The 57,671-nt window shown below is 38.5% G+C and carries 58 protein-coding genes (2 of these 58 running past the window's edge); 43 read left to right on the top strand and 15 right to left on the bottom strand.

The features are described from left to right. The 5 genes from IGL23_RS13110 to rpsI all read left to right on the top strand — a co-directional run. Positions 1-496, top strand: partial view of a gluconokinase gene (locus IGL23_RS13110; protein WP_430619661.1) — the 3' end only. Its footprint begins 1,025 nt before the window's first position; the window shows 496 of its 1,521 coding nt (coding positions 1,026-1,521); its start codon lies beyond the left edge, outside the window; its stop codon occupies positions 494-496. An 83-nt stretch (positions 497-579) separates the two neighbouring features. Then, positions 580-1,299, top strand: a complete 720-nt coding sequence (locus IGL23_RS13105; protein WP_033594236.1) for a DUF5105 domain-containing protein — start codon at positions 580-582, stop codon at positions 1,297-1,299. Positions 1,300-1,426: 127 nt separating this feature from the next. Then, complete coding sequence (locus IGL23_RS13100; protein ID WP_002354782.1) at positions 1,427-1,894, top strand: Dps family protein; 468 nt, start codon at positions 1,427-1,429, stop codon at positions 1,892-1,894. A gap of 237 nt (positions 1,895-2,131) precedes the next feature. Beyond that, a complete protein-coding gene (gene rplM, locus IGL23_RS13095) occupies positions 2,132-2,560 on the top strand; it encodes a 50S ribosomal protein L13 (RefSeq protein ID WP_048670019.1) in 429 nt (142 codons plus the stop codon). A gap of 13 nt (positions 2,561-2,573) precedes the next feature. Continuing rightward, a complete protein-coding gene (gene rpsI / locus IGL23_RS13090; protein WP_002354786.1) occupies positions 2,574-2,966 on the top strand; it encodes a 30S ribosomal protein S9 in 393 nt (130 codons plus the stop codon). 314 nt (positions 2,967-3,280) lie between these two features. Here rpsI and IGL23_RS13085 read toward each other — a convergent pair whose 3' ends face one another. Then, complete coding sequence (locus IGL23_RS13085; RefSeq protein ID WP_033594238.1) at positions 3,281-3,502, bottom strand: helix-turn-helix transcriptional regulator; 222 nt, start codon at positions 3,500-3,502, stop codon at positions 3,281-3,283. 100 nt (positions 3,503-3,602) lie between these two features. Between IGL23_RS13085 and IGL23_RS13080 the strand changes: the two genes are divergently transcribed. From IGL23_RS13080 to IGL23_RS13065, 4 genes are all read left to right on the top strand, one after another. After that, positions 3,603-3,839 carry a helix-turn-helix domain-containing protein gene (locus IGL23_RS13080; protein WP_430619660.1) on the top strand — a complete coding sequence of 79 codons (237 nt, stop codon included), beginning with the start codon at positions 3,603-3,605 and terminating at the stop codon, positions 3,837-3,839. A gap of 37 nt (positions 3,840-3,876) precedes the next feature. Beyond that, positions 3,877-4,197 (top strand): hypothetical protein, encoded by a 321-nt coding sequence (locus IGL23_RS13075; RefSeq protein WP_033594239.1) that lies wholly within the window; start codon positions 3,877-3,879, stop codon positions 4,195-4,197. Positions 4,198-4,311: 114 nt separating this feature from the next. Further along, positions 4,312-5,277: an FRG domain-containing protein gene (locus IGL23_RS13070; RefSeq protein ID WP_033594240.1), complete on the top strand. Its 966-nt coding sequence runs from the start codon at positions 4,312-4,314 to the stop codon at positions 5,275-5,277. After that, positions 5,277-7,472: a hypothetical protein gene (locus tag IGL23_RS13065; RefSeq protein ID WP_033594241.1), complete on the top strand. Its 2,196-nt coding sequence runs from the start codon at positions 5,277-5,279 to the stop codon at positions 7,470-7,472. The genes IGL23_RS13070 and IGL23_RS13065 overlap by 1 nt, the downstream gene beginning before the upstream one ends. Positions 7,473-7,512: 40 nt before the next feature. Here IGL23_RS13065 and dcm read toward each other — a convergent pair whose 3' ends face one another. Continuing rightward, positions 7,513-8,799 (bottom strand): DNA (cytosine-5-)-methyltransferase, encoded by a 1,287-nt coding sequence (dcm, locus tag IGL23_RS13060; RefSeq protein ID WP_033594242.1) that lies wholly within the window; start codon positions 8,797-8,799, stop codon positions 7,513-7,515. 150 nt (positions 8,800-8,949) lie between these two features. Here dcm and IGL23_RS13055 point away from each other — a divergent pair, with 150 nt between their 5' ends. Continuing rightward, on the top strand, positions 8,950-10,419 hold the full coding sequence (locus IGL23_RS13055) for a MutH/Sau3AI family endonuclease (RefSeq protein WP_033594243.1): 1,470 nt from the start codon (positions 8,950-8,952) through the stop codon (positions 10,417-10,419). A 181-nt stretch (positions 10,420-10,600) separates the two neighbouring features. On the opposite strand, the gene IGL23_RS13050 is transcribed toward IGL23_RS13055, so the two are convergent. The 5 genes from IGL23_RS13050 to IGL23_RS13030 form a co-directional block, all read right to left on the bottom strand. Beyond that, entirely contained in the window at positions 10,601-13,120 is a 2,520-nt protein-coding gene (locus IGL23_RS13050; protein ID WP_002358978.1) for a sigma 54-interacting transcriptional regulator, read from the bottom strand. A 147-nt stretch (positions 13,121-13,267) separates the two neighbouring features. Next, entirely contained in the window at positions 13,268-14,095 is an 828-nt protein-coding gene (locus IGL23_RS13045) for a PTS system mannose/fructose/sorbose family transporter subunit IID (protein ID WP_002360964.1), read from the bottom strand. Further along, positions 14,092-14,907: a PTS mannose/fructose/sorbose/N-acetylgalactosamine transporter subunit IIC gene (locus tag IGL23_RS13040; protein WP_002365419.1), complete on the bottom strand. Its 816-nt coding sequence runs from the start codon at positions 14,905-14,907 to the stop codon at positions 14,092-14,094. The genes IGL23_RS13045 and IGL23_RS13040 overlap by 4 nt, the downstream gene beginning before the upstream one ends. Before the next feature lie 16 nt (positions 14,908-14,923). Further along, complete coding sequence (locus IGL23_RS13035; protein ID WP_002354800.1) at positions 14,924-15,415, bottom strand: PTS system mannose/fructose/N-acetylgalactosamine-transporter subunit IIB; 492 nt, start codon at positions 15,413-15,415, stop codon at positions 14,924-14,926. Positions 15,416-15,427: 12 nt separating this feature from the next. Next, complete coding sequence (locus IGL23_RS13030) at positions 15,428-15,847, bottom strand: PTS sugar transporter subunit IIA (protein WP_002354802.1); 420 nt, start codon at positions 15,845-15,847, stop codon at positions 15,428-15,430. Positions 15,848-16,104: 257 nt separating this feature from the next. On the opposite strand from IGL23_RS13030, the gene IGL23_RS13025 reads away from it, so the two are divergent. From IGL23_RS13025 to IGL23_RS13015, 3 genes are all read left to right on the top strand, one after another. Then, the gene (locus tag IGL23_RS13025) at positions 16,105-17,040 is read left to right on the top strand and encodes an ABC transporter ATP-binding protein (protein WP_002368489.1); all 936 of its coding nucleotides are present in this window, start codon (positions 16,105-16,107) and stop codon (positions 17,038-17,040) included. Continuing rightward, positions 17,033-17,803: an ABC transporter permease gene (locus IGL23_RS13020; protein ID WP_002354811.1), complete on the top strand. Its 771-nt coding sequence runs from the start codon at positions 17,033-17,035 to the stop codon at positions 17,801-17,803. The genes IGL23_RS13025 and IGL23_RS13020 overlap by 8 nt, the downstream gene beginning before the upstream one ends. A gap of 186 nt (positions 17,804-17,989) precedes the next feature. After that, a complete protein-coding gene (locus IGL23_RS13015; RefSeq protein ID WP_033594244.1) occupies positions 17,990-18,964 on the top strand; it encodes a tRNA dihydrouridine synthase in 975 nt (324 codons plus the stop codon). 57 nt (positions 18,965-19,021) lie between these two features. On the opposite strand, the gene IGL23_RS13010 is transcribed toward IGL23_RS13015, so the two are convergent. The 5 genes from IGL23_RS13010 to rpsN form a co-directional block, all read right to left on the bottom strand. Continuing rightward, entirely contained in the window at positions 19,022-20,557 is a 1,536-nt protein-coding gene (locus tag IGL23_RS13010; RefSeq protein ID WP_016616437.1) for a zinc ABC transporter substrate-binding protein AdcA, read from the bottom strand. Between the two features lie 20 nt (positions 20,558-20,577). Next, a complete protein-coding gene (locus IGL23_RS13005; RefSeq protein WP_002383181.1) occupies positions 20,578-20,700 on the bottom strand; it encodes a putative metal homeostasis protein in 123 nt (40 codons plus the stop codon). 33 nt (positions 20,701-20,733) lie between these two features. Beyond that, a complete protein-coding gene (locus tag IGL23_RS13000) occupies positions 20,734-21,708 on the bottom strand; it encodes a CobW family GTP-binding protein (RefSeq protein WP_033594245.1) in 975 nt (324 codons plus the stop codon). Between the two features lie 15 nt (positions 21,709-21,723). Then, a complete protein-coding gene (rpmG, locus tag IGL23_RS12995; RefSeq protein ID WP_002354818.1) occupies positions 21,724-21,873 on the bottom strand; it encodes a 50S ribosomal protein L33 in 150 nt (49 codons plus the stop codon). Between the two features lie 110 nt (positions 21,874-21,983). Further along, complete coding sequence (gene rpsN / locus IGL23_RS12990; protein ID WP_002354822.1) at positions 21,984-22,253, bottom strand: 30S ribosomal protein S14; 270 nt, start codon at positions 22,251-22,253, stop codon at positions 21,984-21,986. 200 nt (positions 22,254-22,453) lie between these two features. On the opposite strand from rpsN, the gene IGL23_RS12985 reads away from it, so the two are divergent. The 8 genes from IGL23_RS12985 to lrgB all read left to right on the top strand — a co-directional run bounded on the left by IGL23_RS12985 (position 22,454) and on the right by lrgB (position 29,256). Further along, on the top strand, positions 22,454-22,852 hold the full coding sequence (locus IGL23_RS12985) for an OsmC family protein (protein ID WP_033594246.1): 399 nt from the start codon (positions 22,454-22,456) through the stop codon (positions 22,850-22,852). A 362-nt stretch (positions 22,853-23,214) separates the two neighbouring features. Beyond that, positions 23,215-23,937: a methionine ABC transporter ATP-binding protein gene (locus IGL23_RS12980; protein ID WP_002354824.1), complete on the top strand. Its 723-nt coding sequence runs from the start codon at positions 23,215-23,217 to the stop codon at positions 23,935-23,937. Next, entirely contained in the window at positions 23,934-24,605 is a 672-nt protein-coding gene (locus tag IGL23_RS12975; RefSeq protein ID WP_002368484.1) for a methionine ABC transporter permease, read from the top strand. The genes IGL23_RS12980 and IGL23_RS12975 overlap by 4 nt, the downstream gene beginning before the upstream one ends. Positions 24,606-24,617: 12 nt before the next feature. Beyond that, entirely contained in the window at positions 24,618-25,436 is an 819-nt protein-coding gene (locus IGL23_RS12970; RefSeq protein WP_002354826.1) for a MetQ/NlpA family ABC transporter substrate-binding protein, read from the top strand. 90 nt (positions 25,437-25,526) lie between these two features. After that, on the top strand, positions 25,527-27,296 hold the full coding sequence (locus tag IGL23_RS12965; RefSeq protein ID WP_033594247.1) for a sensor histidine kinase: 1,770 nt from the start codon (positions 25,527-25,529) through the stop codon (positions 27,294-27,296). Further along, positions 27,277-28,005 carry a LytR/AlgR family response regulator transcription factor gene (locus tag IGL23_RS12960; protein WP_002354828.1) on the top strand — a complete coding sequence of 243 codons (729 nt, stop codon included), beginning with the start codon at positions 27,277-27,279 and terminating at the stop codon, positions 28,003-28,005. Before IGL23_RS12965 ends, IGL23_RS12960 begins: the two co-directional genes overlap by 20 nt. A gap of 151 nt (positions 28,006-28,156) precedes the next feature. Beyond that, positions 28,157-28,576 (top strand): antiholin-like murein hydrolase modulator LrgA, encoded by a 420-nt coding sequence (gene lrgA, locus IGL23_RS12955; RefSeq protein WP_002354829.1) that lies wholly within the window; start codon positions 28,157-28,159, stop codon positions 28,574-28,576. Next, positions 28,573-29,256 (top strand): antiholin-like protein LrgB, encoded by a 684-nt coding sequence (gene lrgB / locus IGL23_RS12950; RefSeq protein WP_033594248.1) that lies wholly within the window; start codon positions 28,573-28,575, stop codon positions 29,254-29,256. Before lrgA ends, lrgB begins: the two co-directional genes overlap by 4 nt. A gap of 213 nt (positions 29,257-29,469) precedes the next feature. Here the strand turns inward: lrgB and IGL23_RS12945 are convergent, their stop codons facing one another. Next, the gene (locus IGL23_RS12945) at positions 29,470-30,015 is read right to left on the bottom strand and encodes a cysteine hydrolase family protein (RefSeq protein WP_016630755.1); all 546 of its coding nucleotides are present in this window, start codon (positions 30,013-30,015) and stop codon (positions 29,470-29,472) included. A gap of 165 nt (positions 30,016-30,180) precedes the next feature. On the opposite strand from IGL23_RS12945, the gene IGL23_RS12940 reads away from it, so the two are divergent. The 12 genes from IGL23_RS12940 (at position 30,181) to IGL23_RS12885 (ending at position 45,221) form a co-directional block, all read left to right on the top strand. Next, positions 30,181-31,194, top strand: a complete 1,014-nt coding sequence (locus IGL23_RS12940) for an alpha/beta hydrolase (RefSeq protein WP_010823295.1) — start codon at positions 30,181-30,183, stop codon at positions 31,192-31,194. Positions 31,195-31,560: 366 nt separating this feature from the next. Beyond that, positions 31,561-36,417 carry a hypothetical protein gene (locus IGL23_RS12935; RefSeq protein ID WP_033594249.1) on the top strand — a complete coding sequence of 1,619 codons (4,857 nt, stop codon included), beginning with the start codon at positions 31,561-31,563 and terminating at the stop codon, positions 36,415-36,417. 19 nt (positions 36,418-36,436) lie between these two features. Beyond that, positions 36,437-36,826: an LPXTG cell wall anchor domain-containing protein gene (locus tag IGL23_RS12930; protein WP_033594250.1), complete on the top strand. Its 390-nt coding sequence runs from the start codon at positions 36,437-36,439 to the stop codon at positions 36,824-36,826. After that, positions 36,783-37,517, top strand: a complete 735-nt coding sequence (locus IGL23_RS12925; protein WP_002365407.1) for a WxL domain-containing protein — start codon at positions 36,783-36,785, stop codon at positions 37,515-37,517. The genes IGL23_RS12930 and IGL23_RS12925 overlap by 44 nt, the downstream gene beginning before the upstream one ends. A gap of 4 nt (positions 37,518-37,521) precedes the next feature. Next, positions 37,522-38,322 carry a WxL domain-containing protein gene (locus IGL23_RS12920; RefSeq protein ID WP_002385162.1) on the top strand — a complete coding sequence of 267 codons (801 nt, stop codon included), beginning with the start codon at positions 37,522-37,524 and terminating at the stop codon, positions 38,320-38,322. Beyond that, entirely contained in the window at positions 38,323-39,081 is a 759-nt protein-coding gene (locus IGL23_RS12915; RefSeq protein ID WP_002383195.1) for a WxL domain-containing protein, read from the top strand. A gap of 105 nt (positions 39,082-39,186) precedes the next feature. Continuing rightward, a complete protein-coding gene (locus IGL23_RS12910) occupies positions 39,187-40,269 on the top strand; it encodes a DUF916 and DUF3324 domain-containing protein (protein ID WP_002358992.1) in 1,083 nt (360 codons plus the stop codon). 101 nt (positions 40,270-40,370) lie between these two features. Further along, a complete protein-coding gene (locus tag IGL23_RS12905; RefSeq protein ID WP_033594251.1) occupies positions 40,371-40,856 on the top strand; it encodes a hypothetical protein in 486 nt (161 codons plus the stop codon). Next, positions 40,831-42,312, top strand: a complete 1,482-nt coding sequence (locus tag IGL23_RS12900; protein WP_002378832.1) for a helix-turn-helix domain-containing protein — start codon at positions 40,831-40,833, stop codon at positions 42,310-42,312. Before IGL23_RS12905 ends, IGL23_RS12900 begins: the two co-directional genes overlap by 26 nt. Positions 42,313-42,548: 236 nt before the next feature. Continuing rightward, positions 42,549-43,046: an RNA polymerase sigma factor gene (locus IGL23_RS12895; RefSeq protein WP_033594252.1), complete on the top strand. Its 498-nt coding sequence runs from the start codon at positions 42,549-42,551 to the stop codon at positions 43,044-43,046. Positions 43,047-43,070: 24 nt separating this feature from the next. Then, complete coding sequence (locus IGL23_RS12890) at positions 43,071-43,955, top strand: RsiV family protein (RefSeq protein WP_002387401.1); 885 nt, start codon at positions 43,071-43,073, stop codon at positions 43,953-43,955. Between the two features lie 129 nt (positions 43,956-44,084). Further along, positions 44,085-45,221, top strand: a complete 1,137-nt coding sequence (locus tag IGL23_RS12885; protein ID WP_002367472.1) for an ArgE/DapE family deacylase — start codon at positions 44,085-44,087, stop codon at positions 45,219-45,221. A gap of 52 nt (positions 45,222-45,273) precedes the next feature. Here the strand turns inward: IGL23_RS12885 and IGL23_RS12880 are convergent, their stop codons facing one another. Further along, complete coding sequence (locus tag IGL23_RS12880) at positions 45,274-46,065, bottom strand: hypothetical protein (protein ID WP_033594254.1); 792 nt, start codon at positions 46,063-46,065, stop codon at positions 45,274-45,276. 163 nt (positions 46,066-46,228) lie between these two features. On the opposite strand from IGL23_RS12880, the gene IGL23_RS12875 reads away from it, so the two are divergent. The 3 genes from IGL23_RS12875 (at position 46,229) to IGL23_RS12865 (ending at position 47,814) form a co-directional block, all read left to right on the top strand. After that, entirely contained in the window at positions 46,229-46,612 is a 384-nt protein-coding gene (locus IGL23_RS12875) for a YccF domain-containing protein (protein WP_002354850.1), read from the top strand. Between the two features lie 88 nt (positions 46,613-46,700). Further along, entirely contained in the window at positions 46,701-47,126 is a 426-nt protein-coding gene (locus IGL23_RS12870; RefSeq protein WP_002383201.1) for an Rrf2 family transcriptional regulator, read from the top strand. A 58-nt stretch (positions 47,127-47,184) separates the two neighbouring features. Beyond that, on the top strand, positions 47,185-47,814 hold the full coding sequence (locus tag IGL23_RS12865; protein WP_161634294.1) for an NAD(P)-dependent oxidoreductase: 630 nt from the start codon (positions 47,185-47,187) through the stop codon (positions 47,812-47,814). A 79-nt stretch (positions 47,815-47,893) separates the two neighbouring features. Here the strand turns inward: IGL23_RS12865 and IGL23_RS12860 are convergent, their stop codons facing one another. Continuing rightward, positions 47,894-49,093 (bottom strand): hypothetical protein, encoded by a 1,200-nt coding sequence (locus tag IGL23_RS12860; protein WP_033594256.1) that lies wholly within the window; start codon positions 49,091-49,093, stop codon positions 47,894-47,896. Positions 49,094-49,284: 191 nt separating this feature from the next. Between IGL23_RS12860 and IGL23_RS12855 the strand changes: the two genes are divergently transcribed. The 7 genes from IGL23_RS12855 to mutL all read left to right on the top strand — a co-directional run. After that, on the top strand, positions 49,285-50,529 hold the full coding sequence (locus tag IGL23_RS12855; protein WP_010710870.1) for a competence/damage-inducible protein A: 1,245 nt from the start codon (positions 49,285-49,287) through the stop codon (positions 50,527-50,529). A 113-nt stretch (positions 50,530-50,642) separates the two neighbouring features. After that, a complete protein-coding gene (recA, locus tag IGL23_RS12850) occupies positions 50,643-51,689 on the top strand; it encodes a recombinase RecA (RefSeq protein WP_002354860.1) in 1,047 nt (348 codons plus the stop codon). Between the two features lie 396 nt (positions 51,690-52,085). After that, on the top strand, positions 52,086-53,642 hold the full coding sequence (gene rny, locus IGL23_RS12845) for a ribonuclease Y (protein ID WP_002354863.1): 1,557 nt from the start codon (positions 52,086-52,088) through the stop codon (positions 53,640-53,642). Between the two features lie 159 nt (positions 53,643-53,801). Next, a complete protein-coding gene (locus IGL23_RS12840) occupies positions 53,802-54,599 on the top strand; it encodes a TIGR00282 family metallophosphoesterase (RefSeq protein ID WP_002354864.1) in 798 nt (265 codons plus the stop codon). 73 nt (positions 54,600-54,672) lie between these two features. Beyond that, positions 54,673-55,059, top strand: coding sequence for a RicAFT regulatory complex protein RicA family protein (locus tag IGL23_RS12835; protein ID WP_002359008.1), 387 nt, complete (start codon positions 54,673-54,675; stop codon positions 55,057-55,059). Then, complete coding sequence (gene mutS / locus IGL23_RS12830) at positions 55,060-57,636, top strand: DNA mismatch repair protein MutS (RefSeq protein WP_010819078.1); 2,577 nt, start codon at positions 55,060-55,062, stop codon at positions 57,634-57,636. A gap of 31 nt (positions 57,637-57,667) precedes the next feature. After that, on the top strand, positions 57,668-57,671 hold the 5' end (the start) of the coding sequence (mutL, locus tag IGL23_RS12825; protein ID WP_033594258.1) for a DNA mismatch repair endonuclease MutL. 2,129 nt of this gene lie beyond the right edge of the window; 4 of the gene's 2,133 nt are visible here — the first part of the coding sequence; it begins with the start codon at positions 57,668-57,670; the stop codon falls past the right edge of the window.

Genomic DNA, 57,671 nt, shown 5'->3' with positions numbered 1-57,671 from the left:
CTTACTGTTTCATCCTTATTTGCTTGGTGAACGAGCACCGCTGTGGAATGCAGAGGCGAGCGCAAGTTTTATTGGCTTGCGCAAAAATCACCATGCCGGACATTTAGCTCGAGCGGTGGTGGAAGGAATCTGTTTCAATTTAAAAACCATTTTAGAGGATTTGAAACAACTCGGTGGACCCGTTCAGGAGATTCGAGCGACAGGCGGCTTTGCTGATTCCCCTGTGTTCCGTCAAATCATGGCTGATGTGCTGGGAGAAACGTTATCGTTCACTGATAGCACCGAAGCTTCGGCATTAGGCGCTGTTTTGCTAGGTTGGCAAGGCTTAGGGCAGTTACCAAATTTGCAAGCAGCGGCGCAACAGGTGCTGATTCATGAAACGGTCACGCCACGAGCGGATCAATTGCTAGTTTATCAAGAACTGTCTCCTGTTTTTCAAGAAACCCAACAAGTTTTAGCACAAAGTTATCAAAAATTAGCAGAATTCCGCAAATAATTGATAGTAAATAGCTTTGACAAATGGCTGAGAAGTTGCTTAACTAGAAGAGAGACAAAGACTTGAGGAAATGAGGATGAGGAATGAAGAAGCAGCTACTACCACTATTTCTGTTATTCATTGGGGCGTTAGCAAGCTGCAGTGCACCGTCTCGTTCCGGCGAAAAAGCAGCGCAACAGTTGGTAGATTACTTTATTTATCAAGAAAAGCCAGCGACATTCTCTCAAACTTTTCGTGAACCGAAAGTCTTGGCGGAGCATTTGCAGACGAGCCGTCAACAGTTCCAGAAGCAATTTTTCAATAGCTTAAAAGAAATGAACGCTGAAGTCACCGAGACTGAAGCCCAGAAGCTTAGCGCAGAATTATTGGCTCAAGTGAAGAAAAAAGCGTCATATCAACTAGTAGCCACGAAAGAATTGAATGGGCAAGCGACAATCACTTTTCAGATTAAGGGCTTAGATTTTGTGACGGCGATTGAAGATACAACCACTGCTCTTCTTCAGCAAACGCAACAGGCGACACAAGCGCTAGACATGCAGCACACGTTAGCCGTTTTAAAAAAAGAAATCCAACAAATCAATGTCAGCCATGAGCCAGTTGAACTGCCATTAACGGTTAAGCAAGTAGAAGGACAATGGTACTTGCCGGCAGCGGAGCAACTGAGACTGAATCAGTTTTTTTTAGCTTTCATCACAGGAAAAGAAGATACTGACCAGTTGACAGAGGCACTCGACACGATCCTCACTCAAGCGGAACAAAAAGTCGTCACTGCGGATGAAAGAACAGCGATTGCAGGAAATTAATTAGATTCTTAATTGTAATTATTATAATTTGATAATAATTTTAAAAAAGAAAGGTTTTCAGTGTACTTTTTTCACAATTCATATTACACTAAGAGTGTAGAAATAATATTTAGGAGGATGACAAAGAATGAAATTTGAAAAAACAAAAGAAATTTTGAACCAACTCGTTGCAGATTTAAGCCAATTTTCCGTGGTAATTCATCAAACACATTGGTATATGCGTGGACCTGAATTTTTAACACTTCACCCACAAATGGATGAATACATGGATCAAATCAATGAGCAATTAGATGTTGTTTCAGAACGTTTAATCACATTGGACGGCTCTCCATTCTCAACATTGCGTGAATTCGCAGAAAATACAAAAATTGAAGATGAAATTGGTAACTGGGACCGCACCATTCCAGAGCGTATGGAAAAATTAGTAGCAGGCTACCGTTACTTAGCAGACCTTTACGCAAAAGGAATCGAAGTTTCTGGTGAAGAAGGCGACGACTGCACACAAGACATTTTCATCGCAAACAAAACAGACATCGAAAAAAATATTTGGATGTTACAAGCCAAACTTGGCAAAGCGCCTGGTATTGACGCATAATTTAAAACAACTCCCAAAGCCGCTGACGTTGACGTTGGCGGTTTTTTTTTTGTTTAAAAGGCACAAAAAAATAAGTGAAAATCTATTTTCTGAAAGCGCAGAAAAACATTGACTTTATCAGTGATTGAAGGTAAAATATTAAATGGTATTGTTTGCCCCACAATGAGCCCCGGAAACTCAAGTGTATGTCAAACATCGAAAACAAAATTGGAGGAAAGAAACGTGCGTACAACATATATGGCCAAAGCTGGCGAAGTAGAACGTAAATGGTACGTAGTAGATGCAACAGATGTTCCTTTAGGACGTCTATCAGCAGTTGTTGCTTCTGTACTACGTGGTAAAAATAAACCAACATTCACACCACATGTGGATACTGGAGATTTCGTAATCGTAATTAACGCTGATAAAGTAAAATTAACAGGTAAAAAAGCTACAGACAAAATTTACTACCGTCACTCAATGTATCCTGGAGGATTAAAATCAGTGACAGCTGGTGAATTACGCGACAAAAACTCTCGCCGTCTTATCGAAACTTCTGTAAAAGGTATGCTACCTAAAAACACTTTAGGACGTAAACAATTTACTAAATTGAACGTATACGGTGGAGCTGAGCATCCACATGCTGCACAACAACCAGAAGTATTAGATATCACGAACTTAATTTAAGGAGGGAAATTCATTGGCACAAGTACAATATAGCGGCACAGGCCGTCGTAAAAATGCAGTTGCCCGCGTACGCTTAGTACCAGGTACTGGTAAAATTACTGTAAACAAAAAAGACGTAGAAGAATATATTCCACATGCTGACTTGCGTGAAGTTATCAACCAACCATTTGGCGTAACTGAAACAAAAGGCGCTTACGATGTAATCGTAAACGTAAACGGTGGTGGCTATGCTGGACAATCAGGAGCTATCCGTCACGGAATCGCTCGTGCATTGTTACAAGTAGATCCTGACTTCCGTTCTGCTTTAAAACGCGCTGGGTTACTTACTCGTGACGCACGTATGGTTGAACGTAAAAAACCAGGTCTTAAGAAAGCCCGTAAAGCTTCACAGTTCTCAAAACGTTAATTATTTGGAGTCGTTGCGAACGTGTTCGCTTACGAAAAAAATCTGGGACGAAGATTTCCTTGGAAATCGAGTACCACTCAATTATCATTTTGAAAGACACTTTCCAACTTGGAAAGTGTCTTTTTTTGTTGTAGTAATTACAGTGTTATTTCTGCTATACAAGTCTTATAGGCTGATTACACGCTTATCTTTATTACCAATAGAATGACGGATCCTGATTTCAAAATTATACGCCTCCTAAAAACACACTTATGCAGAGGATAAATTTCTTTTTAGTTAATTTTCTAATTTTGTTCACCTACCTATTTTTCTGTTTAGTTTTCATTAACAACGAATATATCCTCAACCCTCACATGGAAAAATTTAGCAATCCTAAAAGCTAATAATAAAGAAGGCGTATAGCGATTTTTTTCTAATTGAAGAATGGTTTGTCTCGAAACACCGACCTTTTCTGCAAGTTCTTGTTGAGTCATGCGATGAATTGCTCTATATACATGGATAGAACTGACGAAATTTTCTTTTTCTACTTTACTCATAAATACACTTCTTTTATATAAAATGCATGTCTATACGAACAACACTATAAAAATAGTTTACTATACGATGTTTATATAGACAACAGTTAGAAAGGAGAAAATGAATATGAGTCAAGAAAAAAAATCGGTTAAAGTAGAAGTATTGATCAATGACTTACTAGCTGAAAGAAATATGTCTCTGAGAGAACTAGCGAGATTATCAGGTATTGAACCATCTAATCTCAGTAATCTTGCGAATGGCAAGCGAAAAAGAATCTATTTGGAACACATTGAACGTATTGCAGATGCTTTGGAGATTGATGATATATCCCGTATTATGAAGATTTCAAAAAAATGATTTGATATACTGAATAATTTGTTTAGGAGAAATAATATTGAAGAATTTAAAAATATTTGATACATATACACGCAGAGAAGTATATGAGATTTTTGATGGAATAACACCGTTTACACCAGGAGCAGGAACTTGGGGGATTCATGGTATTGTAAAAATTCCTAATAGAAAAAAAGATTATGTCTTGTTTGTAACTTTTGGTCAGAAGGGGTTCAGATTAGAATTTAAAGAGAGTCTTACGGTGGACGGAATTTTAAAATGGCAATCACAACCTAAACAAACAATACAGAATAAGCAAATTCAAGATTTTATTAATCATGATTATTTAAAAAGTAATATTTTAGTTGGAAAAAATTATTGAATATAAAACATACAATTATCAAGTTGAATTTAAATAGATTAATGCTATAAATTTATATCTGTGATAAAATTAATTAGCGAGTTGAATCGTTAATATTTTAGGAGTTAATATATTATGAAAAATTCAAAAGTTCTGGAGTATATAGATAAAATAATAAAAAAAGTGACTGAGCAAGAAGAAAAAATGAAGGAGTTTTTCTATGACGACACAATAGTATGCTTTCGAGGAGAAAGCAAAGATTATGGTGAAACAAAATTAATGCCAACTTTATTTCGTGATAGAGATAATATTCTTTTAGAAAAAGAGCTAATAGAGTTATTGTGTGATTATGATATCCCTGATAAAAAAGATGTTACTAAGTTATCTAGAACCATTGCTGGTCAACATTTCGTACAGACTAGTCGTTTATTAGATGTTACTTTTAACATGTTACCTGCTTTATATTTTGCAAGCCACCCTAACAATGAAAATGGGTATATCTACACTTTTGTTTTTCCTGAAACGTTTTCTCCTAATTCTGATTATTTAAATGATTATTATGATTATTTGGTGGAGGAAAAGCTAAAGCCACATCCTAAAGATTTTAAAGTTATAACGCATAGTTATAATAATGAGAGGATAAAAATGCAAAGTGGAGGATTTATTCTTTTTTCTGGAATGTCTTTTAGCAAAATACCTCAAGAATACTATGAATCAATAGAAATTTTGGCTGAAGATAAAGATGTTCTAAGAAAAGAGTTATCCCAATTTTTTAATATGAGTGAAGCGACTTTATTTCCTGAAAAAGATAAGCGAAGAGGCCCAATTAAAAATCAATTATTAGTCTCAAAGAAAAAAAGATATCACATAAATAAGTATTTAGATGCAGAATTAGATGCTTATTTTAGACGAATAGAATTTGAAGTTAAATTAAAACAACTTAATGGAATAGGTAAAGATAGAATTTACAGGTTTTTACGTAAGGAAAAATTAGACTTGATAAATTATGTTGAAAAGAATGTGTCCAGGGAAGAACGAGAAGAAAAAATCAATATTGTAAATAATAAATTCATATTTATAAAGTTAGGGGTGAATCATTAATGACAGATTTTATAGAAAAATTATATTATAGAGGAATACTGGAGGATGAAGACTTGGATTCTTCAATACCTAGTAAATGTTGTAATGAATTTTATAAAATAGAAAAACAGACGCAGGATTCAGTTAAGAAAATTATATATGGAAGTTATGAAAATATAGATGAATTAAAAAGTGAAGAGTTTATAATTGATAAAATAAATAACCTTACTAAATTAGAAACTACTTTAAAAGGTAACGAAGATTTTAATATTTTATATATTTTCTTCAAAAGTTGGGAGCAAGAAAGAAGAGTATTGAGTATATTTTTAAGTAAGGCCAGTAAAGCTAGTGAAAGAAAAATAATAAATTCTGTATTTTCTTTTTATCAACCAATTTATTCAGAAATACCTAATAATATGTCTATACGAGTTAGTGATGAGGAAATTAATTATTTGGAATACGCAACTCCAGAACATATGGAAGCAAAAATTTTTAATATATCTATGTATGAACTCCAAAAATTATACAATATTTTAGGTACTAGACTTTTTCAAAATAACGTACGTATTGGTATTTCAAATAAAAAAGTAGGAAGAGAACTGAGAGACGAATTTAAAACATATTTAATAGCAGGTCTAACTAATGAATATAAAGATTATTCAGAAGAAGCAAATGCTTATTTTAGTCTCCCTGATTCAACATTATCAAAGTTTAATCCCGATATATTTTGGTATAAGCATAATGGAATAAATATTTACATCAATGAAGATAGCCCGCTTGAATTTTCAGGGGATTCTATTATATTAAATCCTCATGATGTAAATGTTATAAATGGAGCACAAACATTAACTAACTTTTTCTTAGCAAAAGAAGAGGTATTAGAAGAAACGTCTTCCTTTATGGATTTAGATGAAAAAGTTTTATCAAAAAATATCGATAAAGTTTTAAAAGACATAGTTGTAAAAACAGTATTCATTAAAGGATTGGATACGTTAACTTCAACAATAACTTGGGGGTTGAACAATCAAATTCCTATTACAGAACAAGATTTTATAGGTGTTTCATCCGAAGTAGAAGAATTGAATGAATTACTAGGGAAGTATCAAATTAAAATATTAAAAACAGGGGAAATCGAAAAAATTAATACAGGTTTGACGCCGCTAATGTTTATGAAAGTATACTTACTTGCCACAGAGCAGCCGGGAAAAAGCAAAAATTATAATAAACAAAAATTGAAAGAGGAGTTACCTTCGGTTGTAACAGAAGTACGAAGAAACAATGAACTGTTAGAAAAAATAGACTTAATTTTAGAAATAGAAAAGTGGTGGAGTAATTACATCAAAGGAATAGCAGAAAAAACGTATTTTCATAAATATGCTCGTAATTATTTTCAAAGTTTCGTTATCCATATGAAAGACTTTGATAATAGAGGTAGCTTATTAGACAGTGACTTAGAAATATATTTTGAAGTACTAGAAAATATTTTGAAAGAACATAATCCTGACATAAACGAATTTAAAAATGATGACTTGTTTAATGAAATAGTTCTAGAGACGGAAAAAAAATATAGTGACGAAAATGATAATATCAGTCAGGTAAAGGACTCTGTAGAAGATTTAGTATCATATATAAATAATAATCGAAAAACTAATTATTCTATATCAGCCACCATAAAAAAATTTAATGAAGAGAAAAATATCACATTGGAATACTTTAGAACAATTCCTATATTGAATAGAAGAGTTAAAGAAAGTATGCCATTACCAAACTCGACCTTTGAAGAGTTTTATAAATGGGATGGATATTTAAAAGACGATAAACAAGAAACTCAGTATAAACAATTTGAAGAATCTCGGTTTTATGAATTAATTCAGGAGGAATATCCTATCTATGTAATAATTTTTAATGAAGATAAAGAAGTTAGAGACATTAAATTTATACCGAGCTTTTCTATTACAAAAGGTAAAAATTGGGAAGAGAATGCCAAAAAAACGTATAACATGGTGAAAAATGCTTTCGAACAAGGGGATATTGAAAAATTTCCTAAAATTAGTACAGGGATTGGATTTCATATTAGGCCTAAAGCTATCAATAGTAGTGATACTTTTCAATTTACAGACGGTAAAGATATAACGAAAAGAACTTTTTGGGTTAATTCGAGCTATATCGCAGAAATTTTAAACCAATGTTTAGAAGGATTAGGATTGTTAATATAAAGTAAAACAAGAGAGTTGATAAAAACTCTCTTGTTTTACTTTATATTAGATTTTGTAACTCGTCGCCAATACGTTTAACAATCTCCGTAACTAAAGCATTTCCCATAAAGAACATACGCATACGATCAGATACTTCTACAATCTCTCCAGTACTTAATTTTTTATATTTAGTCCAATCAGGTTGGAAATCTTGTAATTTCTCTGCTTCTATAGGAGTTAATAAACGGTACTTACCATCAATGTTTAACAGATGTGTAGATCTATTAACACTACCTTCAGAAGTTAGCATTGTACGTCCAGGCAAATCTAAATCATCGTATGGAGACATACCTCCTTCAGAAAAGATATACGTATGTCCTTCCGATGTTGTCCGTTCGATACGTTTAGGTCCACGTAAATATTGGAATTTTTTTAATTTGTCGGTATCTTTTAAGAAATATTTTTCGGGAACTTCATTGTTTGGTTGAATGATTTCTTTTAAAGGAATCGGTTTTTCGTCGCCTTTAGGCTCTGTATCTATAGTATAATATCTCCCGTAACGCATAATACCAGTATTCCAAACTTTTCCAGAAAAATTGTCTGAAACTTCAACTATATCTTCCGGTAATTCATAGAAGGCTTCACGATTTTTTACTGGTTGTTGGAGAATAGGAAATTGTTTGGCGAATAGTCCGTCTTTAAAAAGATAATTATCATATCGGCGTTCTTCAATGAATATATCTAATGTAGAGGTGCCTTCAAATTTTTCATCAATTTTTTTTGCAAAATTAGTGTCATTTCGATAGACAAAAAAGAAAACGCGCCGTCTTCTTTGACTACGACCATAATCAGCAGCGTTTATTACACGCCATTCTACAGAATATCCCAATTCATTAAAAGAGGCTAACATAATAGCGAAATCACGCCCTCTTTGCTTAGATGGAGATTTTAATAAACGATCAACATTTTCTAAAATTAAATACTGTGGGCGGATATGTTTGGTTGCACGAATAATTTCCCAAAATAATACGCCTTTTTTACCTTCAATACCCATTTCGTGTTTTTTACTACGTGCTACAGAATAATCTTGGCAAGGAAATCCACCAACAATAATATCAGCATCCATTGATTCAAATTCTTCATTTGTGATGGTTTCGATATTTTTATTTATGTTGAGACTATTCGGATAATGAAAATTATATACTTCAAAAGCATCTTGGGATTTTCTTGAAGGTTCCCATTGATTAGACCATTTTGTTATATATAAATCTGGGTTAGACTTTTCAAGACCTACGCGAAATCCACCTACTCCAGCGAATAATTCTAATACTTTTAATTGTTTGCTCATTATACGAACATCCTTTCGGTTTAACTGTTTACTATTATACACTAAAAATAAAAAAAGATCAAGATCGAAATTCAAGTGATATAATAAATATATGTAAAAAAATAGAAATTTGGGGATATTTAATTTTTTGAAAGAAAAGGTGGGGATTATGTGGATAGAAGCTTACACACATTTAAGGAAGAAGAATTAATTACAATTTTAAAAAGCGTAGTAGGAAAAACTTTAGGTGAAGTAGATAAGAACAATGTTTTTTATCGTACAATAAAACATCCGAAGATTACGGGAATTGCAGGAGATGTAATTGAGCAATCAGTTTTAGGTTATCCCGCAGATTCATCCAAGAACCCGGATTTACTTGTAGACGGATTAGAAGTAGAGCTAAAAACAACAGGTATTCGGAAATCAAAGAAGAAACAAGGTATGTACGAAGCGAAAGAACCAATGTCAATAACTGCTGTATCTCCCAAACTTATCATCTCTGAAGAATTTCATAATTCTCATTTTTGGAAAAAACTGAAAAGGTTGTTATTAGTTTATTACTTATATGATGCAGAAGGAACTGTGCCAGCGGCGGATTACGCAAAGTTTCCTATTAAAGGTTTTGATTTTAATGAATTTGATAAAGAAACTCAGGAAAAATTACGTAATGATTGGACTTTAGTACGAAATTATTTAAGGAAGGCACAAAATGATGCGAATCCAGAGAAACATTATCCAATGCTATCTTCAACATTAAGGTCAGAGCTAATGTTAATTGATACCGCTCCTAAATGGCCTAATCCTCCTCGTTTTAGATTGAAGAGAACTGCTGTGTCAACTCTTGTTCAGAAACATTTTGGTAGCAAGCTTGAAGAACTTCCTGAAGAGTTCAACACTTTTAAGAAACTAGATAAACAATTAAGAGAGTTTACAAGAAAGTACAAACGAATGACAGTTAGAGACTTGATGTTAGAATTAAACATCCCTATCAATTTAAATTCTAAACAAGATGTTGCAAAGTCTGTAACGGAACAAATTGTTACGCATATGTTTGGGGCGAAATCAAAAAAAATGAGTAAAATTGATTTGTTTAGTGAGATTGGATTAGTGGGTAAGACAATTACTCAAACGAATACAGGGAACCGAACCGAGGATACTAAGATGTCCCCAGTAGATTTTGATGAATGGTTAAATACAAATCAAACATTTGAGGAATCTACCGTTTATGCAGATTTTAGTGAACAACAATTTTTATTTATTATATTTGAAGAAAAATCAAATAAACAAAAATTGCTGGATAAAGAGTTTTTAGGGTTTAAACGTCTATCATTTAATGAAGAGTTTATTGAGAATGAAGTGAAACCTGTATGGCAAATAGTTCGCAATCTTATACAAAAAAAAGAATTAGTTGAAGTAGAAGAAACTGATAAGTATGGTAATGTTAAACTGAATAAAAATGGAACAAAAAAAACGTCAATCAATTTTCCAAAATCAAAAGAACATGCAGTTTTCTTTAGAGGTTCTGGTGCGGATTCTAAAGACAAGCCAGTGACTATTAATGGAATATCGATGTATCGTCAAAACGTTTGGGTAAAAGGTTCAGTATTAGTGGGGATGTTAAATGAATTACCATTTCTATAACTTAAAAATGGGAAACTATCCAACAAGTCGAAAAACAAGACAAAGAGGGTAAGAAAAAAAGCGTCGTTAAACTAGACTTTACCTTAGAAACATCTGTAGAACCTAATATGTATGAATTTTTAACGCAGAACACAAACTAAAAAAGCCACTTTCCTCTGGAAAGTGGCTTTTCCCATCCCCCTCACCGAGAAGACAAAATTTCATAAATCACATAGAGTTCCCAGTTGGAAATCTCTATTCGATAAAACTGTTCTAGAGTATAGAAAATGTTTTTAGCGTTTTGGAAAAATGGTTTTTGGTTAATGGTTAGTTCCTCTAGGTTAGCAGGGATTTCATAGTCTTCAACGCCGAGCATTGTCCGCTCTACCATGAGCGCGTTGTGCATCATTAAGTTAAATTTCATTTTGCCGCTGAGTGTGAGGTCGAAACGTTTTTCAATGTTTTTTGTAACGTTTTCGACTTGTTTAATAATGACGTCAGGATTTAGAAATTCTAGTTTTTCTGACAAGCCCTCTTTCGAGAAGAAGTGAACAAATTCGTTAATCATGCTATCAATGTTATTGGGATGCATCAAGTTTTGGAAAGGTTCCATCAACTGGGTTCCTGCATCTTCGTCTAACATGTCTAAGAGATTCACGCTAGCAACATTCGTATGATTGTCTAAGTAGGACGTCGTCAAAATGAGCGAGGTTTCTTTTAAATAATTTTCTTCGGCGTTGGCAATGTCTAACGTGTTTACCAAATCTTTGTATTTTAGAGTAATGACTTTAATATCAGTATACAGGTATTTTTGACAGATTTGTTTGATTTGCTTGGCAATATCCAGACCTGAAATACTAGAGACAATGATATTTTTTTCCACTGAAAAGCCTTCAAAGTACTGTACATCGGTTTTAAATTTTTTTTCAGCGGTTTTAGCAATACCATAGAAAAGTTGTTCGTTCATTAATTGATGACCAATTTCCAACGCATAGGCAGTGGTCAGGTTATTAATCACCAAAAGTTCTCCAAGAATTTGCGGTTTCAAACTTTTATAAAGTTGTGTCAGGGAACCCATATCGACGAGCATAATGACGCCTTGTGATGTGTCCCGCTGAGAAAGCCAGTCTTTAACTTCGGCGACGATATCTCGGACGGAGGAGGTTAAGGGCATGTTAATCGCATCGAAAATATAGGTACCACATAATTTGTTGGCAACGGCTTGAATACTTGTGGCAGTCGATTCACCATGCGCCACGAGGAGCGCTTGGTAAGGAATCGTTTCAGAAATTTCTCCGCTAAGTAATACAGATAAGAGTACCTCTGTCAAGAAACGGTATTCTTCTGGCAGCGGACTGACTAAGTTTTTCACGAGGGAAACCGTTCGCGGATAGTGTTCTTTTAACTGTGCTTGGACTGGAAGGAGCATTGTTTCGTTAAATGTTGGCGGTAAAATTTTCAGCAATTTGGCAACATCTTTCATCGGTTTTTCAGTTTGTTCAGGTTGGTTAATAATTAGTTTGTTTTTGGTTTGGACTTCCGTGACTAGGTTTTGTAAAAAATAATCATTTTCCAAGGTTATTTCATCGTCTAAACAATATTTAATGAATTGTGTCAGTTCAGTTTTTAAGTGGGCCAGTGTTTTTTCTTTTGTAAATAAGGCTTCAAATGTTGCGAAAATATCGGAAGAAAGTGTGTCTTCTTCTAACACTTCTTTGTCTAAAGGAATCGCAATCATTGGTTGAGTCGCATCGCCAATGACGACGGGTTGATTGGGCAAAGTTTTTCGTAATTGCGACGCGCAAAGGAGCTGCACTTTGTTGGATAAACTTCCCACGTTGCCAGGTTCGTCATTTTCTAATAATGCCGTAAAGATTTCTTCGTCCACGTTGATGTCTTTGGTCATTCGTTTCGCTTCTCGGTGGAATAAGTTTTTCAAAATCGCAATCCGTTCTCGAATGGGGCGCTCTTTGAAGTTCGGAAGTGAGACGATTACGGAAATTCGGCGATAAAAGGTTGGTAATAAGACTTTTTTCGGGTTTTCGGTGGTCGCAAATAGTAGCCGGACCTTGGAATGCACCATTTTTCCTTCTTCACCAATGGGACGGAAGGTTCCTGTATCCATAAACTGAAAGAGTTTTTCTTGGTTTTCGTTGGATAATCGATGTACTTCATCTAAAAAGAGTACGGAATTATTGGCTTGGGCCAAGAGTCCTTGCTTTTCTGATTCAGCTCCAGTAAATGCGCCTTTGGTATGGCCGAAGAGAATGGATGACAGTAATTCGGGATTGTTGGCATAATCGGCACAGTTAAAGGTGTAGAATTTTTCCAGGCCAATGATTTGTTCGTTTTTTAGATACTCATAAATCAGCTTTGCCAAAAAGCTTTTGCCGACGCCACTGGCTCCATGGATTAATAAAGGCATACCCAATGGGGGATACAACATAGCGGCTTTGCATTGTTCGATGGCTTTTTTGGCGCTGCCTTGGCTACCGATGTATTGTCGAAACACATCGGTCGTGGGGGTTGTTGCACGGGTTAATTGCCAATAAACGGGTTTTTTTCCCGTTTGTTGGACTTCACCTTTTTCCAATAATTTATTTAAGTATAAGCTGGTTACCGAGCGGCTTAATTGAATTTTTGTGGCAATTTCTTGTGTGCTCATCGGGGTGTTGCTGGTTTCTAAAATATCAACTAAGTGTTGGTAGGTCTCCAAGCGCATGATTCATCGTCCTTCCAAAAGAGAGGTCGGGACAGGGGTTGCTTCTGTTCCCGCCGTTTATCAGCTTTTAAGCCTGAGATAAAAATCACTTTGGATTTTTGTCTCAGGCTCTAAGTGTTTAATAATTAAATGTTTATTGTTTCAATTTTAACAGATGCCTAGTAATCCTAGCAAGATGCCTAAGAACATGATACCAAACATCACCACGTTAACATTGACTTTTTTGCGTAATAGCCAGAAAGCAAGTAACGTCACGGCTAATGGTACGATACCGACGAATAGTTGATCCAAATAGTCTTGGATTTTAACTACGTCTTCGCTTCCTTTAACGGAAACTTCAAGAATCGTTTTGAATTTTACATTTGAAGCAGTCATACTGCCCATCATCATTAAGCCTAGCATACTCGATACTTTTGTGAGTATCTTCATTCCGCCTGATTCGTACATTTTTTGGATAAAACTTTCACCGATTGAATAGCCGCTATACAACGCATAATAGTGAATAAGGAACGCAGGAACGTTGTATAAAAGTAAGAAGACAATCGCCCCTAATGGCGAACCAGTGCTGGCTAATGAAATCCCAATACCGGCAGCAATGACACGCAAGATGCCCCAGAAGAAGGAATCACCGATGCCTGAAAGTGGCCCCATTAGTGAGGCCTTAACTGCTGTAATAGAGCTAGCATCAAAATTTTCGTCTTCACTGTTTTGTTTTTCCATCGAAGCAACGAGCCCCATAATGAAGTTATTGATATGCATGGTTGCATTGAACCAAGTGGTGTGACGCACCAATGCCTCGGCCCGTTCTTCCTTGGTTTTATAAAAACGATTGATGACTGGGAGTAAAGTGTACATGACACCCACTGCGTGGTATTGTGTAGCTCCTGTCCGGCTAGCATTCATCGTCCAAGAACGCCAGAAAACAGAGCGCATCATTTTTTTCTCTTCTTTAGATAAATTCTCTTTTAACTTCATGCGAAAAAGTCCTCCTCTTCGATTTCTTTCGCGCTGCCTTCAACCGCAGAAGACGCCGCAGGTTTTCTTTTTAGAATGTCGCGAAATTCTACATCCCGTTGGGCACTCACGACACAAATTACTGTCCCGATGACCGCTACCGCAACGGCTGGTAATTGTAGGTACGCGGTTAAAACAAAGCCTAAAATGTAAAAGACGGCCAATTTATTATCCCATAATAGTTTCATTAACATAGCAAACCCAACGGCAGGTAAAAGTCCGCCAGCTGCGCTTAAGCCGTTCATCAAATTTTGTGGAATGCTTTCAACAAACAGATTTACTGGCCCGCTTCCTGCTAAAATTCCGATAAATGAAATCGAAGCGATGATTAAATAATAAATGATCCACGTTCCGTAATGCAGTGTTACAACCATTTTTTGGTTGCCTTCACGTGCCGCTTTGTCAAGAGAAGGAGCAAAGATATTCATAAAGACATTTTTTAAAAACATCACCACGAAAGCGGCTAACATCCCAATTGGTACGGCTAACGTCATGGCGGCTTTTTGTTCGACATTTGAAATAATTGCAAACGTTGTGGCTAAAGTAGTCGCAGTTACAGGTTCCGCTGCGATAACACCACCGATATTAACATTTCCTAAGAAAATTGCTTCTAAAGAGGCCCCCATTAAGACCCCTGTTTTCATGTCGCCCATTAAAATTCCTGTGACTAATCCAACGACTAAGGGACGTTCCATCATACTTTGACCAGTTAAATAATTCCCAGCAAAACAGATAAATACAGCTAAGGCTGCCATTGTTGCATGCATAAGCATTGTTCATTTCCTCCTTTTAATTGACGGCTTGTTTTAGACTTAATTTTGAGTTGGTTGGCAGTACTTGGTTATAGCTTTCCACGTGAGTCAAACTGGCTAATTCTTTGGCAGCTTCTAACTCTTCAGGGTTTAATTGGACACTCGGGAAAACCATTGTTTTGGTGGCTGGATCTGATTTATCAAAGCGGCCAGCGTTGGCAACATTCACACTTTCAATATCTGTCACGTTTTTCGCAATTTTAGTAGCATCCGCTACACTGTTCACAATTACAAAAATTCGTTTGTCTTTACCACGAGGATCATTGAAGACATCAATCGCATCATCAACTGAGCGAATTAATAGTTTCATGCCATTAGGGACAGCCATTTTTAACGTCATTTGCATTACTTCGTTTTTGGCTGCTTCATCATTCGCTACAACTAATAAGGGGGCATTCAATTCTTTGGTCCAAACTACGGCTACTTGGCCGTGAATTAATCTGTCGTCTACTCGTACTTGTGTAATCATTTTAATTTCCTCCTAAAAAAAGTTTTCTTCTTCATTTGATGGGTTTAATTCAACGAATTGAATTTGTGCTTCAGCAATTGCTGCTTGAATATCTTCTTTGGTTAGCTTTTCGCCTTCTTTTAAGAAAATCAGAGATAAGGCAATGGCTAAGTTGGCATTGGAAATGATAAAAACATTGTCTGGTTTTGTCGTCATGACTTCTTGAACAATTTTTTGATTGACACTACCACCATATAAATCTGTTAAAATAATAGCTTGTTCTTCTGCGCCAAGGGACTGAAGAAACGTTTGAATAATTGGCGTGTAGTCCTCAGGAGTCACATAGGCATTGATGACCGCCAGCTCTTTTCCTTTGTCTGCGAGAATATCCAAGGAACTTTGGAAGCCTTTCGCTAAGTTTCCGTGACTAGCAATTAAAAATTTTCTTTTCATTCTTTTCACCTCACTTTTATATAAAGCAAGTTCTGTGCCAAAAAAAGAGAACTCTAAATCCTTGATTTGAAAGGAGTTTAACGTTCTTGAAACTGTTTAAACAGTTTTAAATCAAAATAAACACGTTAATCGTTGGCTAGTTTGTTGTTGAAAAATAACTAAGCAAGACTGTGAAATTTAATCAAAATAACCCCCGTTTTTATCGAGAAGTGTTACAATAATACTCATGAATATTTATACATTAAGGAGAGTTACGAATGACTGATGCTCTTGTGATACAAGATTTACGCAAAGTGTACGCTTCAGGTGTTGAAGCGTTGCGGGGGATTGATTTAACAGTCGAAGAAGGCGATTTTTATGCTCTTTTGGGACCGAATGGCGCAGGAAAATCAACGACGATTGGGATTGTGACCTCGTTAGTTAATAAGACTTCGGGGAAAGTCAAAATTTTTGGGTATGATTTAGATACGGAGATGGTGCGGGCGAAGCAACAGATTGGGTTAGTGCCGCAGGAGTTTAACTTCAATCCGTTTGAAACGGTCCAACAGATTGTGGTCAATCAAGCGGGCTATTATGGGGTGTCTCGTAAAGAAGCCATGAAACGGAGTGAAAAATATTTAAAACAATCCAACTTATGGGAAAAACGGAACGAGCGGGCGCGAATGCTTTCTGGCGGAATGAAACGTCGGTTAATGATTGCTCGCGCGCTGATGCATGAGCCGAAGTTATTGATTTTAGATGAACCAACTGCAGGTGTCGATATTGAATTGCGCCGTGAAATGTGGGCCTTTTTACAAGAGTTAAATGCGCAGGGAACCACGATTATTTTGACGACCCATTACTTAGAAGAAGCTGAGATGTTGTGTCGCAACATTGGGATTATTCAGTCTGGTGAATTGATTGAAAACACCAGCATGAAGCACTTGTTAGCAAAATTACAATTCGAAACGTTTATTTTTGATTTAGCACCTTATACGCAGGCGCCAGTTATTGAAGGCTATCAAAGCGTATTTGAGGACGAGTTAACGTTAGCGGTGGAAGTAGAACGAAACCAAGGAGTCAATCACTTGTTTGAACAGCTAAGTCAACAAGGAATCAAAGTATTGTCAATGCGGAATAAGTCCAACCGTTTGGAAGAGCTCTTCTTGAAGATTACCGAGGATACGTACCATAGGGAGGATCAACATGTTTAGTCTGTATTTTACTGCTTTAAAAAGTTTAGCTGTGAAGGAAACCAACCGTTATTTACGGATTTGGGTCCAAACACTGGTACCGCCAGTGATTACGACGTCCTTATATTTTGTGATTTTTGGGAAAATGATTGGCGGGCGAATTGGCGACATGGGCGGTTTTTCTTATATGGAATTTATCGTGCCAGGTTTAATTATGATGTCAGCCATTACAAGCTCGTACGCCAATGTTTCATCTTCCTTTTTCTCACAAAAATTCCAGAAAAATATCGAAGAAATTCTCGTGGCGCCAGTTCCAACTCATGTGATTATTTGGGGATTTGTGATTGGTGGCGTTGGTCGTAGTATTTTGGTCGGTGCGTTAGTCACCATCATTTCTCTATTTTTTGTCCCATTGCACGTTGTTTCTTGGCTGATGGTCATCATGACTTTATTGATGACAGCGATTCTTTTTTCTTTAGCTGGTTTGTTAAATGGTATTTTTGCGCAATCCTATGATGATGTATCGATTGTGCCGACCTTTGTGTTACAGCCTTTAACTTATTTGGGTGGGGTTTTCTATGCCATTTCCATGTTGCCGCCATTTTGGCAAGCTGTCTCAAAAGTTAATCCGATTGTTTACATGATTTCTGGGTTCCGCTACGGTTTCCTAGGGGTTCAAGATGTGCCAATTGGTATTTCTATGACCATTTTAATCTTATTTATTGTCGTTTTATATGGCATTTGTTGGTACCTTGTAGAAACAGGGCGTGGTTTACGTAGTTAAGCCGTAAAAAGATTAAACTGTCTGAATCACTCATTCTAGCGAGCAGATTCAGACAGTTTTCTTGTTTCTAAGTATGCTTTTTTGATTCTTCGTGCATTTCCCTGTATAATAGCAATGTTTCGCACCAGAATATGTCGACAATTGTCGTTGAAAATAAAGAAAAAATCAGAAACGGAGTATATGAAGATGAGCAAGAATTTTTGGGCAACATTGCCAAAGCCCTTTTTTGTTTTAGCACCGATGGAAGATGTCACTGATGTGGTCTTTCGTCATGTCGTGAAAGAAGCTGCAGCACCAGATGTGTTTTTTACAGAGTTTACTAATTCAGATAGTTATTGTCATCCTGAAGGGAAAGACAGTGTGCGCGGGCGCCTCGTTTTTACAGAAGATGAACAGCCGATGGTGGCACATATTTGGGGAGATAAACCGGAATTTTTCCGTGAAATGAGTATCGGCGTAGCGGAGATGGGCTTTCAAGGATTAGATATAAATATGGGCTGTCCTGTGCCCAACGTGGCTGAGCGTGGAAAAGGCAGCGGGCTAATTTTGCGCCCAGAAGTCGCGGCTGAATTGATTGACGCCGCCAAAGCAGGTGGCTTACCTGTTAGTGTCAAAACACGCATTGGGTTTACTGAAATGGCGGAAATGGAGGCGTGGATCACGCATTTATTAGAGCAAGACATTGCGAATCTATCCATTCATTTGCGAACACGAAAAGAGATGAGTAAAGTGGATGCCCATTGGGAGGTCATTCCGCAAATTATGGCTATTCGGGACCGTGTCGCACCGCAAACGACAATTACGATTAATGGGGATATTCCCGATCGTCAAAAGGGCCTAGAATTAGCAGAACAATATGGTGTAGATGGCATCATGATTGGTCGGGGGATTTTTAAAAATCCTTATGCCTTTGAAAAAGAACCCAAAACACATACGCCACAAGAATTGCTGGGCTTGCTACGTTTACAATTGGATTTTCAAGACAAATATGCGGAATTGGTGCCTCGCTCCATCGTTGGGTTGCATCGCTTCTTCAAAATTTATGTCAAAGGCTTTCCAGGTGCCAGTGATTTAAGAGCACAATTAATGAATACAAAATCAACGGATGAAGTGCGCCAGTTGTTAGCGACGTTTGAAGTAGAACATGGTGTGCTTGACTAAATAAAAAAAGAGAGGAGGCAGCATTTTAGCTAATGCTATCTCCTCTCTTTTGAATGCTTAATGCGCAATCATTTCTTGGGCAATTTCTTGTTTGCTTAAGTCGCTTGGATAATACGTTGGCCAGTTGTCCATTTCATTGAACAGACTTTCTTGGCTATCGCCGCCGAAGAAGATGTGGAAATGAGCGGCTTTCGTTGGTGCGATGTTGTGGTCGCTAAATTGGACGTATTTAAACCGCCCAGCATTGGCATCGTCTGTTTCAAAAAGGAAACGGACGCCACGGTTGCCTTTTGCATAGTTTAAAATTTTATAACCGGCTGCTTTATAGGTGAATTTTTGTGGTTTGCCATCGACCAGAAACTCGATGGTGGAATCAGTGATGTTGATGTGGTCGACATCGGTTTGATAGCCGGCATCATAGTAGGTTTTGTATTCGGCTGGTGTTTTATCTTTTTTCAGTTTCGCTTTGTAATCGAAGACTTGGTCTAATGTGCCATCTTTTAATAAAGGATAGACGGATTGCCAATTTCCAGCGTAATCTGTCAGTGTTCTCTCAGCCACCTCACTGTCTTTGAAATAGCCGTTAGCCACGGTTTTTTCTGTTTTTTCAGAGGTTTCTGGCTGAACCTCTTTCCCAGCTGTATCTGTTGTTTTTTTCAAAGCAGTTAAGTTTTCTTTCATTACAGAAAGATAATCTTCGCCATTGTCCATTTGTTTTTGTGTCAAACTTTCTAGCGGGTTTAGGACTTCCAATTGAACATTCGCTTCGTCAGCTAACGTTTTAGCAATTTTATCGTTGGCATTTTTTTCAAAATAAATATAGCGAATTTGGTTGTCTGTGACATATTTTTTCAACTCTGCCAAGCGCCCTGCTGTTGGCTCTTGTTCAGGTGTTAAACCAGCTATTGGCACTTGTTTTAAGCCGTAATCTAAGGCAAGATAACCAAATGCAGCATGTTGGGTAACAAAACTTTTTTGCTTAGCGTCTTTCAAAGCTGTTTGGAACTCTTTGTCTAATGCTGTTAATTTTGTTAAGTATTTTTCTGCGTTTGTTTCAAATGTTTTGGCTTTTTTAGGGTAAAGTTTGACTAATTGTTCTTTGATGTTTGTGACTTCTTGGATGGCACGATGGGGCGAAACCCAAGTATGCGGATCTAATTCATGGTGGTGGCCTTCTTCGCCATGTTCGTGGTCATGGTCGTGTCCGTCTTCGTCACTGCCAGGAAGTAAGACCATGTTTTCGGTACCTTTAATGACGTTCGGGGCTCCTTTTTTCCAGCCTTTAGCAGCTTTGGGTACCCAAGATTCCATATTTTCATTGTGGTAAACGAAAACATCCGCATCATGGATGGTAGCCATATCTTTGGCGGATGGTTCATAATCGTGTGGTTCAGAACCAGCAGGGATTAACAATTTGACGTCTCCTTCATCGCCTACAATATTTTTAGTGAAATCGTACATAGGATAAAAAGTCGTGACAATGGATAGTTTTTCTTTACCGTCAGCGGTTTTATCAGAGGTGTTTGTTTTGCCGCAAGCGCCGAAAAGGATTAGCGATAAGGCGGCTAACAGGGGAAGAGTAAATTTTTTCATAGGTGTGCTCCTTTAGTGAATTACGCAATTTTCTTTTGTTTATTGCGCTTATGTTCTTTAATGATTTTAAGTGCGCGTTTTCGTGTTTTGATGTTGGGACTTTTCAGTCGACGATAAGCGCTAGATAAGTCAGTTTTTTCCATTATATATAGGACCTCCATTTCGTAAAAAATAATTTACGGAGTAGCTATTTTGTTGAGGGTTTGAAAGGTTTCTTGAATTTTTTTTGTCTCTAATTCTTTGCCAATCAGAACAATTGTCGTTTCTTGAGGGGGGTGATTCGTCATTTGAAAGGCCACTTGCTGGTTGACGCCTTGCATGGCAATGGCCAAGTCATGCTCCTGTAAGGCGAGAATCCCTTTGAAACGGTATAACTTTTCCTGATGTGTATACATTAACCAATCAAGCCAACGAGTGAAAAGAGGTTCGTTGAGGGCTGAGGACGCCGTTAACGTAAGGGAGTGAAAGGTATGGTGATGATGCTCGTGGGCGTGCTCATGCGGGGAATGAGTCATTTCGTGTTCTGTAAGTGTTGCCGTAAACTTATTTAATTGAAAAAAGTCACTAGCCAAAAGAGGCTCGTTGGCTTGAAAGGATAAAATATCAGCAAAAGGATTAATGGTACGAAGGGTTTCTTGGAACGTTGGTAGCTGAGTGCTGTCTGCTGGTTCCTTGACAGAAAAAAAGAGGCGATCTGCTAAGGCCAGTTGTTTGATGGCTTCGGCTTCTTGAAGTTGCTGTTGCCAATGATGCCCATCAACGACCGTTAAGAGACTGTCTATATAGAAATGATTTTTGATGTGCGGGGTCGTTAAAATTGTTTGAATGATTGGTTGCGGATCAGCAATGCCCGTTGTTTCTAAAATGACTTGGGCAACGGTTTGTTGTTCTTCTTGGTACACTTCTAAGATTGCTGATAAAGAGGCAAGAAGATCTCCTCGTAAGCTGCAACACATGCAACCGTTATTTAATTGAATAATTCGTTCCGTGGTTTGTAAAAGTAATGCGTGGTCAACGCCTGTTTGACCAAATTCATTTTCAATAATAATAATTTCTTCTTTAGGAAACGGTGACTGCGCAAGCGCATGGTTAATTAAGGTTGTTTTTCCTGCGCCTAAAAAGCCAGAAACAATGGTGATTGGAATGCCCATCAAGTTTTCCTCCTGTTATTTGACTTCAGTGAAAAGTGCGCGGCGCCGTAGTTTTGGTGAATATTTTTTCAGCTGTAATTTTTCTGGTGTATTTCGTTTGTTTTTACTTGTTAAGTAAAGGCGCTCGCCAGTTTCAGCGCAAGCTAACGTAATGGTTTGGCGCATAGTACCGTCCTCCAATTTGATTTTTTTAATTGCGTATAAAAGATAAAGGGGGCTGCGAGGTCAGCCCAAATGCGACTGTCCTCGCTAGTTGTCTTTATCGAAATAATGAGTTACCAGCTTGCTTTTTTGACGCCAGGAATCAAGCCTTGGTGAGCCAATTCACGGAAACGAATCCGAGACATGCCAAATTTACGCATGTAGCCACGTGGGCGCCCATCTGTTTGATCGCGGAGTTTTAAGCGACTTGGATGAGCATCTTTTGGCAATTTGCTAAGACCTTCATAATCGCCAGCTTCTTTTAAGGCTTGGCGAATAGGCGCATATTTTGCAATCATTGCTTGTTGTTTTTTTGCTTTAGCAATTTTTGATTTTTTAGCCATAAGGCACTTCCTTTCTTTTTGGATTTATAAAATATAAATCGTAATGGTTACGATTTGAACGGAAGTATATTATCAGGTGTTGAGTTGTTTGTCAAGTGAGAATTTTGTTTTTTTTAGGACTTGCTAAGTTGAGAAGTTAGAAATGTTTGTTTTAGAGCTGTTTTGTAGTATCTTTTAAGAAAAAGTAAAAAGGAGTGAAGATGGCAATGGTAGAACGTTTGACGATTATTCGTGGTGTGGAAAAATTTGAATTACAAACGAAAACAGCGCGCTGGGTGTTAGCAAAAGAAGAGGGATACTCGCCAGTTCAAATGCTCGTTTCGGCAATTGGCGCTTGTGGGGGATACGTGTATCAATCCGTTTTGGAAAATTCGCACATTCCCTTTGAGTTTGAAAAAATAGAAGTCACGTATTCAAGAGAAGTAGAGAGACGCGCACAACCATTAAAACAGGTAACGATTCTCTTTTATGTGACTGTTCCAGAAGCCTTTCAAGCACGGGCGACACGGTGTTTGAAGCTTGTCTCCTCAAACTGTCCAGTGATTCAATCATTGGCTGAAAGAATTACTGTCGAAGAAACAGTTGTATTTAAAAAGTAAACTATTAGAGACATTATCGTTACGAGCGCTTTTCCCTTTTTGGATGCCTCGTTTCTGAGAATGTCTTTTTTTAGTAGGAGCGTGGGGAAATAGCTGTAGAAACAGGAAATTTTTAATTCATTTGTACAAAATAATACAGACAAAAAACAGATAGTGTTTTTTTCACAAATAAAAAGGTTGCTTTTTTTTCTGTTTTAGTAGATGATGTAAGTAGTTACATCTCTGGTATAACGCTGTTTTTTGAAACGTGTGTTATTTTTTAATTCGTAATAGTTTTTTTAAATCGTTTCACAGAATTACTTTAATTGTTATACAGTTTTTTTAGTTGTTATAGTTTGTTTGTCGGCCTTTAGGAGGTAATCATGATTGAGTTAGTGAATGTGTCGAAAGTCTATCAAGAGACACACGCGTTAAAAAATATTCACTTTTCTGTCCAACCAGGAGAAATCGTTGGGATTGTTGGGAAAAGTGGCTCTGGCAAGTCCACGTTGTTACGTTTGTTGAATTTAATGGAACAACCGAGTGAAGGGGAGATTCGTATTGATGGCAGAAATGTTCAAACCTTCTCTAAAAAAGAAGTTCGCCAGCAGCAACAACAAATGGGGATGGTGTTTCAGCATTACAATTTGTTAGAAAATTTGAAAATTTATGATAATGTTGCGTTGCCTTTGAAACTTTTAAAAGAGAAACAGCCTGAAAAAATTGAGCGTTTATTAACGTTTGTTGATATGGCCCATAAGGCAGAAGCGTATCCTGCTCAGCTTTCTGGTGGAGAAAAACAGCGTGTCTCTATTGCTCGAGCGTTGAGCCGTAATCCAAAATGGTTATTATGTGACGAGGCAACGAGTTCATTAGATGAAGAAAATACAGAAAGTGTCGTTCGACTATTACATAAGACGCATCAGGAATTCCGACCGACTATTTTCTTTGTCAGTCACGAATTAGAAACCGTGAAGCGCTTATGTAATCGTATCTTAGTGATGGAAAAAGGTCAGTTAATTGGCGAATTTCTGAATAATCCTCAGCAATATGAGGAAGAACCGCTTTCCTATTTAGAAAAAGTGGAAAGGAGTTTGCGCCCATGACTTTTTCAGAAACCTTTGCCGAATATTGGCCATCTATGCTGGTTGGTTTAAAAGAAACAGGGATTATGATGTCGATTTCGATGGCTATCTGTTTGCTTGTTGGCTTGCCTTTAGGCTTAGGACTATTTTTGGCTAATCCGAAAGTCAAAGGGCATCAACCTTGGCTGTACTGGGTTTTAAATTTCATTGTAACTGTTATTCGCTCGTTTCCTTATTTATTATTTGTGATTGCGTTGATTCCAGTCACTCGTTCTGTTTTAGGAAAGGCGTTTGGCCCAATTCCTTCATCTGTGCCATTGAGTATTGTTGCGATCGCGATTTTTGCTCGCTTGGTTGAACAAGTGCTGTTGGATGTTCCAGAAGAAATTTATTTTTTAGCTAATTCGTTAGGTACCTCGAAAGTCCAATACATTTGGCACTTTTTATTGGTGGAAGCACGTAGCGGATTGGTTCTTGCTTACACAACCACGACAGTGAGTATGGTTTCATATTCCACGGTGATGGGTGTTGTTGGTGGCGGCGGGATTGGCGATTTTGCAGTTCGTGTCGGGTATCAACGGTATGAATACGGTATTATGTATGTTGCCATTGTGATTATGATTGCACTGGTCTTCATTTTACAAATGCTTGGGAACTTCATTGCCCAAAAACTAGACAAAAGAAAGTAGGAGGACAAAAGAATGAAGAAGTTTTATTTAGCAACATTCGCTGTTATTGCAACAGTTATTTTAGCTGCCTGTGGGGGAAATAAACAAGCAGACCAGAAAGAAGACAAGGAGATTACCGTTGCCGTGCAATTGGAATCTTCAAAAGATATCTTGGAGATTGCCAAGAAAGAAGCTGAGAAAAAAGGGTACAAAATTAACATTATGGAAGTGAGCGACAATGTTGCCTACAACGATGCCGTGCAACATGACGAAGCGGATGCTAATTTTGCGCAACATCAACCCTTCATGGAAATGTTTAACAAAGAGAAAAAAGCTGATTTAGTGGCTGTGCAACCGATTTATTATTTTGCTGGTGGTTTCTATTCAAAAGAATATCAAGATGCGAAAGATTTACCTGAAAATGCCAAAGTGGGGATTCCTAGCGATCCAACCAATGAAGGTCGTGCTTTAGCAATTTTAAATGCAAACGGCGTGATTAAATTAAAAGAAGGTGTCGGCTTTAATGGCACGGTGGCAGATGTCGTGGAAAATCCTAAAAACATCACTTTTGAAAGCATTGATTTACTGAATTTAGCTAAAGCCTATGATGAAAAAGACATCGCTATGGTGTTCTGCTACCCAGCCTACTTAGAACCTGCTGGTTTAACAACGAAAGATGCGATCTTGTTAGAAGATGAAGAAGCAAGTAAACATTACGCATTGCAAGTTGTGACACGCAAAGGCGAAAAAGATAGCGAAAAAATCAAGGTTTTAAAAGAAGCGATGACAACAAAAGAAGTTGCTGAATACATCAAGAAAAATTCTAAAGGCGCCAATATTCCTGCGTTTTAATGAATAGAAAAAATGAAGCCTCTTTTTGAGAAGCTTCATTTTTTTCTTTTCCTTGATTTATAGTATAGTTAATAGGAAGGAGGTGCCGGTGTGGTCGAATTATTTATTTTAATGATGGAACGGGTGGGCTTAATTATTTTACTGGCCTTTCTTTTAGTGAATGTGCCTTATTTTAAGCGTGTTTTATTAAGTCGTGAAAAAATGTCTTCAAAAGTTCAATTGATTTTGATTTTTGGTTTATTTGCTATTATTTCTAATTTTACAGGTATCGAAATCGCTAAGAATCAGATTGTTCCCAATAATTTACTAACCTATTTAAGCAGCAATGCTTCCATTGCGAATACGCGTACGTTAGTAATTGGCGTTTCTGGATTAGTGGGTGGTCCGATTGTCGGCAGTACGGTTGGTTTAATTGCTGGCTTTCATCGGGTTATTCAAGGCGGGGGGCATAGTTTCTTTTATGTGCCTGCTTCTTTAATTGTTGGCTTAATTGCCGGTTTTTTAGGGAGCCGCATGGCAAAGCAAACCGTTTTTCCGTCTGCCGGCTTTTCTGCCATTGTCGGAGCGTGCATGGAAATGATTCAGATGATTTTTATTTTCTTTTTCAGCGGTGATCTAGCGGACGGAGCCACGTTGGTTCGTTTTATTGCGCTGCCGATGATTTTGTTAAATAGCGTAGGAACGTTTATTTTTATGTCGATTCTAACGACGACATTGAAACAAGAAGAGCAGGCCAAAGCGGTTCAGACGCACGATGTTTTGGAATTAGCAGCGGAAACACTGCCATATTTTCGAGAAGGACTCAATAAAAATTCCAGCAAAAAAGTTGCGGAGATTATTAAGCATTATACAAAAGTCAGTGCGATTAGCATGACAAACAGTCATCAAATTTTAGCTCATGTTGGTGCAGGAAGCGATCATCATATTCCAGAGCTAGAAGTCATTACAGAGCTTTCTCGGGAAGTGTTACGGACGGGCCGAATGACCATCGCACATGCCAAAGAAGAAGTTGGTTGTTCGGACCCTAATTGTCCGTTGCAAGCGGCGATTGTGATTCCATTATTTTCCCATCAGCAAATTGTTGGCACCTTAAAAATGTACTTTGCGGATCCAGCGCAGTTAACGCATGTCGAGGAGCAGTTAGCAGAAGGTCTTGGGACAATTTTTTCTTCACAAATTGAATTAGGTGAAGCGGAAGTACAATCAAAATTACTTAAAGAAGCTGAAATTAAATCCTTGCAAGCGCAAGTGAACCCGCATTTCTTCTTTAATGCCATCAATACTATTTCCGCATTAATGCGGAAAGACAGTGAAAAAGCGCGGAAACTATTGCTCCAATTAAGCAAATACTTTCGAGGCAACTTGCAGGGAGCCGTGCAAACTACGATCCCAGTTTCACAAGAACTAGAACAAGTAAAAGCCTATTTGTCATTAGAACAAGCACGGTTTCCGAATCGTTATCAAGTAACATTTGACGTAGAAGAAGCGGTTGCTTCAGAAAAAGTACCGCCGTATGCGATTCAGGTGTTAGTGGAAAATACCATCAAGCATGCATTTGGCAGCCGTAAAGAGAACAATCAAGTCCGGGTAGTGGTCAAAGCAAAACAACACAAATTACATGTGGATGTGTATGACAATGGGCAAGGGATTCCTGAAGAACGCCGCTTGCTATTAGGAAAGACAACAGTGACTTCGGAAAAAGGCACCGGCACGGCACTGGAAAACTTGTCCCGCAGAATGGCGAACCTTTATGGATCAGAAGGTTGTTTTTTAATTGAAAATTTAGAAACAGGCGGGAGCCATGTTCATTTAGAAATCCCGATGGAACAGGAGGAATTAGATGCACGTATTAATCGTTGATGATGAGCCCTTAGCACGAGAAGAATTGAGCTATCTTGTTTCCCAACATCCGCAAGTGACGAGCGTTGCAGAAGCGGATTCTGTGGCGGAGGCAATGGAAGAGATGATGGATCAAAAGCCAGATTTGTTATTTTTAGATATTCATTTGACCGATGAAAGCGGGTTTGATTTAGCGGAAAAATTAACCCATCTTAAAAAAGCGCCCTACTTGGTCTTTGCAACCGCCTATGATCAATATGCGTTAAAGGCCTTTCAAGTGAATGCAAAAGATTATATTTTGAAACCTTTTGAAGAAGAAAAAATAACACAAGTCATTGAAAAAGCATCGAAAGAAATGGCTCAAGCTGTCCCAGAAAACACTGCCGAAAAAGGACCAAAATCTGAAGCAATACCTATTCAAGGGGAAGACCGCATTTATCTTGTGGCGCCAGAAGATATTTACCTCGTTTCTGTCGAAGAACGGCAACTGAGCATTTTTGTGGATCAACAGGTCTACAAGATGACAGGGACCCTCAACAGTATCGAACAAAAATTACCTGCCACGCTCTTTATTAAAACGCATCGAAGTTTCATCTTGAATCGAACAAAAATTCAAGAAATCCAGCCGTGGTTTAATAACACGTTGCAAGTAATTTTAACCAATGGCTCAAAAGTACCTGTTAGCCGTTCATACGTCAAAGAATTTAAAGAAAAACTTGGCTTAAGTTAAAAAATCACCACTTGAAATGTCGAATGCATTTCAAGTGGTGATTTTTGCATTTGGTGAAGAAATTCTGGCATTTCATGAAAAAAAGCCCTTAAAAAAACGTTTTCTTTATATACTTAACCCATAGAAAACAGACAAAAGGGAGCGAAGAAGAATGGAAAAGAAAGTATATTCATTTTTACAACAAGCAGCAGTTTTTGCCATTATTATGTTAATCGCCAACGGCTTGGCGTTCATTTCCCCAATACCAATGCCTGCTTCAGTAATTGGCATGGTGTTATTGTTCATTGGTTTATGTACAAAAGTTGTTAAATTGGAGCAAGTGGAAGGGCTAGGTAACAGCTTATCAACGGTTATTACATTTTTATTTGTTCCTTCAGGGATTTCCTTAGTTAATTCTTTAGGGATTATGCAACAATTTGGCGTTCAAATTGTTTTTGTTATTTTAGTAGCAACATTAGCGTTACTAGCAACGACTGGTTGGACGGGCGCCTTTTTATTGCATATGAAAGATGCTCGAAAAGAAAAAGAACCCGCAGCAACGAAGAAAGCGAAAGGAGAGGTTCGCGCATGAATCCGTATGTTGGCATTATTATTTCATTAGCTGTATTTGGCATAGGTACTTGGTTGTTTAAAAAAAGTAAAGGTTTCTTCTTATTTACGCCATTATTCGTTGCGATGATTTTAGGCGTTGTCGTTTTAAAAGTAACAGGAATTAGTTACGAGCAATACAATGAAGGTGGCAAATATATCAGCTTCTTTCTAGAGCCTGCGACAGTAGCGTTTGCGATTCCTTTATATAAAAAGAGAGACGTGTTGAAAAAATATTGGTTAGAAATTTTAACGGCGTTAACAATTGGTTCTTTTGATTCGCTAGTGGCTGTTTATTTTGCAGGAAAAGTGATTGGCATGGATAATCATTTAGTGGCCTCAATCTTACCACAAGCAGCTACAACAGCGATTGCCGTACCTATTTCTCAAACTGTTGGTGGCATTGCTTCCATTACGGCGTTTACTGTAATCTTCAATGGTGTACTAACCTATGCCTTGGGCCGAATTGCATTGAAATGGTTTAAAATTAACAATCCAATCGCCAAAGGTTTAGCTTTAGGTGCGGCCGGACATGCCCTAGGTGTGGCAGTTGGCATGGAAATGGGCGAAACAGAGGCTGCTATGGCTAGTATTTCTGTCGTAGTGGTTGGCGTAGTTACTGTTTTAGTAGTTCCTTTCTTTGCAACGGTCATTGGTCTATAAAAAAGTGGGATTCCTCACTCTTTTATGAGTAGCTAATTTTTATCAGCTAGCAGTCTCTGCTTATTCTGTGAATGCTAGTTATCACTAATCCGCAGGCTCGGAGTTAAAATGAGCATAAAAAAGCCAACCTTATCCATAGTAAGGTTGGCTTTTGTGTTGTTTACACGATTTTTTGAGTATAGATAGGGCGCGTGGAAGGATTGACCAGTCTTTTTATAGAATGGTTGCTCCTAAAGTTTGTTTAAAGTGGCGTAACGCCCATTCGTGTCCTTGTTCATCAAAACTAGCAACGGCATGCTCGGGAATCATTAATTGATAGCCTAAATTATAGGCATCAACAGCCGTATGCAACACGCAAATATCTGTACAAACACCAGTTAAACAAAGCTCTGTAATTCCTCGTTCTCGTAACCGAATGTCCAAATCCGTGCCACTAAAAGCAGAATAGTGCCGTTTGTCCAGCCAATAAACGGTTGCCTCATTTTTGTGAGCTTGATAAAAATCAGCTAGCGAGCCAAACAGATTACGCCCGTCAGTTCCTAAGACATTGTGGGGCGGGAAAAGTTTATTTTCAGGATGATAGTGATCTAGGGGATCATGCCCATCAATGGCAAAAACCACAAAATCGCCATTGTCAAAATAGTGCTTTGTTTGTTGAACAAGAGCCGTTTCAATGGCTTGTCCAGCGGCACCAGTGGTTAGTTTTCCGTCTGTGGCGACAAAATCATTCGTATAATCAATGGAAATCAGAGCTTTCATTTGGCAACCTCCTAAAGGTTAAAGTCATTTTGTTCATTTTACAGCTTTTAAGAGGGCATTTCAAATGATAAAAGTACATCAAATTCTAAAAAAGCTGTTTCAAAATAAACGCTTTGGCTAAAAAACATGCTATAATTTTGCTACAAATTAAAGCAGGTGAATAGAGTGAAAAGAAAAATCGTACGTTTTATCCTTTGGTTGTTAGGAATCATTGTGGTTATTTGCTTAGGCGTGTTTCTCGCCTTTCAATTATCTCCTAAGCCAGGCGCTTGGGTCATCAACCAGTTATTCGCAGGCGAAGTTGAAATAAAAGATTCAGCTTCCTATGATAAAGCATTGCCCAATGTTCAATTGCAAGAAAATCAAACATACCCTTCTTCAAGAAAAAAGAATACCTTTGATTTGTATTATCCCCAAACGTCAAAACAAGCGGTACCAGTCGTTTTATGGGTCCATGGTGGTGGCTATGTGGGAGGAGATAAGTCTGGGATGAAAGAGTTTGCGACACGTTTAGTGGCTGATTCCTCAGTTGCCTTTATTTCAATGAATTATGAATTAGCACCAGATGCACCTTATCCAAGCCAGCTCCAGCAGGTCAATGAACTTGTTCAATTTTTGTTAGAAAAGAAACAAGCGTATCCCATGTTAGATTTATCTAAGCTTTTTATTGGCGGGGACAGTGCGGGTGCACAGATTGCTCTACAATATGCAACAGTTCAAACCAATGCCAACTATGCCAAAGAACTAGGGATGACTGCAGCATTGCCGGCTAGCCATTTAAAAGGCACGCTCTCGTATTGTGGTCCGGTGGATTTGAAACAAATGGCCAACCAACAAAGTGATAATCGTTTTATGAAATTTTTCGTTAAAACAGTGGCTTGGTCCTTGCTCGGCACTAAAGACTGGCAGACGAGCGCGGAACTGCAAGAAGTGAGTTTAGTGGATAAAGTCACCAAAGAATTTCCCCCGACGTATCTAACAGATGGCAATAGTTTTTCATTCCAAGAGCAAGGACTAGCCTTGGTTCAGCGGTTAAAAACTTTAAATGTTCCAGTTTCAGCTCTCTTTTTCAAAGATAAGAAAGCAACGATCACCCATGAATATCAATTCGACTATCAAACAAAAGAAGCTAAACAATGTTACCAAGAAACAGTCCAGTTTGTGAATAAGTATAAATAAACAGAGGCCTTAGAAATATTTCTAAGGCCTCTGTTTATTTATTTTTGTCATTTTTTTAGCTGGGAAATATGTATAAATTAAACAAAAATGTTTATTTAATGATGTTTACATGAGAGAAAATCCGTGCTATACTACGAACTCGTTTGTTAATTTTAATGTTAAAAACAACGTTTTTGTTATTTTTGTGAACAAATTAACATTTTATCTTACAAAAAACAGCAAAAAATTCGTTTAGTTAACAAAAAGAAAATTAAAAAATAAATTTTTTTTTTGAAATTAAGAAAATATCTTTAAAAAAATCAGAAGAAAACTTCGTATACTTGAGCCATAGGTTGGTTGTGGAAAGTTTACTTCGAGGGAGGAGTGATGAAGTTAATGAAAAAGAAAATCGCTGTTTTATTGGCAACTTGTTTACTTGTACAACCATTTTTATCTGTTTCAGCGTGGGCGATTGAAGGGGAGCAACAAACAGAACGTACGCAGACACAGCCAAAAACAGCAGAAACCAGTACAAGTGAAGCAACAAAAGAAAGCAGCGCACATTCTATAGAACAGTCATCAATGACGGAATCTAGTGCTATCACAGAAAAAGTAACCACCTCTTCCACAGAAACAAAACCAAGCGAAGAGCAGAAGCAAATCACCTTGACCTTTGAAACAACGGATCAAGCTTTGTTTCTAAATGATACAAAAAGTTATCAAGTGGTAAAAGAAAAAAATCAGCCACTTCGGACAGAAGAATTACCAAAATGGGCGAATAGTGAGGAAAATACGACTTTCGTTGGCTGGTCTTACCAAGGAAAAACATATACAAATGAAGAACTTCTTCAATTAGAGTTTTCAGAAGATACACAACTTACAGCTGTCTTTAAACAGAAACGGACACGCATGGCCAGAGCTGTTTCAGTTGATCAGTCCATTGCGGACACAATTGCTCCTGCGGATAAAACAAAAGTGATTGTTGTGCCAAGTCCAGCAGGAGATGGAGCAGCGTACAAAGAATATGCATCGACAGAGGCTGGTTTGAAAGAAGCCTTGTTTGATTTGTATCAACAGGGGAACAATGGCGATTTCACTCTTTATATAGGAACTAATATTACAACGGGTACGGCAACCACCGCTAAAGTGATTCCTGACACCGTTACGGCAAGTAATATGACCTTTTACGCCTTGCAAGGCAAGGTCAATCATTTAGTGATTACTGGAAACAGTGCGGATCCGATTAGTATGGATACAACTTTACCTACAGGTTCCAAAACATTGGCACTAGGAATTGTTCACTTCGGTACAGATATTACTTTAAGAAATATTTCTTATACAGGATCACAAATGTATTTAAACGGTCATAGTTTGTCATTGAATGGTGGTTCTATCGGGAATGGTTTCTCTGTGTTTGGCGGAACGGATTCAGGCGATGTTACAGGAAATCCTGTGATTACAGTAAATAGTACTGGTTCAGGTACGTGGTATTTTTATGGCGGAAATAATAATGGTGGAACTTTAAAAGGAAACCCAACGTTGCTCATTAATAACACGGTCTCCGGAATCAATACGCTATCAGGCGGTGCAAATCTAGGTACAGTCGATGGGAATGTAACCGTTTCTGTTAAACGAATCAATGGTGCTCTTTCTAATTATTATGGTGCAGGAATTGGTACAGCAGCAAACCCAATTTCTGTGACCGGGAGTGTTTCCAATGAGTTAGACATTGCAGTAGAAGCAAATAGTTCTTTTAGGATGTCCACTTACTATGGTGGCGCACTTTATGGAAACATTAATGGTACTATTAAAAATTCATTATCTGGATATGGCGGTTGGAGTTCAAGAGGGCCGTATGTTGGTGGTTCAGGTCGTGGGAATATTGGAACAAATCGTGGAACAAATGCAATTTCCACAACCCTCGATGCAAGTAATTATACAACCTATGGACCAAGTATTATTGGAGCCAATCGTTATAACGGCACAATAACAGGAAATATTGAAAATACGGTTATTGGTGGAACAACAGATGCTCAAGGCGGTATAGGTAATTTTGATGGTGGTAGTGGAACGGAAGCTGATCGATTATCAAAAGCAGCACTAGGAGCTTCCAATGAAGGCACCTATGATGCTTATACATCAGAGCAACGAGCAAAATTAGCTTTTGATAGTGCAACTTATAAAATTTTAGGAAATATTCACTCACATCTTGTTAAAGGTTCATTTGGTAATGCGGATCTGTGGCGAACAACCGCAGCTGGTGTAGGTGGTTACGTAGAAGGTAAGGCAACTATAGAAGTTGGAACACAAACAGGCGATGGCACAGCTGGCGGCGATGGCTTGGTTTATAAAGGAAGTCGTCCAACTGACACGAATTATTCTTCTAGTAGAAATAATTTAGCGAATGCGAAAGATTTTGATATTGCTGGCGGTGGTCTTGTCATTGGCCGAGATGCTTGGACTATCTACATTCGCGGTGAGTCAAATACAGTAATTAATAATGCTGTAGCTCGACGAACATACGGTGGTTTATTTTCTGGCGTTGTTGAAGGGAACACCTCTAATACATTGAATGGAGGTATTGTCGATACCTTAGAAGGAAGTGGTTATGAAGGCGGTCGAGTTTATGGAAATGCCCAAGCAACTGTGAGGAATGGTCAAGTTGACTGGTTCTTATCTGGTGGTGGCTGGAATGATAAAAAAATTGTCGGGAATGTTGGAGTAACCGTTTATGATGGTGTCATTAATGCCTCAATGGGAGCATCTTATGGTGCTTCAAGTGATCATACTGTTACTGGAAATTCTAATAACATTGTTTACGGTGGCGACTTTTCTGGTACTCCTCGTGAAGGAACGAATGGTTTTTCTGGCGGAATAACAAATGTTGGCTCTTTGTTAGGAAACGCAAATTTGACCATTGATTTAAGAAACTACAATCGCGAGTTTAAATTGCCTTCGGGAACGTTTATTTCAGGAGGTGTTCCTTATAACGGAACAACTAATTTAGGAACAGATGCTTCTAATACAATCACGCTAAATATCTATACAAAACCAGGTTCAGATGTTTTGAATGGTGCAGCGATATACGGAGATGGCGCGCGGACGTCCTCATATACAAAAAGTGGCAAAATTATTATGAATATTCAAGCAACAGGTTCAAGTATTGGTAACTTATATGCAACAAATTATGGTAATGCCCCTACGACAGGGCTGTTACGTGATGTCGAGATAAATTTACAAGGTGCCAAAACAATCAATGGATTATCTGGTGGAAATGCAACAGATAGTTTCACCAATACCATTGTTTCTAAAAATGCTCAGAAAGTTGTCATTAACATTGGCGAGAACGTTGACGGCACCAATAACTATCAAACAGAACCACTAAATGCGACAGGCTTAGGCGTTGTCAACTTTACGGAATTAAATGTCACCAATGGCATTAAATTAATGGCTAATGGTGGGAACATCAAAAATGGCGTTTCTGCTACTGCCGCGAATCATAGTACGACTTACAATGAATTCGGATCAATTCATCTATCTAAAAATGCAGGAATTGGGATTACCAACACGGCCAATTTAATTTCAGCTAGCAAACTAACGGTTCAGGATCATGCAACATTAGAAACAATTCCTGGTACAGGTAAGGTAAACATTGCGGATTTTGAAGCTGTCGATCCAACAAAAGATGAACTTTTATGGATTAAACCAACGACAGATACAACTGCTTTGGTGGATAGCACAGGGACTTGGTTTGGAAATGTCAAAGCCTATCAGGTCTTGACGATTAATCCAACGGTCAATAATGCTACAAAACTTATGCCAACAACGTTTCATGGGATTGAAAAAGCGACTGGAAAAACATTTATTGGCGATAACGATGTGACAAAGGGCGCCAATGGCTATGGGATAGCAATTCCTGGTTCCATCATCGATTACGAAGTGGAAACGCCTGGAATTGTGGCAGGTGCAGGTACTATTTCTCATGATGTAAAAGAGGTCAAAGCCGGCAATGCGCCGTTAACCTTACAAGCGTGGGGCACCGAAGTAGCTGGACAAAAAGTTCAAAAAGGACGTTTGATGATTCCGACCTCAAGTGCTTTAACACCAACCCTAAGCTTCCTTCCTGACGAAGTAACAGGTTCTTGGTTGCACCAAGGAACGGTTAAATCTAGTGAAGTTGGGAGCGCGATAGAGCAAATTCCAGAGCAGAAAGATACCACCCCGCTTTCATGGAAAGCGACGAATATGAACTACAGTTATCAGGTGAAAGTTCAATTTTCAAATAAAGTGGAACTTTCGGGGCAATCGGTGATTGTCACAGAAGATGAGGCAGCGCAACTAACGACTGTCGATAAAGTAATAGAAATGCTTGGCGCAAAAGGTCGGCCGTTTTTCAAAACCTCATTAAAAGAGACGGATTTACCACAAATTCAAGCGCCGTTAGCAGAAAAAACTGTATCGCGGAAACATGATATTCAATTAGAAGCAGGGACGTCAGGGGATAATTTGCAAAACAAAACGGTTCATTTAGTTGTTGTGAAAAATGAAAGTGTCCTTGCCAAAGATCGTTCGTTTGCCTTGTATGCGACAAGTGCGCATTTGAAGTTAAAAGAAGCAAATGGCTTAACGAATTCAGACGAGTTGGCACAATGGACACAAGCAACGGTGATTTTCGCAGATGGTCGGGCCAATCAAACGCCAAGTCTTGATGCCGCAACCTTCCAAGCCATTCAACAAGCGAAACCAGAAGAATTAGCCAAAACGGTGCCAGCCAATTATCAATTTACAGAAGCTGGTGAAACGTTAAATAAAAAAGTCAATGTGTCTATTTCAGGTGAATTAACGTTAGAAAAAGTACCTAAAACAATTGATTTTGGCAAACAAAAAATTTCTGCCAAGCCAGAAGTTTACTGGCCAACTCTTTCAGATGATTTAGTCGTTCAAGACACACGCGGGACAGAAAGTACGCCTTGGAAACTGAATGTTCAGGTAACGAATCCCTTAACGAACGGCACAGATCAATTGGAAGATTTGTCATTGGTTACAGACAAAGGAGAATTTTTACTCAATAAAGGAGATACGGTTGTTACAGAAAATGAAGGCTCCGGTTCAGGTAGTTATACAATTAACCAAGGTTGGGGTGCGGCAAACCAACGGGGACTTAAACTATCTGTGCCAGTCGAGAAACAAAAAGTTGGCGAATTCAAAGGGACATTGTCATGGTCATTAGTCATGGCACCATAACAAGGAGGAGAGAAGTGAGATGAAAAAATACCTTTTGCTTAGTTGTTTTTTAGGTCTTTTCAGCTTCTGTCATTCAGACACTGCGTTTGGGGAAGCAGCTTATGAAAATAGTGGTGTTGTCTCCTTTTATGGAACGTATGAATATCCCACAGAAGAGTCGACAACAGCGACTAGTAATTCTTCCACAACGACCGAACCCACCAAGCCAGCTGACGGAGGCGCTTCATCCGTCCTTTCTTCTGGCGTATATGGGTCGCGACAAGGAAGATTACCAGCGACAGGTACCACCAATCAAGCACCATTTATTTATTTGGGAATCAGCCTTATCACTATAGGCATATTATTTATTAAAAGGAGAAAAGAAGATGAAAAAAACAGTATTAGCAGTAGTAGGGATTGTAGGATTTAGCGGTGTCCTAGCGACACAACAAGCATTTGCGGAAGACATTAACGTGAACTATACAAGTAATGGCGCCATTACATTTGAACCAGATACAGATCCAACGAAGCCAGTTAACCCAACCAATCCAGATGAAAAAGTTGAACCAGAAGATCCAACTGACCCAACTGGACCAAAACCAGGGACTGCAGGCCCCTTATCAATTGACTATGCTTCAAGCTTTCAATTTGGCGCCCAAAAAATCACTTCCGATACGAAAGATTATTACGCACAAATTCAAACATTTAAAGATGGAACAACAGGTCCCAACTATGTTCAGGTAACGGATAAACGTGGGACACAAGAAGGCTGGACGTTAAGCGCTGTACAAAATGGGCAATTCAAAACAGCCCAAAATGAAGAATTAGTAGGGGCCGCTTTATCGATTGCCAATGCAGGTGTGACATCGATTGTTGATGCCGCATACGCGCCAACACCAACAGCAGCACATACCTTTGTTCCTGGAACAGAAGTAGAATTAGTCAAAGCAGAAGATGGCAAAGGAATGGGGACTTGGGTCTATCGTTTTGGGAAAGATGCGACAGAAGGTGCTACTGCCGTGAAATTAAATGTCCCAGGTAAAGCGATTAAATTAGCAAAAGAATATCGTACGACCTTAACATGGACATTGAAATCTGTACCAACGAATGTTGGAGGCTAAGTAAATGAAAAAAACAGTCGTCTACTCCTTGTTATTCGGAACAATGTTGCTTGGCGCCACTGTTCCTGCTGAAGCGGCGACGGTCGTTTTTGATAGCGAACAGTCGATTGTTTTTACCCCAAGCACAGATGGGACGGATCCAGTAAATCCAGAAAATCCCGATCCAGAAAAACCAGTTCGACCAGTCGATCCAACGAATCCTGATGGACCTAATCCAGGCACACCTGGGCCACTTTCCATCGATTATGCCTCAAGTTTGGATTTTGGGAGTAATGAGATATCGAATAAGGATCAAACGTATTTTGCCAGAGCGCAAACCTATAAAAACCCAGATGGTTCAGCAAGTGAATTGGCAACTGCTAATTATGTACAAGTAAGTGATTTACGGGGAACCAATGCTGGCTGGGTTTTAAAAGTGAAACAAAATGGTCAATTTCGTAATGCAGAAACATTACACAAAGAATTAACAGGCGCCACCGTCGCCTTTACTGAGCCCAGTGTGCGCTCAAATGCGACGGACGTATTGCCGCCAACTGCTACCGCAAACATTCAATTAGATGCTGCGGGCGCAGAAACTGTTGTCATGCAAGCCCCAGAAAAGACCGGCGCCGGAACGTGGATCACGCTGTGGGGGCAAGCAGAAAAAGTGACCGAAAAAAATCAACAAGGACAGCAAGTAAATGCCACAATCACACGGGCAATCTCACTAACTGTTCCCGGGAAAACCCCTAAGGATGCAGTACAATATAAAACAACATTGACTTGGCTACTTTCAGATGTACCAGTAAATAATGGAGGGAAATAAATGAAAAAGACAAAAGTAATGACATTGATGGCAACCACAACTTTAGGCGCATTGGCACTTGTACCAATGAGTGCATTAGCAGTCGACGGTGGTGAATACCAAACAAACGGAGCGATTCAATTTGCACCAAATACGAACCCAACGAATCCAGTTGATCCGACGAATCCAGACCCGGATAAACCAATTACGCCAGTTGATCCAACTGATCCGACAGGGCCTAAGCCAGGGACAGCAGGTCCGTTATCCATTGACTATGCATCTAGCTTATCTTTTGGGGAACAAACGATTACCTCAAAAAATATGACCTACTATGCAGAAACACAAAAATACAAAGATAACGCTGGTGCCGATCAAGAAGGCCCGAACTTTGTTCAAGTCTCAGATAATCGTGGGACTGAAACAGGTTGGACGTTAAAAGTAAAACAAAATGGTCAATTCAAAACTGAAGCCAACCAAGAACTAACAGCGGCCAAAGTAACTTTAAGCAACGGACGCGTGGTTTCAGCTTCACAATCTGCAAAACCAACGACAGCGCCAGCTACGATTGAATTAAACCCAACTGGGGCTGAATCAGTGGTCATGGCTGCTGGCGATAAAGAAGGTGCGGGTACGTACTTAATGAGCTGGGGCGATAGTGTAGATGCCGCTAAAACAAGTATTTCATTAGAAGTACCTGGTTCAACCACAAAATATGCGAAAAAATACACGACAACTTTTACTTGGACTTTGACAGATACACCTGCTAACACAGGAAACTAAGAACGACAGCATACACGCAAGATCGGGATATAAGTCAAAAATTTTTGGCTTATCTTTCGGTCTTTTGGTGCTTATAATACAACAAAGAATGAAAGACATAGGAGAATGAATATGAACAGATGGAAAGTATATGCAACGGTAATCGCTTGTATGTTATTTGGCTGGATTGGCGTGGAGGCGCACGCTTCTGAATTTAATTTTGCGGTCACACCAACAATTCCCGAAAATCAAGTGGATAAATCAAAAACCTACTTTGACTTAAAAATGGCGCCTGGTGCCAAACAAACCGTAGAAATTCAGTTACGCAATGATACAGATGAAGACATTACCATTGAAAATACGGTGAACTCAGCGACAACAAATTTAAATGGCGTAGTAGAATATGGCCAAAACGGAATCAAACCTGACAAAACTTTACGCTTTAACTTAAAAGATTATGTGGAAGCACCGAAAGAAATCATCTTGCCGAAGCATTCCCAAAAGACATTACCTTTAACCATCACGATGCCTAAAGATTCTTTTGATGGCGTGATGGCTGGCGGTATAACACTCAAAGAGAAAAAGAAAGAAACAACGACTTCTGCGGATCAATCAAAAGGGTTAGCTATTAATAATGAATACTCCTATGTTGTGGCTATTATTCTTCAGCAAAATGAGACAAAGGTTCAACCAGATTTAAAATTACTAGGGGTTAAACCAGGCCAAGTCAACGCGCGAAACGTCATCAATGTTTCTTTACAAAACCCACAAGCGGCCTACTTAAACCAATTACATTTAATCAACACTGTTTCAAAAGGAGGCGAAACGCTTTACCAATCCGATACTGAGGATATGCAAGTGGCGCCAAACTCTAACTTTAGTTACCCAATTTCTTTAAAAGGGGAACGATTAACGCCAGGAAAATATGTCTTGAAATCAACGGCCTATGGTGTAAAAGATGAAAAGGGTACCTATCAAGTCAAAGGTGCCAATGGTGAAGAACGGTACCTGTACAAATGGGAATTTACAAAAGAATTTACTATTTCTGGGGACGTCGCTAAAGAATTAAATGAAAAAGACGTAACCATTAAAGGAACCAATTGGTGGTTGTATCTACTGATTGCATTAATCATTCTAGCGCTGCTCTTATTGATTTTCTTCTTGTATCGTAAAAAGAAAAAAGAGGAAGAACAACAATCTGAGCAATAAAAAGGGCTATCTATTGACAAAAAGGGTTTTCCTTGTAAAAGTAAAGGTACTTTTACAAGGAATTGCTTCCCATAAAGTAGAGGTAGAGAGAGTGAGAAGCCATGAGAAAAAAGTATCTTTTTTTATTTAGTTCTTTGCTAATTTTTACGGCTGTCGAAATAGAACCAATTCAAACATTGGCGACACCTATTTATAATCCCTTAGAACCAACGGAAGAAATTCAACCAAAACCAGAATCAATCACCCCTCAGGAAAAGTCAGAACCGGAACAACCTGCGCCAACCCCTCCGGAAGATCAAAAAACTACGGTTCCTTCTGAAGAAAAAAAGCCTTCACCCAAGAAAAAAGACAAACCTGTGGAGAAACCGGCAATGTCAAAAGAAAAAAAGAAACAAACAAAAGAAACAACGGCTCATTCCTTACAAGTGAATAAAGATTTTGTCTTTCCTAACGGACTTGGTGCAGGCGGCGATGAAGAATCTGAAAGCTATTTAGCAGCGGTTGGGTACTTTCTTTCAGGAAATGGATTGTATGGGAAAAAAATGGATGTGAGAGAAGTCTATGATATTGATGATGTTTTTAAATAAAGTGGATAAAAGAAAAATCGCCTTATTTCAGTTACTGGAAAATGCACCGATGTTAACAGAGTCAAAAGAAACCGTAATGCAGGAGTTAGAATTATCTGAATTTATCGTGAACAAAACGGTCGCTGAATTAAATGCTGATTTTATTGAATTTGGTTTATCAGAGGATTTTCAAATTGTGAGCGATGGTATTTTCTTAACGCTTAATGAATCAGGAACGGAAACTTCCGCTACTTTGATTGATTGCTATATTAAAGAGTCGTTACGTTTTGCTATGTTTCAAGATTTCTTTTTTCAGCGTTTTGATTCTGTGAATGAGTTTGCTTTAGAACACTTTGTTAGTCACACATTGGCTTATAAGGAGTTCAAGGAATTAAAGAAAATGCTGGAAAATTACCAAATTACAATTAATAAAGAATTTCACTTGGTGGGAAATGAAACCAATTTACGCGAAGTAACAACACTGGTTTTTTTACAATTATACCAACGTGATTTTTCATTGTACGGTAAAAAAGTTTTAGAGCAGATTCGGAACTTTGAGCTATTTTTTTCTGAGAAGGTTCATCTTAATCAGCGTGCGGGCTATGCACAAGCTAAATGTTTTCATTTTTTGGCGGTTTCTTTAGTACGAACGCAGCAACAGTTTTATGTAGAGAAAAAAGTAGATTCGCAAGTGTTAAAACAATTAGCCGGTGACAATCAGCAGAATGTTTTCAATTGGTTAGAGAGTCTTCAAATCCCAGAACCACAACGAACAAACGAAGGCAATTATTTACTCTTATTTTTAATTGCTGAAGAGTGGCTTCAAGTAGCTTCAGCAGCACTTTGCCAAAGATTTGCAGAAATTCAACAATTGAATCGTGACTTGTTAAGCTATTTAAAAATACAATTTCAGCTTTCCGAGGAAGTCCTGCAAGGTTTTGAACAAAAAGTAACAATCGTTCATTTTAAATTGTTCCATTTTCCAATAGAAGCAAACTATAGTTATCGCAAAATGGATATAACCTACTTTGCAGAAACGTATACAGAGTATTTTTCTGCTAGTCGACAATTTATTCAAGAACAAAAAACGAATCCCGCTGTTTGGGATGCCAGACAGTTTTTATTTTATCGGTATCTGTTGTTAATGGTGGATGCGTTACCATTGAAAAAAGTTTTGGCTCCGATTACATTGTGTGTCGACTTTTCCTTTGGTGAAGCCTATAATCGTATGATACAAAAAAATATTGAAAAAATTACGGAATGGAATATCATTTTCAAAGCACATGTAGATGAAAGTGTACAATTAATTTTATCGGATATTCATTTTGTCGATTGGCCTGAGATTACTCAAATTATTTGGCTAGCGCCACCACGTCCTGTTGATTGGTCGCATTTTATTAAAACGCTGAGTGCACTAAGACCGCACTCGGGAGAAGAAAACAAGGTCGGGACAGCACCGCTTAGCTCCGAGAAATAAGAAGAAATTTCCGGAAATTGTTCTTTAATTTTTGGATAATTTCGGCTTATTTCCGAAGGAGCTGGTTCTGTTCCCGCCGTTTATCAGATTTTGAGCGTGAAGCAAAAATCCAAAGTGATTTTTGTACCACGCTTTTTCTTTTAGAATATAAAAATTAAAAATAATAAAAAAGTTGAAACTTTTTATGCTTGTGATTCGTCTATATAAGTGTACAGGAAAGGAGGTTCCAGAAATCGATGGTTTTCGATGGTTGGAAAAGAAAAAAACAAATTCGCGCGTTAGAAACCCTTGTGGATACCAAATATGAAAAAATGTATCGCATTGCCTTTAACTATACACATTCGAAAGAAGATGCCTTGGATGTGATTCAAGAAAGCTTTGAAAAGGCACTGAAGGCCATCCAAAAAGGACCAGATATTAAGGATTTTGAAGCGTGGTTCTTTCGAATTCTGCTTTCTGTAGCGACAGATTATTGGCGTAAAAAGAAACGAGAAGCTGTTCATATTGAAAAAGATGAACATGTGTTAGACCTTTTAAATAATCCCCAACGCAGTTTTTTAGAAATTGAAGAAATTATTAATCAATTAGATAGTCCCAATCGTGAAATTATTCTATTAAAATTTTTTGAAGGATTTACGCTAAAAGAAATCGCCTTGATCCTGGATATTAACGAAAACACGATTAAAACGAAGATGTACCGCAGTTTGAATGAACTCCGAAGTCTATTGAATTAGTAAAAGAAAGGAAGCGAAAAAATAATGGAAGATTTTGTAAAAAGTGTTGTTAAAAACTTTTCAAAAGAATACCGCCAACAACCGTTGCCAACGGATCTACAAGCGGAAGTCAAAGCGCGTTTTCATAAAGAGAAAAAGCGGTACACCTGGCTTCGTTTTAGAAACCGCTCACTGCAAAGTAGTCTAGTAGTGGCTTGTGGCTTTGTCTTATCAGTCAATTTGTTTCCAGGTTTTAGTGAAGCAGCCCGCAACATTCCTGTGTTAGATAAAATTGTTCAATTAGTCACCATCAAAACGTTGACAGCGAAAAAACAGGAAAGTGAAGTAAACATCGATGTCCCTAAAATCCAAACATCCCAAGAATCTTCAGTAGCCGACACGCTCAACAAAAAATACTTGAAAGAAGCCCAAACAGAATTTCAACAAGTCAAAGGGCAATTGTTTGATGGTTCTCGTGTTTCAGTCACTGGAGATTATGAAAAAGTCGTGGACGACCGTCGCTTCCTAGTGGTCAAACGAACCTTCACAGAAATTAAAGGCAGTTCTGCGACGACAACGAAATATGACACCATCGACAAACGAGCCAATGTTGTCGTTTCACTCCCCTTAATTTTTAAAAATGATTTTTACATTGATGTCATTAGTAGTGAAATTAAACAACAAATAGCAGACCAAATGAAGAACGATAGCAATAAAATATACTGGTCCGAAAAAGAGGATGCCCCCAGTGATGTTCAACCCTTCAAAAAAATTAAAAAGGACCAACCTTTCTATATCAATGAAAAACACCAATTAGTGATTGTGTTTCCCCAAGGAGAGATTGCGCCTTACTATATGGGCACTCCTGAATTTGTGATTCCTGATCAAGTCATTGAAAATGAATTGGCAGCGCCTAATTATTTAAAATAAACTCAGTAAAAAACACGCGACATTTCTTAAAACTGTCGCGTGTTTTTTGCTGACCTAACCAAGTCAGTTGCGGTTTTACTGAGAGAAGCGTACACTAGAATTAAGCATAACAAGAAAGGGCGAATGGCAATGGAAAAATCAGAAAAAATTAGTATTTTACAAGATGTGGTTAAAATTAAATCTGTAAATGGAAACGAAGAAGAAGTGGCAATCTATTTACAAAATCTTTTGAAAAAATATGAGATCCCTTCTGAACTTGTTTCTTATGCACCAAATCGTAGTAGTTTGGTTGCTTATTTAGGTGAAAACCGAGAAAAAGTCTTAGGGTTTAGTGGCCACATGGACGTGGTTTCTGAAGGGGACGAAAGTCAATGGACTTTCCCGCCATTTGCGGCCCATATTGAAGGAAATAAATTGTATGGCCGTGGCGCAACGGACATGAAAAGCGGCTTAGTCGCAATGGTTTTAGCAATGATTGAATTAAAAGAAAAGGAAGTTCCATTAAATGGAGCGGTTAAATTTTTAGGTACAGTTGGTGAAGAAGTCGGTGAGCTAGGTGCTGGCCAATTAACTGAAAAAGGCTATGCGGATGATTTAAGTGCCTTAGTCATTGGAGAACCAACCAATTATAACTTGATGTATGCGCACATGGGTTCAATTAACTATTCTGTTGTGTCACACGGAAAAGAAGCCCACAGTTCGATGCCAGAAGAAGGCATTAACGCGATTAATAATTTGAACGAATTTATTACAGAAGCAAACCAACAAATGGCGGAAGTCACAGCAAACTATGAAAATCCTGAATTAGGCCGAACGATTCACAATGTAACCGTCATTAAAGGTGGCACACAAGTGAACAGTATTCCAGGTCAAGCAGCCTTGCAAGGGAATATCCGTTCAATTCCAGAATTCAGCAACGACCAAGTCATTGCATTATTACAAAAAATTGTCGATGAATTGAACAAAAAAGAAAAACATCAGTTAGAATTAACGATTGATTACAATAAAATTCCTGTAAAAGCTGAGAAAGATTCTGCGTTAATTCAAGCCATTCAAGCCCAATTTGATCAACCATTACCATTAGTGACAAGCGCTGGGACCACAGACTTAGCTGAATTTACTAAATCAGACAATACATTTGATTGCGTTGTCTTTGGACCAGGTGTGACCACTACTGCACACCAAGTCGACGAATATGTCGAAATTGATAATTATTTAGATATGATTGATAAGTATCAAGCGATAGCAAAAAGTTATTTAAATTAAAAAAATGTCGCGCCTGAATCATAAAAATCAGGTGCGACATTTTTTATAAGGTTTATTCCACCACAGTCCATTCATTTAAGGTTTTGCCGTTCTCATCAACTAGCTCTAACCAGCTGTTTGTTCCAGCAAAATAGAGAAACAAGCCGACTTCATTAACGCTTTTTAAGACGATATCTTCCGTTGTGACAAAGTCTTTAAATTGGCTCTTGCGTTCATCACGAAGTTTTTCACCAAATCTAGCGGAGAAACCGACAGACCCGTCTTTATTTAAAGGGGCTTCGGGCATCATTGTCGCGCCAGCTTTAATAAGCATTTCATTGCGCTTTTGCCAAAAAACAGTTGCTTTGCTTTGTCGAGTATCAATATAAAAAGGAATTTGGCTGACTTCTTTTGTCCATTTGTGGCGTGCTTTGGCTGGTCTGGCTTTCTTCGGCGCCGGTTTTTTAAACAGAGAGTAGCCAAAACGTTCCAAGATAAAGGTGACTGTTTCTTTATAGTTAGTCACTGTCGCTACCGCACTTTTCGGAATTTTGACTGTCGTTGGGGTTGCTTCCAATGTTAAACCACTTTCTTTCGCATCATCTAGGAAAGCTTGCGCTAAATAGGCAAGTTCTGTGTCCCAAGTCGGTTTCAACAAAATCGAGTGATCAAAAGAAACTTCTTTATATGTAGCTTTTTCTTCAGCAAGTCCTAAAGCAACTAGTTGGTTATCTCTTAGCAAGAAAAGAATCGCTGCCTCTTTTTTCGGTAATTTAGTTGTTTGTTCAATGATTAAGTGGGCCTGATCGGCTAAATCAATGAGTGTCTTTGTTTTTTTTAGATCAACGGTTAAATGTAAGTCCATGAAGTCTGCTCCTTTATCGTTAGTTTCTTCATTGTATCATGAAACAGCGTCTTCGTCTTTTAACGAGTCAGCAACCTTACAATATTGTTTGAAACAAAAAGAAGCTTTCGTGGTATACTTACTCACATACATAATTTTTAATGAGGAAAGTAGAGGAACAAGAATGAAAACACTTGGCAATATTTTATGGTTCATCTTTGGCGGCTTTTTTGGTGGCTTATCTTGGCTATTCGCAGGCGTGATTTGGTGTATTACAATTATCGGTATTCCGATTGGTTTACAATGTTTTAAATTAGCGGGGTTGAGCTTTTGGCCGTTTAAAAAGCGAGTCGTGTATAGTGATAGCGGCGTATCTTTGGTGGTAAACATTATTTGGCTGATTATCAGTGGACTACCATTAGCAATTGGGCATTGTATTAGTGGCTTGTTGCTTTGTCTGACAATCATCGGTATTCCGTTTGGGCAACAATCCTTTAAATTGGCGAAATTAGCGTTAATGCCGTTTGGGGCCCGTGTTGTTTCAACAACTGATTTTTATTTTGAATAGTCAGAGGTTTCTCATTGACAAATAAAACGAAACAGCGTATTCTGTAAATGTAACAAATAACGTTACATTTAGTTTGGAGTGATTAGACATGGCCATGTCAACGAAATTAAGTGTTGCGATTCATATTTTAAGTTTGATTGAAACAGGTCCTCAAGAACAAGTGACTTCTGAATACATTGCTTCAAGCGTGAATACGAATCCAGTCGTTGTTCGACGACTAATGAGCCAGTTAAAAAAAGCCGGCTTGATTCATTCCATGCGTGGAGCCAATAAAAATACCTTATTAAAGAAACCAGAAGAGATCTCACTGTATGAAATTTACACAGCGGTTGAATTGGAACGAGAGATTTTCAATATTCATCAAAATCCTAATCCAAACTGTTCCGTTGGGGCAAATATCCAATCGGTACTAGAAACTGAATTTACTAAAGTGCAACAAAAAATGGAAGAAGAATTGAAAAGCATCACCTTAGCAGATGTGATTCATGAAATAGAAGTTAAGAGGGATAAGTAATCTCTCTACTTTTAAAGTATTAAATGTAACTATTTTAGTTCTATTTAAAAATGAAAGGATGATTTACATGAAAGTAGCAGTATTAGGAGCAACAGGAAAAGAAGGACAATTACTTTTAGCAGAAGCTAAACGTCGCGGGATGGACGTGACAGCCATCGTTCGTAATGCTTCAAAAATAACAGATGGCACACCGACCATTGAAAAAGATGTTTATCAATTAACAACAGAAGATATTCAAGCGTTTGATGTATTAATTAGTGCCTTAGGATTCCCTGATGTGCAAGATTTCCCCAAATCTACCAAACATTTGATTGAGATTTTAACCAATCAAAAAACGCGCTTGTTTGTCGTTGGGGGCGCTGGAACCTTGTATGTGGACCCAGAACACACAACTCAATTAAAAGATACACCATCATTCCCAGCAGAAATTCAGCCATTAGCTTCGGCGATGGGCGAAGCTTTAAACTTATTGAAAGAAGCTCAAAACATCCACTGGACCTATATTAGTCCTGCAGCCATGTTTGATGCTGAAGGTCCTGCGACAGGCCATTATGAAGTCGCTGGCGAAGAATTAACAACCAATAGTCAAGGTGACAGCTACATTAGTTACGCAGACTACGCCGTTGCCATGTTAGATGAAGTGGAAAGTAATGTACACCCAAATCAACGAATCAGTGTGTATCAATAAAAGAAAAAATTATTAATAAAGAAAGAAGTGAGGAATAAAATATTTTATCTCTCACTTCTTTCTTTATTTTACCCAAAAATTAATAACATTTAGAACAAGGAGTTAAGTTATTTGCTAGAGCTGCTTCTAAAGTAGTTTCTGTATAGGTTCCATTTCCACATTTGCGTGCATGGTATTTACTGCCAGTTGGTGTCACAAGAACAGTTGTGCTTGTTTCTGGACCAGCATTTGCAGCAGCCGTCTCGACTTCCGCCGGTGCCTGTGCGGCTTGTTGCGCCTCTGCTTCAGCTTGCGCTTTTGCTGCCGCTTCGGCTTGTTCTTTTTGCGCTTTTTCAGCGGCTAGTTTTTGAGCTTCTGCTTCTTTTCGTTGTTTTTCTTTGTGGGCATCTAATTGAGTTTTAACAACGGCTACCCGTTTTGTTAAAGCTTGATTTGGGGAGTTTAAAGCGTCAATTTGTTTGACCGCTTCATTATAGTAAGCTTCATTGGTTGGTTCTTGTTCAGCTTTTTCAACAGCGGCAGTTGCACTGGCGACTAATTGTTCATTTTTTTCTTTTTCAGCGATAGCGGTTTGAACAGTCGTTAATCGTTGTTGAAATCCTTCTTTGCCAACTGGGGCAGCAGCTACTAATTTTTCAGCTGCTTGATAATCGCTTTTACTTTTAGATTTTTCAGCAGTTGTAACTGCTTCATCAACAGGTACTGCTTCTTTGATTTTTTCAAGGCGATCATTGTATTCCTCGTATTCTTGACTTAATGAAGATACTAAGGTTGCGGCTTCATCATAGTTTTTCTGAGAAGGTTGTTTTTCAGCGTAAGCTAAGGCTTTTTCTGTTTTGGCCAATTCTTGTTCAGAATCTGTGATGCTTGCAATAAATTCTTTTGATGGTGTGACTTCGACTGATTTTTCAACTTTGGTATCTTTCTTCTCAGCAACAAAGGTGATTTTTTGCGTTTTTTCATCGGACAGTTTTACTTTGTAAGCAAACGTTTTGTCTTTTGTTTTTACTTCCTTGCCATTGGCCGTTAGTTTGCTGTTGCCGTCATATTCGCCTTTGATGGTGGCTGAGCCATTGGCATCGGTTTCAACACTCTCTGCATCAAGTGAAAGTGTCGGGGAAGAATCTGTCGTGGCAACCCCACCAATAAATAGAGCGGCACTTGCTAACGCGGCATAGCCATATTGTTTTTTCGGTTGTTTCTTAATTAATGCTTTGATAGTCAGTCCCCCGCTGACAAGTAACCCTAATAGACCCAAAAGTACTAATACTACACTCATTCATTTCTCTCCTTTCGATATAACGTTATTATACAATGTATTGTGAGAAAATGAACATTTTTTTCGTAATAATTAATAAATTTCCTGATAAAAAAATTATTTCCTGAAGCTCAAATTCTTTTGTAAAAATTTTGTTGTGCTAAAATGGAAAGTGAGTTTAACTACGTATGTTATTAGAGAAGGGGAAATCAATGAAAGCAGAAATCATTGCAGTCGGAACAGAGTTATTACTGGGACAAGTAGTGAATACCAACGCCACCTTTTTATCAGAAGAGTTAGCTGCGCTAGGCATCGATGTTTACTATCAGACCGTTGTTGGTGATAACGGCGGCCGCTTAGAAACGCTACTAACAGAAGCAGAACAAAGAAGTGATTTAATTGTCCTTTGTGGAGGGCTAGGACCTACAGAAGACGATTTAACCAAGCAAGTTGTCGCACAACATCTCCATAAATCATTAGTAGAAGATCAAGAAGGATTGAACCGCTTGCACCAGTTTTTCCAACAGTCTAAGCGGCCAATGACGGAAAATAATCTACGACAAGTGTTAGCCATTGAAGGTGGACAAGTTCTTCAAAACCCGACAGGATTAGCGGTTGGTTCTTTTGTAACAGAAGGCACAACAAGCTATTTGCTCTTACCAGGGCCACCCAATGAATTAATTCCGATGTTCCAACAAGCGGCACGACCTTTATTGATTGATGCGTTTCCACAAGAAGAACAATTGATTTCAAGAGTCTTGCGTTTTTATGGCATTGGTGAATCACAGCTGGTGACCGAGATTCAATCGTTGATTGCGCACCAAACGAATCCAACCATTGCGCCTTATGCTAAGCCTAATGAAGTGACACTTCGTTTAACAGTTAAAACAAAAGACTTAGTAGCTGGCGAAGAATTATTAACAGCGACGGAAGAAAAGGTTTTAGCTAAAGTGGGAGACTATTTTTATGGGTATGGGGATGACAATAGTTTAGCCAAGGTAACAGTGGACTTGTTATTACAAAACGGACAAACCGTCACGGCTGCTGAGAGCCTCACCGCTGGCCTCTTCCAAAGTACACTGGGGGAAATTGCGGGCGCTTCGAAGATTTTTAAGGGAGGCTTCGTGACGTATTCGCAAGAAACAAAAGAGAACTTTTTAGGAATTTCTCATGAACTTTTAGAAGAACATGGCACGGTAAGTGAAGCGTGTGCCAAAGAAATGGCAGAGAAAGCGCGTCAGTTAGCTAAATCTAACTATGGTTTATCATTTACTGGGGTCGCTGGTGACCCAATCGAAGGTCAACCGACAGGCACTGTTTGGATTGGGCTGGCGGAAGAAGGCCAACCAACCGTTGCAGAATGTTTCCATTTTAACCGTGACCGAAATTATATTAGACAGAGTGCGGTTATGCGAGGGTTAGATCTTTTACGGCGCCGAATCATTAATAAAAAATAAATATGCGAATGTTTGTTCGGTTTTTTCTTGCTTTTTTGGTACAAAAGAGATATGATAGACCTACTAACAGGAAATGAAAAATAAGTTTATATAAATTAAAGGAGGATTATCCATTGGCAGATGATCGTAAAGTGGCTTTAGATGCCGCACTGAAAAAAATTGAAAAGAACTTTGGGAAAGGCTCTATTATGAAATTAGGCGAAAAAGCTGATCAAAAAATTTCAACTATCCCTAGTGGTTCTTTAGCGTTAGATGTTGCATTGGGCGTAGGTGGGTATCCACGTGGCCGAATTATTGAAGTATATGGTCCTGAGAGTTCAGGTAAAACAACTGTTTCTTTACACGCAATTGCAGAAGTGCAACGAAATGGTGGAACAGCCGCTTTTATCGATGCTGAGCATGCATTGGATCCTCAATATGCGGAGAAACTAGGCGTTAACATTGATGAATTACTTTTATCTCAACCAGATACGGGTGAGCAAGGCTTAGAGATTGCCGATGCCTTAGTTTCAAGTGGTGCGATTGACATCGTTGTCATCGACTCGGTTGCTGCGTTAGTTCCTCGTGCAGAGATTGATGGTGAGATGGGAGCGAGCCATGTCGGCTTACAAGCTCGACTAATGTCTCAAGCACTACGTAAATTATCAGGCTCAATTAATAAGACAAAAACAATTGCTATTTTCATTAACCAAATTCGTGAAAAAGTTGGCGTGATGTTCGGAAATCCTGAAACAACTCCTGGTGGACGTGCATTGAAATTCTACGCAACGGTTCGTCTAGAAGTCCGTCGTGCAGAACAGTTAAAACAAGGAACAGACATCGTCGGTAACCGCACAAAAATTAAAGTCGTTAAAAACAAAGTGGCGCCACCATTTAAAGTGGCAGAAGTTGATATCATGTATGGCCAAGGTATTTCCCAAGAAGGCGAATTACTAGATATGGCTGTGGAAAAAGACCTTATCAGTAAAAGTGGTGCTTGGTATGGCTATAAAGAAGAACGAATTGGCCAAGGCCGTGAAAATGCCAAACAATACATGGCGGATCATCCTGAAATGATGGCAGAAGTGTCTAAATTGGTCCGTGATGCATACGGCATCGGTGACGGTTCAACCATTACAGAAGAAGCAGAAGGTCAAGAAGAATTACCCTTAGATGAATAGATAACGAGTGAATACGACTCGTTAAGAAGAAGGACAACACTTACTGAACAGGACAGGTGTTGTCTTTCTTTGTTTAGAACTAAATTGTTAAATAGACTGTTGTCCATGTCCGAACCCATCCACATCAAGCAGCTTAGTCAAACAGCAGACTATGCGGCGTTTGTTCTAAAATTTAAACAATTCGTGACGGCGGAAACCTAAAAATGTGACGTTGTCTAATATTTGCTGCCCTTTCCAAAAGAAAGGGCTTTTTTAAGTTGACACCTTTCGCGACAAACATTAGAATAAAATTGTGTGTATGCACAAATATGCAAGTAGGCATATTGATAATTGATTTTAGTTTATCAAAAAACTACAAGATATGAATTAACAAAAAGATAGTATGGAGGTGGAAATATGGTTTTAAATATTCTCCTCGCTATCGTCGGTTTGATTGTCGGTCTTGGTTTAGGATTTGTTATTGCAAAGTCACGTCATGATAAAGCAATAAATGGTGCAAAAATTTCAGCGTCGAGTATTCTCGAGAACGCTCGGAAAGAATCAGAAACACTGAAAAAAGAAGCATTGCTAGAAGCTAAGGAAGAGAACCAGAAGTATCGTTCAGAAATTGAAAGTGAGTTGAAAGAAAGCAGATTAGAACTTAAATCTCAAGAAAATCGTTTAATTCAACGGGAACAAACGTTGGATCGTAAAGATGACTCTCTTGAAAAACGTGAAGGCTCACTGGAAGAAAAAGAAGAGAAACTTGGTGCTAGACAGCAATTAATTGATGAGCGAGAAAAAGAAGTAGAAAACTTAATTAATCAGCAACATCAAGAATTAGAACGAATTGCTTCCCTTTCAAAAGAAGAAGCAAAATCGATTATTATGAAGTCAACAGAAGAAGAGTTGAATCATGAACTAACCTTGATGGTCAAGGAGTCAGAACAACGTGCCAAAGAAGAATCTGATCGCAAAGCGAAGAACTTGCTTTCCCTAGCAATTCAACGTTGCGCCGCCGATTCTGTTTCTGAAACAACTGTTTCCGTGGTCACTTTACCAAATGATGAGATGAAAGGTCGCATTATTGGTCGTGAAGGACGTAATATTCGTACATTGGAAACATTAACAGGGATTGACTTAATCATTGATGATACGCCAGAAGCGGTTGTGTTATCCGGATTTGATCCAATCAGACGAGAAATCGCTCGAATGACCTTGGAAAAATTAATCCAAGATGGTCGGATTCATCCCGCTCGCATCGAAGAAATGGTAGAAAAATCACGTAAAGAAATGGATGAACGGATTCGTGAATACGGAGAACAAGCAGCCTTTGAAGTAGGTGCTCATACGTTACATCCTGATTTAATTAAAATTTTAGGCCGTTTACGTTTCAGAACAAGTTATGGTCAAAATGTCTTGAACCATTCAATCGAAGTAGCAAAACTGGCTGGCGTTTTAGCCGCCGAATTAGGCGAAGATGTTCAATTAGCCAAACGTGCAGGTTTACTACATGATATTGGGAAAGCATTGGATCATGAAATTGAAGGTTCTCACGTTGAGATTGGCGCAGAATTAGCTGCGAAATATAAAGAAAATTCAGTAGTTATTAATGCCATTGCCTCGCATCATGGTGATGTGGAAGCAACCTCAGTTATTTCTGTTTTAGTGGCAGCCGCAGATGCGTTATCTGCAGCGCGTCCAGGTGCACGTAGTGAATCGTTAGAAAACTACATTCGCCGCTTAGAAAACTTAGAAAATATTTCTAATAGTTTTGAAGGCGTTGATTCAAGTTTTGCTGTTCAAGCAGGACGTGAAGTTCGTGTCATGGTGAAACCAGAAGAAATTTCTGATTTAGAATCTGTTCGTTTAGTTCGAGACATTCGGAAGAAAATTGAAGATGACTTGGATTATCCAGGACATATCAAAGTAACGGTTATCCGTGAAACACGTGCCGTTGACTATGCGAAATAAAATGAAAAGCGAATAAGTATCGCGTGTAGTGTCTCAACGAACAATTGCAAGGATTGTTCGTTGAGACACTTTTTTTAATCTTTTAAAACCAAAACTTTCTTTTCAAAGCGAAAACAACTATAATAAACAAGAGATGTTAAAAAGAGAAGAGGAACCTTTTTGCGTATATTATTTATAGGAGATGTTGTCGGTTCTTTAGGAAGAGAAGCCCTAGCAACGTATGTCCCTAAATTAAAGAAGAAATATCGTCCACAAGTGACCATTGCCAATGGTGAAAATGCGGCATCTGGTCGGGGAATTACTGGCAAGATTTATAAGAAATTTTTGCAAGATGGTGTCGATGTTGTCACGATGGGCAACCATACGTGGGACAACAAGGATATCTTTGAATTCATTGATGATGCGAAGAAAATGGTTCGTCCAGCGAACTTTCCAGAAGATGTGCCTGGTCAAGGAATGGTTTTTGTGAAAGTCAATCAATTGGAACTAGCGGTGATTAATTTACAGGCCCGCACATTTATGGTGCCATTGGAAGATCCTTTCAAGAAAGCCGCCGAGCTAGTGGCTATCGCTCGCAAACGGACACCGCTCATTTTTGTGGATTTTCATGGCGAAACGACAAGCGAAAAACAAGCCATGAGCTGGTTTTTAGATGGCCAAGTTTCAGCCGTTGTTGGAACACATACGCATGTTCAAACAAATGACGCTCGGATTTTACCGAAAGGGACAGCCTTCTTAAGTGATGTCGGTATGACCGGTCCTTATGATGGGATTTTAGGAATGAAGCGTGAACCGATTATTGAGAAGTTTATGACAGCATTGCCGAAGCGCTTTGAGGTAGTCGAAACAGGGCGGACAATTTTATCTGCCTGTATTTTAGAGATTGATGACCAAACGGGCCAAGCGAAGATGATTGAGCCGATTCAGATTAGCGAAGATCGCCCGTTTCAAGAATAATAGAAGAAAAGTTAATCTCGGATCATTAAGAGGTTAACTTTTTCTGCTCTTATAGAAAAAGTGCCGGTGAAAGATGAAGGTGAAAAAAATGGAGCCGTTGAATTTAGATGCACAAAGTAATAAAGAATTAGAAAAATTGTTACATTTAATTGGACAAGATGAAGTCATTCAGCGCTACCAAGCGATTGAAGAAAAGGTAAAGAAAAACAAAAAGCTGACAGAATTAGTGGAAGAAATTAAAGCTGCGCAAAAAGATGCGGTTCAATTTGCTCACTATGGCAAACCAACTGCTGAAAAAGAAGCCATTCAACGAGCTGATGCGAAAACAAAAGAATTTGATGAGCACCCACTCGTTGTAGCCTACCGCGAACAACTGATCGAAGCCAATGACTTAGTTCAACATGTCACGGCGCTCATTCAATACCGCGTGAACGAAGAGCTAGAGAAGGAAGGGAATTAAATGCCACAAAAGACAAAAAATACACCCATGATGGAACAATATTTGTCCATTAAGGCCCAATACAAGGATGCGTTTTTATTTTATCGCTTAGGTGATTTCTATGAGTTATTTTATGAAGATGCTATCAATGCAGCGCAAATCTTAGAATTGACGTTAACCAGTCGTAACCGCAATGCGGATGATCCGATTCCTATGTGTGGCGTTCCTTATCATGCCGCGCAAGGCTACATTGATACGTTGATTGAGCAAGGCTATAAAGTAGCGATTTGTGAGCAAGTGGAAGATCCAAAGACTACCAAGGGCATGGTCAAACGAGAAGTGGTGCAGTTGGTAACGCCAGGAACGGTGATGAATAGTAAAGGCTTGGAAGCCAAAGACAATAATTACTTAACCGCTGTGCTAACAGATGGTAATCAGTTTGGTTTTGCCTATGTAGATTTGAGTACAGGCGAATTAAAAACAGCAGTCTTGGCTGATGAAGAGGGCGTTTTAAACGAAGCTTCTGCGTTGCAAACAAAAGAAATGGTCCTAGGCTCAGGGATTCCTGAATCGTTAAAAGAGAACTTAAGTTTACGTTTAAACATCATCTTTTCGACACAAGAAACGGTGGAAGAAAATGCCGAGTTTAGTTTTTTAACCAATGAACTGATTAATCCATTAGAAATTGAAATTACAGGCAAATTATTATCTTATTTATCCGTTACCCAAAAGCGGAGCTTGTCCCATATTCAGAAAGCTGTGGAATATCAGCCAGATCATTTCTTGAAAATGGATCATTATTCTAAATTCAATTTAGAATTGAGTCAGTCGATTCGAACAGGGCAGAAAAAAGGGACTCTTTTGTGGCTATTAGATGAAACGAAAACAGCTATGGGCGGCCGTTTATTAAAACAATGGTTGGATCGTCCGCTAATTCAGGAACGTCAAATTAAGGCGCGTCAAGAAATGGTGCAATCCTTATTAAATGCCTATTTTGAACGCTTAGATTTGCAAGCAGCATTGACGAACGTGTATGATTTAGAGCGGTTAGCAGGACGCGTGGCATTCGGCAGCGTGAATGGGCGTGATTTAATTCAATTACGGACCTCTTTAGAACAAGTACCAACGATTCGACAGTTAATTGTCGGGATCAATCAAGGGGAATGGGATGATTTGTTAGTCGACTTAAACCCCGTTGAAGATTTAGTGGCATTGATTGCGACGGCGATTAATGAAGAAGCCCCTTTACAAATTACTGAAGGAAATGTTATTAAAGACGGCTATAACGACCAATTAGATGAATACCGTGATGCCATGCGCAATGGTAAGCAATGGTTAGCGGAGTTAGAAGCGAAAGAACGCCAAGAAACAGGGATTAAAAACTTGAAGATTGGCTACAATCGTGTCTTTGGTTATTTCATTGAAATCACTAAGTCAAATTTAGCGAATTTAGAAGAAGGAAAATACGAGCGTAAGCAAACATTAGCTAATGCGGAGCGCTTTATTACGCCCGAACTAAAAGAACTAGAGCGTTTAATCTTAGAAGCTGAAGAAAAATCAGTTGAACTAGAATATCAATTGTTCTTGGCCGTTAGAGAACAAGTGAAAACGAATATTGATCGATTGCAAACACTGGCTAAAACCATTAGTGCGGTTGATGTTTTACAATCTTTTGCAACAATTAGTGAACGGTATCAATACGTTCGACCAACGTTAAGAAGTAACACGAAAAATTTGGCGATTGTCGAAGGACGACACCCAGTCGTGGAAAAAGTTTTAGGGCATCAAGAATACATTCCAAACAGTATCCGCATGAACCCAGAAACAGATATTCTCTTGATTACTGGACCAAACATGTCAGGGAAAAGTACCTACATGCGTCAATTGGCTTTGACGGTGGTCATGGCGCAAATTGGCTGTTTTGTACCAGCGGAAAGTGCTGAAATGCCAATTTTCGATCAAATTTTTACACGGATTGGGGCCTCTGATGATCTAATTGCAGGGCAAAGTACCTTTATGGTAGAAATGATGGAGGCTAACCAAGCACTGCGACACGCCACGCCTAACAGCCTAATTTTATTTGATGAATTAGGACGCGGCACGGCAACCTATGATGGGATGGCGCTAGCGCAAGCCATCATTGAATATATCCATCGTGAAGTACAAGCCAAAACGCTATTCTCTACACATTATCATGAACTAACTGTTCTAGATGAAACCTTAAAAGGCTTGAAGAATATTCACGTGGGCGCTGTCGAAAAAGATGGCGAAGTGGTCTTTCTTCATAAAATGATGGAAGGACCTGCTGATAAGAGCTATGGGATACATGTTGCTAAAATCGCTGGTTTACCAAGCCCGCTTTTAGAACGAGCAGCCACCATTTTATCCGCTTTAGAAGCGGAAGAAACAACGATTCCAATTTCAGTTCATCATGAAGAAGTTTCAGAAGTACATGAAGAAACCGAGCAACTTTCATTATTTAAAGAAGTTTCAACAGAAGAATTAAGTGTCATTGACACATTGAAGAAAATGAATCTATTAGAAATGACACCACTAGATGCGTTAAACATGCTTCATCAATTGCAAAAACGTATCTAATTAGGAACCGAACCGGTTAGGAGGTCGTGAAATGG

It is taken from the genome of Enterococcus sp. MSG3299, assembly GCF_050555765.1.
Taxonomy (GTDB): domain Bacteria; phylum Bacillota; class Bacilli; order Lactobacillales; family Enterococcaceae; genus Enterococcus; species Enterococcus faecalis.
The sequence above is the reverse complement of the archived record's forward strand: the minus strand, read 5'-3'. Positions and strand labels throughout refer to the sequence as shown.

Bases quoted from the DNA above. Each gene is read 5' to 3' on its own strand.
- rpsN (WP_002354822.1), bottom strand. From the start codon at position 22,253: ATGGCTAAAAAATCAAAAATTGCTAAAGCAAAAAAACAACAAGCAATG.
- IGL23_RS12915 (WP_002383195.1), top strand. From the start codon at position 38,323: ATGAAAAAGACAAAAGTAATGACATTGATGGCAACCACAACTTTAGGC.
- rpmG (WP_002354818.1), bottom strand. From the start codon at position 21,873: ATGCGCCAAACCATTACGTTAGCTTGCGCTGAAACTGGCGAGCGCCTT.
- IGL23_RS12910 (WP_002358992.1), top strand. From the start codon at position 39,187: ATGAATATGAACAGATGGAAAGTATATGCAACGGTAATCGCTTGTATG.
- IGL23_RS13040 (WP_002365419.1), bottom strand. From the start codon at position 14,907: ATGCTTATGCATGCAACAATGGCAGCCTTAGCTGTATTTATCTGTTTT.
- IGL23_RS12880 (WP_033594254.1), bottom strand. From the start codon at position 46,065: ATGGACTTACATTTAACCGTTGATCTAAAAAAAACAAAGACACTCATT.
- rplM (WP_048670019.1), top strand. From the start codon at position 2,132: ATGGCCAAAGCTGGCGAAGTAGAACGTAAATGGTACGTAGTAGATGCA.
- IGL23_RS13105 (WP_033594236.1), top strand. From the start codon at position 580: ATGAAGAAGCAGCTACTACCACTATTTCTGTTATTCATTGGGGCGTTA.
- IGL23_RS13000 (WP_033594245.1), bottom strand. From the start codon at position 21,708: ATGGGCATTCCAATCACCATTGTTTCTGGCTTTTTAGGCGCAGGAAAA.
- IGL23_RS12870 (WP_002383201.1), top strand. From the start codon at position 46,701: ATGGCCATGTCAACGAAATTAAGTGTTGCGATTCATATTTTAAGTTTG.
- IGL23_RS13030 (WP_002354802.1), bottom strand. From the start codon at position 15,847: ATGAAAAGAAAATTTTTAATTGCTAGTCACGGAAACTTAGCGAAAGGC.
- IGL23_RS13080 (WP_430619660.1), top strand. From the start codon at position 3,603: ATGAATATGAGTCAAGAAAAAAAATCGGTTAAAGTAGAAGTATTGATC.
- IGL23_RS12945 (WP_016630755.1), bottom strand. From the start codon at position 30,015: ATGAAAGCTCTGATTTCCATTGATTATACGAATGATTTTGTCGCCACA.
- IGL23_RS13005 (WP_002383181.1), bottom strand. From the start codon at position 20,700: ATGGAAAAAACTGACTTATCTAGCGCTTATCGTCGACTGAAAAGTCCC.
- IGL23_RS13100 (WP_002354782.1), top strand. From the start codon at position 1,427: ATGAAATTTGAAAAAACAAAAGAAATTTTGAACCAACTCGTTGCAGAT.
- IGL23_RS12860 (WP_033594256.1), bottom strand. From the start codon at position 49,093: ATGAGTGTAGTATTAGTACTTTTGGGTCTATTAGGGTTACTTGTCAGC.
- IGL23_RS12960 (WP_002354828.1), top strand. From the start codon at position 27,277: ATGCACGTATTAATCGTTGATGATGAGCCCTTAGCACGAGAAGAATTG.
- lrgB (WP_033594248.1), top strand. From the start codon at position 28,573: ATGAATCCGTATGTTGGCATTATTATTTCATTAGCTGTATTTGGCATA.
- IGL23_RS12920 (WP_002385162.1), top strand. From the start codon at position 37,522: ATGAAAAAAACAGTCGTCTACTCCTTGTTATTCGGAACAATGTTGCTT.
- IGL23_RS13025 (WP_002368489.1), top strand. From the start codon at position 16,105: ATGACTGATGCTCTTGTGATACAAGATTTACGCAAAGTGTACGCTTCA.
- IGL23_RS12970 (WP_002354826.1), top strand. From the start codon at position 24,618: ATGAAGAAGTTTTATTTAGCAACATTCGCTGTTATTGCAACAGTTATT.
- IGL23_RS12905 (WP_033594251.1), top strand. From the start codon at position 40,371: ATGAGAAAAAAGTATCTTTTTTTATTTAGTTCTTTGCTAATTTTTACG.
- IGL23_RS12875 (WP_002354850.1), top strand. From the start codon at position 46,229: ATGAAAACACTTGGCAATATTTTATGGTTCATCTTTGGCGGCTTTTTT.
- IGL23_RS12935 (WP_033594249.1), top strand. From the start codon at position 31,561: ATGAAGTTAATGAAAAAGAAAATCGCTGTTTTATTGGCAACTTGTTTA.
- dcm (WP_033594242.1), bottom strand. From the start codon at position 8,799: ATGAGCAAACAATTAAAAGTATTAGAATTATTCGCTGGAGTAGGTGGA.
- IGL23_RS12930 (WP_033594250.1), top strand. From the start codon at position 36,437: ATGAAAAAATACCTTTTGCTTAGTTGTTTTTTAGGTCTTTTCAGCTTC.
- lrgA (WP_002354829.1), top strand. From the start codon at position 28,157: ATGGAAAAGAAAGTATATTCATTTTTACAACAAGCAGCAGTTTTTGCC.
- IGL23_RS12890 (WP_002387401.1), top strand. From the start codon at position 43,071: ATGGAAGATTTTGTAAAAAGTGTTGTTAAAAACTTTTCAAAAGAATAC.
- IGL23_RS12980 (WP_002354824.1), top strand. From the start codon at position 23,215: ATGATTGAGTTAGTGAATGTGTCGAAAGTCTATCAAGAGACACACGCG.
- IGL23_RS12900 (WP_002378832.1), top strand. From the start codon at position 40,831: ATGATATTGATGATGTTTTTAAATAAAGTGGATAAAAGAAAAATCGCC.
- IGL23_RS13070 (WP_033594240.1), top strand. From the start codon at position 4,312: ATGAAAAATTCAAAAGTTCTGGAGTATATAGATAAAATAATAAAAAAA.
- IGL23_RS12865 (WP_161634294.1), top strand. From the start codon at position 47,185: ATGATTTACATGAAAGTAGCAGTATTAGGAGCAACAGGAAAAGAAGGA.
- IGL23_RS13085 (WP_033594238.1), bottom strand. From the start codon at position 3,502: ATGAGTAAAGTAGAAAAAGAAAATTTCGTCAGTTCTATCCATGTATAT.
- IGL23_RS13050 (WP_002358978.1), bottom strand. From the start codon at position 13,120: ATGCGCTTGGAGACCTACCAACACTTAGTTGATATTTTAGAAACCAGC.
- IGL23_RS13015 (WP_033594244.1), top strand. From the start codon at position 17,990: ATGAGCAAGAATTTTTGGGCAACATTGCCAAAGCCCTTTTTTGTTTTA.
- IGL23_RS12975 (WP_002368484.1), top strand. From the start codon at position 23,934: ATGACTTTTTCAGAAACCTTTGCCGAATATTGGCCATCTATGCTGGTT.
- IGL23_RS12985 (WP_033594246.1), top strand. From the start codon at position 22,454: ATGGCAATGGTAGAACGTTTGACGATTATTCGTGGTGTGGAAAAATTT.
- rny (WP_002354863.1), top strand. From the start codon at position 52,086: ATGGTTTTAAATATTCTCCTCGCTATCGTCGGTTTGATTGTCGGTCTT.
- IGL23_RS12855 (WP_010710870.1), top strand. From the start codon at position 49,285: ATGAAAGCAGAAATCATTGCAGTCGGAACAGAGTTATTACTGGGACAA.
- IGL23_RS13065 (WP_033594241.1), top strand. From the start codon at position 5,277: ATGACAGATTTTATAGAAAAATTATATTATAGAGGAATACTGGAGGAT.
- IGL23_RS12925 (WP_002365407.1), top strand. From the start codon at position 36,783: ATGAAAAAAACAGTATTAGCAGTAGTAGGGATTGTAGGATTTAGCGGT.
- IGL23_RS13045 (WP_002360964.1), bottom strand. From the start codon at position 14,095: ATGAAGTTAAAAGAGAATTTATCTAAAGAAGAGAAAAAAATGATGCGC.
- IGL23_RS13020 (WP_002354811.1), top strand. From the start codon at position 17,033: ATGTTTAGTCTGTATTTTACTGCTTTAAAAAGTTTAGCTGTGAAGGAA.
- mutS (WP_010819078.1), top strand. From the start codon at position 55,060: ATGCCACAAAAGACAAAAAATACACCCATGATGGAACAATATTTGTCC.
- IGL23_RS12835 (WP_002359008.1), top strand. From the start codon at position 54,673: ATGAAGGTGAAAAAAATGGAGCCGTTGAATTTAGATGCACAAAGTAAT.
- IGL23_RS13010 (WP_016616437.1), bottom strand. From the start codon at position 20,557: ATGAAAAAATTTACTCTTCCCCTGTTAGCCGCCTTATCGCTAATCCTT.
- IGL23_RS12885 (WP_002367472.1), top strand. From the start codon at position 44,085: ATGGAAAAATCAGAAAAAATTAGTATTTTACAAGATGTGGTTAAAATT.
- IGL23_RS13035 (WP_002354800.1), bottom strand. From the start codon at position 15,415: ATGATTACACAAGTACGAGTAGACGACAGATTAATTCACGGCCAAGTA.
- IGL23_RS12895 (WP_033594252.1), top strand. From the start codon at position 42,549: ATGGTTTTCGATGGTTGGAAAAGAAAAAAACAAATTCGCGCGTTAGAA.